Origin of the sequence: Acinetobacter pecorum (assembly GCF_014837015.1) — a bacterium.
Classification (GTDB): Bacteria; Pseudomonadota; Gammaproteobacteria; order Pseudomonadales; family Moraxellaceae; genus Acinetobacter; species Acinetobacter pecorum.
Genome location: NZ_JACSPT010000020.1, coordinates 1 through 50,700, shown reverse-complemented (window position 1 = coordinate 50,700; position 50,700 = coordinate 1). Strand labels below are relative to the sequence as shown.

Here is a 50,700-nt window from a genome sequence, read left to right as displayed (position 1 = left end):
ATCGCCTTTTGAGTTTGAAGCAATGTACTATGATAAGATTAACCCGTTAGGTCAGGTGGCCTAACTTAAATAAAAAAATCTCCGACAAACCCGGTACGGTTCATATTTGACATAATGGATATTATACAAATTACACTTGTATATTAATTTAAATATCAATACCTTAAAATTTTAGTTATGATAAAGAAAAGGCAAAAAATCGGCTTTTGTAATAAGTTGGTGAGTTTTTAAGCGAATCTGTAACTTTTTGCCAATATAATTGGTTAAAAAACGATCAATTTAGCAATTGGTGCCCATTTCATACGGATCCAGGTTCCAAAACTATCCCCAATTGCTGGGGATAAAATTTAGGCTATTTTGTACGCATGGACTTACGTGAGTTCCGGTTCTTTGCGGCTGTCCAGGATACTGGAACTTTCCTATGATGGGACATAGAGAGCAGGATGTTCCAGAGAAGAATAACAAGAGATAGGCACAAGGACTGCAAGGTACGACAGGAGACATACCAAGCGAACCAATATAAAAAACCCCGGCAGGATGCCGGGGTTTTTTATTGCTTAGAATATCTATAACTGAGTATTGATCTGATAGCGTGTATTACGTCCACCACCTTCCAATTTGACGATACATTCTTTCTCAAGTAAGTCTGATAAATGGCGAGTAGCTGTTGCTTTACTGACTTTAGCAACCTTTTGATATTGTGAAGCACTGATACCCTGTTCAAAGCCATTTTCGCCACCGTCTAATAAGCGATTTAGGACTTTGCGTTGTTCTTCACCTAGGGTTGCATTTGAATGTTTATGCCAAAATTGACTTTTAAATAAAGTTCGACTGATCTGTGCTAAGGTTTTTTCAAGGCTATCATTCAATGTGTCTAGAAACCAAATCAGCCAATTTGTGATATCAGAATCATTTTTTTGGGTTTGTTCTAATACCTCATAGTAACTTTTACGTTTGTTTAATATCGCAGTAGACATTGCATACAAACGGATGCTCTGTTCATCCATTTGAGCGAGAGCAAGGTCTGTAAGTGTACGGGTAATACGGCCATTCCCATCATCAAAAGGATGCAGAGTAACAAACCATAAATGGGTAATGCCTGCACGTAACAAGGGATCAAGCAATGAATCATTCAAACTCTGATTAAACCACTCTATGAAGGCATTTAAGCGATCTTCTAAGCCTTCTCTTGGAGGTGCTTCAAAATGTACTTTAGGATAATCCAATCGACCTGAAACGACCTGCATAGGCTCTGATCCCCGGAGTTGACCAATGCGTAAACGTTGCATTGTCCAGTCTGGATCATTGAAAAGCCAACGATGCCATTGCATAAGACGCTCAACAGTCAGTGGTTGCTTAACATCGTTAAGTGCATCTAGCATGATATTGGCTAAACCTTCTGATCGATCTGAGCTTGGATAAGGCTGTTCAAGCGTGACACCCAAGCGTTGAGCTAGAGATGATCGCAATGAAAAAATATTGATGGTTTCATTTTCAATTGCTGATGAAGCAACAAGATTGGCAAGTAGAGTATCTAGAGTGAATTGTTCTTTTGCTAAATCATGCTGACTTTGTCCAAGAAGAAACCCTATTTTTTGATGTATCTGTCTGGTTTTAGGTAAGATAATTGAATCTTGCCATGTGAAATTTGTCCAGTTTTGTATTTGCCAAATCCATTCCTGCATTTTCAATCTTTCTCTGAAAATCTAAGATGAGTTGAATATAGCATACATTAAGCTCAATTAATGAGCCGAATGTATCGGTTAATTAGCTCATTTATTTATCTAGGACATTTCTATTTGAGGCTTACATACGAATTTCGCATAAGAGATTTTATGTTAAGTAAAAAATAATCACCTTATAGTCACAAAATTTTATGGTTTAAACTGCAGATCTTTTTTATTCAAGTACACAATGGGATAGCCTTGATAAATAAGGCTATCAAAATCATACTTATATAAAAAATATTTTCATTTAGTATTCTATGGAATACTTTGAAGTATTTTATACTTAAGACTTACCAGCTAAATCCCATGCCTACCCCACCAGAACTCTCATCTTTAGTAAAAGCTCCCCCTAGACTAAAGCTAGTATTGGGGTTAATTATCCGTTGGTAACCTAAGGAAACGGCTTGTTCAGAGCCCTGAAAACCGGCACCTACACCTACACGATTTTGACCTTTAAGACCTGAAGTACTGGTTGCCATATTTAACATTGCAGCACTCATAGCACCTTGACGATCGAAACGCTCATCAATTTCTTTGAAACGTTGTTTATTATCTTGAACATAACTATTAATAGACTCATTAAGATAATTAAATTTAGTATCGGTATAAGTGTTCGAAGTTTCGATAGCGCTTGTTTTTGCAGCTTGTAACTGACTTACATTGACTGCATCAGTATCAGCAGTACCGTTAGCTACATTAATAATCTGACGTTGGTTAGAACTAGAACCCACTGAAACCGTATTTTCACGATTAGAACTAGAGCCATTGCCAAGTACCACCACATTTTTTGCGGTAGTATTAACATTATTACCTAATACAAATGTGCCATCACCAGACACAGTATTGTCATTACCAATACTGTAGCTGTTGTTACCATTGACTGAACTTAAACCACCAATCCCCCCTGATTGATTTCCAGTTATTTTATTACCAGTACCAATGCTAATAGATTGCTCACCGATGGCTTGTGCACTATCGCCTATTACAATAGATTGCTTGCCTTGTGCATTTGTATTACCCCCTAAAGCAATTCCTTTTTCTCCAGTAGCAACTGCCTCTCTGGATGTACCACCATTGATCTTTATATATTTATGTTGTGTAGCAATAGTCTTTTTAACGATTGATACCTGGTTATCAGTATAATCTTTGGAGGCAGTTAGGGTCTCAGTTGCTTTGCTGTCAGTATAATCTTTAGAGGTAGTTAAGGTTTCAGTTGCTTTGCTGTCAGTATAATCTTTGGAGGCAGTTAGGGTCTCAGTTGCTTTGCTGTCAGTATAATTTTTAGAGGCAGTTAGGGTTTCAGTTGCTTTGCTGTCAGTATAATCTTTGGAGGCAGTTAGAGTTTCAGTTGCTTTGCTGTCAGTATAATCTTTGGAGGCAGTTAGAGTTTCAGTTGCTTTGCTGTCAGTATAGGCTTTATTTACAGCATCAGTATCATTTATTGGATCTTCTACATTAGTAATACGCTTCTCAAATCCCCTGCTACCAACTGAAATCGTATTGCTTTCATCTGCAATCGAGAAACTACCGATAGCGGTTGCGCCTGTTGCAGTTGCTTGGCTATAGCTGCCAAATGCACTACTATCTTTGCCTGATGCTGTGTTTTTATAACCAAATGCACTGCTATAATCACCCTTTGATATATTTTCAAAACCTACTGCACTACTATCTTTGCCTGATGCTGTGTTTTTATAACCAAATGCACTGCTATTTATATTAGATGCATTATTGTTAAAGCCAAATGCACTACTATCTTTGCCTGATGCGATATTACTAGATCCTATGGCGCTACTATTTATATTAGATGCATTATTGTTAAAGCCAATAGCACTACTATACTCAATTGATGCTTTATTATCAGAACCTAAGGCACTACTATAATCGCCTGATGCATTGTTAATATAACCAATTGCACTACTATAACTGCCAGAGGATGTATTAAAAAATCCTATTGAACTACTAGAGTTACCTTTAGCTTCATTTGCATAACCCAAAGCACTAGTAGCTTCATTAGAAGCTGTATTATCAATGCCCGAAGCACTGCTATTTAGACCACTTGCTGTATTATTTATTCCACAGGCCACTGCAATTGCACCTGTTGCCGTATTTCCTCCAGAAACAGGATCAGTTACGCATATCACAGCTGCCCAAACAGTATTGCTACTAACAGTTGTAAGAATCAAAAAAATGACTTTTAATTTTAGTATTTTATAGTCAGTAGAGCGAACTGGTGGAATGACACTACTGGTCTTACTATTGATCTTAGTATCTTTAGATACCATTATTTTGCAATTTATTGATTTTAAATATTTTTTTCTGAATATATTATTCATATCTTGCTCCATAATTCTAAAATTTATCTGACAGTGAAGACAAGGTTATACGTATCTTGTTAAAACAAAAATACTCTTTGTAAAATCCAGGCGTGTTGACATTTTGTGTTTAAAAAAATAGCAAAACAGGAAAATATAATCTGCTAAATAAATTTGAATTTTCTTTAAATTAATACAACTTGGATTATGCGAGCCGAGAGCTAGAATCTCTCGTTTTTTCTTTTAAAACTGCTAAGATTTTTATACACCATTGACGTACTTCACCATATGTTATTCATTGAAAAAAGTATTTTTACCAAGAAAATCAAAGAGTTTTTAAGTGATGAAGAGTAGCGTCAGTTCCAGCAAGATCTCTTGGTACAGCCTGATAAGGGCGACTTAATCAAGAATGGCGGTGGCATTCGTAAAGTACTTTGTGCTCAGGGCAATAAAAGCAAAAGCAGTATTATCCGTGTGATCTATTTATTACTGGGTCACAGAGAATGATCAGATATTTTTCTTGGTTGCTTATCCAAAGTCAGTGAAAGATAACCTGAGCGATAAAGAAACCTCGATCCTGCGTCAATTAGTGAAGGAGCAATTTCATGGATAACAACTTATTTGATGACCTGGTTGCTTCAATCAAAGAAGCTGGTGCCATCAAACGTAATGAGGTGAAGGCAAGTCAAGTCTCAGAGCTTGAACTGCCAGATATTAAAAAGGTACGTGAGAAAATTGGCTTATTTAATTCGCATTCTGGATGCCCATCCAACTCTGATCTAAATAGTGTAGATAATAAAAAACCCCGGCATCCTGCCGGGGTTTTTTATTATGCGACATCTGGCGGTAGCTGCTCTTCTACCTCACCATCCTAGTGTTAGAACTTATCATTGTTGTTTTTTGCTCCGGAACATCCTGTTCCTGTATGAATCTATCGTAGGACTATTCTAGCTATCCTGATAGCAGCAAAGAACCGGAACTTATGTAAGTTAAAGCGTACAAATAGCCTAAATTTTATCCCCAGAAATTGGGGATATTTTTTGCCCTGGGACGACCGGGAACATTGAAAAAATCCTCAATTTGATTAAAAAACGATCAAATTTATTGGCTAAATATTACAAATATGCTTAAAAAACACACGAGTTGTTAAAACGTCTGTTTTTTGATCTTTTGGGTTTTGGATTTATTGGTTCAAGTGCTTGATAAATAACACTATTTAAAAAGGCTGTTATTCACCAATTAAAATGTCTATGCGATAAACCATTTAAAATGTCCTGTTTTTAACCACAAGAGTCAAGCACAGGATTTAACTTTCTTTGTTCAATAACAGCTTTCTGAGCTTTACGACTCGGCATACTTTTCTTGAGACGGGAACGTTTATTCTGTTTTTCCAACTCTTCATGCTGTTGCTGAATATGTGCCAGAACTGTACCTAACCGTTTATTCTCAACGATCTCATTCTGCTGTAGCCCAGCTAATTTATTGAAAATGCTGTAGTTGAGCTTTCGTCCCTCGTGCATGAGGGCCACAGTCCCATCCGGGTACTCCAGAAATGAAATATATTGCCCAACAAGCTTATGATTCAGCTCTGTCGGTTCAAGCAGATAAATACATTTGTCATAGGTCAGGGTCAGATTCTTAGTGACCTTACGCGGTTTCTGCCAGGTAAAAATATCATCCAGTTCAAGATGAGATTCGGTTAATGGCCGATGTAAATTCTTTGAGTTTCGCGCACACTTGGCAAACTTCTGATTGAAATGCTCAATAAAGCAGGGCAGCCAGGCATTTGCCTCGGCAATTGAACAGATACCTTCTAGGCGCATTTCCTTGATCAGGCGATCCTGGAGTGTTCTATTGGCACGTTCCACACGGCCTTTGGCCTGTGGAGAGTTGGCGAAGATAATATCAATATTTAACTCATTCAGAATCCGCCCAAATTGCGTGATCTGGCTATCTTGGCTCGATTTCTGATTCACTCGGAATACCGAGTGTTTATCGCTATAAAAGGCCAAAGGCTTGCCGTATTGCTCAATGTAGGCTCGGGTTGAAAGCATATAATCAAAGGTCGTTTCAGCCTCACAAAAGCGCAGATGCAACAGCTTTCCAGTGGCGTCATCGATATAAACCAGCAAGCAGCATTTGGAAGCTCGGCCTTCAAACCAGTCATGATATGAGCCATCGATCTGGATCAGCTCACCGAAGCAATCACGGTTGTATCGAGGCTGATATGGGCGTTTCAGGCGCTTGGATCGAGGAATCCAGAGGTCATTTGCAGTCATCCAGCGACGAACCGTTTCTACCGGGATATGCAGGCCAAACATGCTGCTGAGCTTCTCATGAGCCAATGTAGGACCAAAGCCAAGTAAATGTTCAGAAATAATGGAAAGACATTCTGATTTTAACAGGACGTCATGGCGACGATGACCCGGTTGACCACGACTGGCATGTGCCATACCTGAGACACCATCTTGATTGAGCTTCTGCAATAACCGGGTAATTTGACGGGTGGAAAGATTCAGGATTTCAGCAGCACGGACCTGGGTAATACGATGATCTCTAACGTCTTGCAGAACTGCAAGACGTTGAATTTCTTTATCAGACATAGTGATCAGCATCTATATTTTATATCCAGTCCATGGTGATAAAAACCATCATAAACCAGACATTTTTATTGGTGAGAATATAGACACTTTAAATGGGTTCTAACAAAGGCATTTCGTATAACGGCCATTATGTTAAATGAGGCGGATTATTCTCATTAATGATCCCAAAAGATTTTCTCCACGCTTGAGGACTTGTACCATATTTTTCACGAAAATTTTTTCTAAATGACACTGTATTATTAAAACCTGAAAGCTCGGCTATCTTTTCGATAGACAAGTTTGTCGTTTCTAAAAGTTCACAACTTAATCTGATTCTTTCAGTATTCAGCCAATCGACTAAGGTCATACCTGTCGCTTTCTTAAAGTGCCGTGTGAACGTCCTACGTGTCATATGTGTCCGTTCAGCTAGGCTTTCAATATTATGTTGTAAAGCTAAATTCTTTCTTAAAAAATCAAGTAATAGGTTGATTTGTGCATCTTGGATCGACTCTGCTACTGGCTGTTCAATAAACTGAGCTTGCCCACCTTCACGGTGAGGCGGAATTACCATTACTCTAGAGACTTTATTCGCAATTTGTGCATTATAAATTTCACGTACTAAGTACAAACAGCAATCTAACGCTGCGCCTGTTCCTGCAGAGGTTACGATCCTTTGGTCTTCTACATACAGGGCATCATGATCAAGCTGAACCTGTGGAAATCGCTCACTAAAATCTTGTTCAGCCATCCAGTGCGTAGCTGCTTTTTTATGATCAAGTAAACCAGCATATGCCAATGCATAAGTTCCATAGCATAACCCTACAATTCTAATTCCAGTCTGATATGCACAATTTAGGGCATCGATAAGTACTTGTTCAGGCTCATGATTAAAATCATCCCATCCAGGAATAATAATAAGATCCGACTCTTTAATGAGTTCAATCCCACCATCAGGGATAATCATCATAGACTGTTCTGTTTTTACGGGTTGGCCATCTATAGAAAAAATTTTCAGATCAAATAAGCGTTTATCTTCAATCTTGATATTGAAAATGATATGAGGGATAGAGAAGTGAAATGGATTTATATTGGGATAAACGAATAATCCAATCACTGGTATAGCCATTCGATCTACCTCTCTAAAATAACAAATATAGCATGTTGTCCCAATAGTTTCGATGATTGTCCTTAAGGACAATTTTATTATTTGATTTTTCCTATCATGATTCGAGTATGACTAAATGATTGGATCTGGAACATGAATAAAATTTTAAGTAGCTCTGTTATTGCACTCTCTCTGGCAATGGCTTCAGTCCATTTATATGCGAATGATAAAGTAGTTCAGCGAGATACCTCTAAAGTGACGCATATACAAGAAATTCGCAATGCAACGATTAAAGTAACCTATGCGGATACAACTTTTTTAATTGACCCAATGTTTGCGAAAAAAGGCTTTTATGAGGGTTTCCCTAATAGTCATCGCAGTTATTTACGCAATCCATTAGTTGATTTACCTATCAAGCCTGAAACGGTTTTAGAAGGTGTAGATGCGGTAATTGTGACACATACCCATTTAGATCATTGGGATGATGCAGCCCAAGCGGCTATTCCAAAAAATATGCCTTTGTTTGTACAGAATAAAGCAGATCAAAAAATCATCCAAGCACAAGGCTTCAAAGATGTTCGTGTATTAACTGTAACTACTTTCCAAGGTGTTAAGTTAACTAAAACTGGTGGTCAACATGGTACTGACGAAATGTATCGTAATGCTGAACTTAAAGCTGGCTTAGGTGAAGCGATGGGTATGGTTTTTGAAGCAGCAGGCCATGAAACAGTTTATGTTGCAGGAGATACCATTTGGCGTCCTGAAGTTGATCAGGCAATTCAAACATTTAAACCTGATGTAATTGTATTAAATACAGGTAATGCATTAATGGATGGATATAAAGAGTCCATCATTATGGGGAAAGAAGATACTTATCACGCAACCCAAAAAGCACCTAATGCTAAAATTGTCGCGGTTCATATGGATGCCATTAATCATATGTCGGTAACACGTGCTCAACTTGCAGAATATGTAGAAGACAAAGGGATTCAAGATAAGGTTTTAATTCCTATCGATGGTGAAACGCTTTCTTTCTAAAGTAACTTAAAGAAGTGGAAGCATTCCACTTCTTTAAAATCCTAAGCAGAACAAAACCAATATTAGTTAAGTAAAGGAATAGATATGTCAAAATCAGCTTTATTAGTTATCGACTTACAAAATGAATATCTACCTACAGGTAAATTACCATTGGTAAATATTGAACAAGCTGCTGCTAATGCAGTGAAAGTAATTGCGAAGGCCCGTAAACAGGGTACTCAAGTGATTCATGTCCAACATATTGCTGATGCTGAATCTCCTATATTTGAACCTAGCTCAAATGGTATTGAATTTCAGGACACAGTTAAGCCGCAAGAAGATGAATCTGTGATCATTAAAAATCACATCAATGCGTTCTTAAACACGAATCTCAAAGAAATTTTAGATAGCAATCAAGTGACTGAGTTAGTCGTGATTGGTGCTATGAGCCATATGTGTATTGATGCTGCTGTTCGTGCTGCTTCTGATTTTGGTTATAAGGTAAAAGTTATTCATGATGCTTGTGCAACACTAGACTTGGAATTTAATGGCGTTAAAGTACCTGCTGGTCATGTCCATGCAACATTAATGGCCGCTTTTGAATTTGCATATGCTCAAGTGATATCAACTGAAGATTATGTTAGTTAAAGATTAAGATTTTCTAAAATTAACATAATACACGTTATATGAACCTAAAAATGGGAGCCTTTAGCTCCCATTTTTACTATATTTTTTAAAGTTTTAGGCGTGTTGTACAGTGAGTTTTAAGCCTAAAGCATTTACTACACGATTAATCGTATCAAAACGTGGTGCTGAATCATGACGTAGGGCTTTGTAGAGTGCCTCACGCCCAATCCCTGCTTCTTTAGCAATTTGAGTCATGCCACGAGCTTTAGCAATAACACCAAGTGCATGGGCTAATTCAGCTGGATCATTATCTTCAAGAACCATATTGAGATACATCACAATGTCTTCTTCAGTTTTGAGTGACTCAGCCATATCAAAACTTGGTAAATCAGCGACTTTAACCATTTTAATCCTCCAATGTTTTCGATAATTTAACTGCACGATCGATGTCTTGTTGTTGAGTCGATTTATCTCCTCCACCAAGCATTACAATCACTACGTCACCATGTTGGATGTAATACATTCTCCATCCAGCACCGAAGAATTCTCTCATTTCCCAAACGCCATCTTGGAGAGGCTTAATGTCTCCCCAATTTCCACGTTGAACCTTATCTAATCTACGATTCAGGCGAATACGGGTCATATTGTCTTTAATGCCATCCAACCATTCATCAAATTCTGGCAGACGTTTAATTTCAATCATGAGAATTCCTTATCTTCTCACTATATTGTATTCGATCGAATACAATATGCAAGTAATCTATACGAACATCCATTAATTTCGTATAACAACCATTATGTTAAATTGAATAGGAAGTAAGTGCAGACCTATTACTTTGGCCAAGCTCAGGCATAAGAATTATTACAGTAAGTGTTTAGCTAAGTAAGAATGCATAAACTTTTTGAAATTAAGACTTTACACTAAAAAAGGCTAAGATTTTTTGTTGGAATTTTATCATTAAACTTTTTCTGTTTCTCCATATTCATTAAACAAATATATCTATTACTTAATGAAATTTCATTTGTGTTAACAGTATATTTTCGTTTTTTATAAAAGAGTTGATCACTACCATTGATTTCTTTAGGAACATAAAATGTTCTTCCTCTGTAATTTGAAAGGAGACTAGAAGAATCTAAGTTTTTAAATAACTTCATAAAAAAGAACTTTTTATGCCATGTTTTTTCTATGCTTAATAGATCATTAATATCTAAAAGATTTTTATTTTTTTTAAAAAACAATTCACCTATATTATCTACAAATAAACCAAATTCACTCTGAATAAACTGATTATAAATAAAATTCTTAGACTCCCAAAACTGATCTAATAACCTATAGTTAATATCTCTACTGCTTTTTAAAAATACCTCATTAGCTATTTTATCTTTATCAAAAAAATCATGACCTATAAATAACCCACTTTGGTATATTCCATTAATTGTACTTACATTAAATTTACTGCTAAAAATATCTCCACCAAGATCTTTTTCTATTTTTTTATCTAGTAAAGATTTAATAAAATTAATATCTAAATTATTTTTTAGTATTTTATTTAAGTCACTAAGCTGTGAAAACTCACCATCGATAATTAAACTCCCTAGAGTATGATGATCCATATTTAATTTTCTAGATAAGTAACCTGACACACTGTGAGAAAGAGGGAAATGACCAATATCATTTAATAGCCCTGCAACGCATAAGTGTTTGGTTAATTCTTGATCATAACATCTAGCATTACTAATTTTGTAGATTAAAGAAGCAATATTTATAGAATGTTGAGCTCTACTGATATCTTTTTTCCCATTTACTTTCTCTACTAGGCCAATAGCACCTAAGAAAGTAATACCGTCTAATCTCCTAAAGGCAGAAGTGCTTGTGATCAACTGATATATATTACTTTTTATGAAATATGGGTCTGAAAAATACTGCTTGTTATTACAACACAGAGAATCCTTTTCTAATCTCATAAAATTTTACCTAACAAAAATTCAAATATAGTCTTAATCCTAATATTTTATAAAATTCTCAGAAATTATGTCAGTAGTGACTATAAAATAATAAAAGTAATTTTTATGAATTTTAGTTACAATAATTTTTTATTCTATAAACTATTTTCTCTAATAATATTTTTTAGTTCAAGTTAACTCATTTTTGCTGCAATACATAATTAAAAGATCTCAACAATAAAATTAAAAAACTCTTACTTCTTTAAATTAAACTTAGTTAACCTGAATCCTGCTTAAGCCACCGCCTTACTAACTTGAATCGTTGGCTTATCCACAAATTCCAAAAGAATTATGGAAAGAAAGGATTAGAATTAAGAATATCTAAAATTAACATAATACATCTTATACGAACTCAAAAAAATGAGGATCCTATAGTCCTCATTTCGCATAATCGCTATTATGTTAAGTGGAATAGGATGTAATGTGTATAGACATCTATTACATGATCGTTCATCATTTTTTATTTAATTAAAAAACTGATATCAAATGGAAAAACTATATTTAGTAACAGGTGCCAGTAGAGGAATTGGTCGGGCCATCTGTGAAAAAATTATTAGCGAAGGTAATCAAGTTATTGGTATCGCTAGAAATATTGAAAATATCGACTTTCCTGGAAAAATATTTAAATGTGATTTAACAAATATTGATCAAACTCAAGAGATCCTACAAACCATTTCATCTTCATATCAGATAAATGGAATCATCAATAATGCTGGTATTAGTCTCCCTGAACCATTAGGCAAGATTAATTTAGACTCATTACAGGATGTATGGAACTTGAATGTTAGGTCGGCTATTCAAGTCACTCAGCACTTTATTGAAGATCTAAAAAAACAAAAATCTGGTCGAATTATTAATATTGGTAGCCGTGCTATGTATGGTTCTAAAGACAGAACCTCTTATGCTGCTGCAAAAAGTGCTTTAGTCGGTTGTACACGTACCTGGGCTCTTGAACTAGCGGAATATGGCATTACAGTGAATTGTGTTGCCCCAGGTCCGATTGAAACGGAACTTTTTAGAAAGACTCGACCTAAAGGAAGTGATGCTGAAAAAGTATTATTAGCCAAAATTCCTCTTGGTAGAGTAGGTACACCAGAGGATGTAGGTCATGCCGTATCATTCTTATTATCGGAGAATTCAAGCTTCATTACAGGACAAGTAATTAATGTTGATGGGGGCGGTAGTTTATAAAGTTTAAAAAATATTTTAGTAGTTAACTGACGTTTAATTTTTCTAAAATTAACATAATACGGATTATGCGAAGCCCTGAAATAAAATCAGGGCTTTAGTTATTCAACTTTACATTTCAACAAGGATTGATTCGCCTGTAGAACAATCCCCATTACGCCATTGCCACTTTTCAATTAACTTAATTTTCCCATTGGTTTGGATCTCAATCTCAGTATTACATTCACCTATACGTAATTCATTCATCTCATTGATGTGGTGGTACGCCATAGTGAAAGTTTTCTCAGAAGTCATGAAACCTAGTAAATGTCCATTCGTAATACCACCACCAGCATATGTAGCTTCTATATGCTCACCTACTTGGTAATAATTAAAAATAGTTTCATGGGATACTTCTCCATTAGATGTATTTTTAGCATTTACAAATTTTTTATTATTCAGATTTAAGTTCATTTCTACTCTTTAATTTCCCTAAAATTAACATAATACACCTTATACGAAATGCTTGAATTTTACCTATAAGCATCAATATCTTATATGAAACCATGATGGGATTCAGCGCACTATCATGGTTTCTTTGTGACTATTTACGTTCCACGCTTACTATTTGAGTAATGCTCCATGGTTTTGATAAGCCTAGATGAACAATCAGATCAGCCATAGAGCTTAAAGAATCGGCTCCAGAAGCCTCTTTTTTCGGGTTCTGTTTCCATTTGTTGAGGGGGAGCAATCCGTTTAGGTGAACCGTACTGGGTTTGTCGGAGACAAGTTTTTAATATCTAAATTTATGTAACTATAAGGTATAGCCTAACGGAACAATTCAAGATCTAACAAAATCATATAAAAATCCGTATCTATAGACTTAACTTTATATTTAGGTACAATATGTATCTATAAATCTAATATCTAACGGTACAAAATGCCTAATCAAGTCGGTTACATTCGAGTCAGTTCAACTGAACAAAATACTGAACGTCAATTAGATGGAATCCACCTAGATAAAAAATTCACAGAGAAGGCTAGCGGTGGTAGCCGAGAACGTCCTCAATTGAACACTATGCTCGAATACCTTCGTGATGGGGATACGGTGCATGTTCACAGTATTGACCGCTTGGCGCGTAATACGAATGACCTGAATGACATTGTGAACAGCCTGAATGCTCGTGGCATAACCATCATTTTTCATAAAGAAAATCTGACCTTCAGCCATGATGTAGCACAATCAGCAATGAATAAGCTTATGTTCCAGATGCTCGCTGCATTCGCTGAATTTGAACGCTCCATGATCCGTGAACGTCAAAAGGAAGGTATTGCTAAAGCCAAAGCAAAAGGCTTGTATAAAGGCAGGAAGCGCAAAGTAGATTATTCAGAAATACAAAAAGCCATGCAGGAAGATGGCTCGACTTTTAGAAGTGTGGCTAAAAGATTTGGAGTAGGTATTGCTACAGTGCAAAGGGCTTTAGAACATAAGCCTTAAAGGTGATCAGTCATCAAGGCTTGCTTTCTTAATCATTATGCTGCTTTGAGTTCAGCAATCTTACGTTTCAACTGTGCCAATACTACGGCTGAAGATCCGACTTGGAAGCATGGAAGCTTCTGTGTTGAAATATGCATATCATCAAGATAGCTTGCAACTTTAATATGACCTAAAGATTTTAAACCGCTAATACGTGCATTGTTAATCAAATGAGCTAGCATTTTTGTTGAAATATTAATCTCACCTGTAAATGAAGATTCAAAATTGGTTAATGCAATTTCAGTCGCTTCTAAAAATAAGCTTGCATCGTCTTTTAATGTTTCCGCTGCTTGCTTTAATGAATCCTCTAATACTGCTTTAAATAATGCCTTTGAAATAAATGAAGCATATGCAGCTTTTAAACAAAATGGTTTAAATAATTCCAAGTCTACATTTTTAGGGCATTTAGTCTCTGCAATTTGCTGAGTCCGTTGATTAATTAATTCACGGTTTTTCATAAACCAATCTTTCTGATCCCAACGTAAATTTGATTTTTCACGACCAAGAGTGGTGTTGCTGTCATCTTCTAAATTTGGAAGATCTTCAGCGTTTTCAGTTTTAAATAAATATTCCTTAGTACCAATGTAAGAAGGGTTGAGTTTAGATAAGCCAATATCTGCATTCGATGTGATCAGGATTTGATGACCTAAGCATTCAAGCTCTTCTTTCGTATGCGGACGGAATGGGTTAGGCAGTTCTTTATCATACAAAGCAAGGATCGGCTTATGTTTTGGATCTTCCATGAGTTTGTTTTTCACAATACCGTTCATTAGTTTGTCTGCTGAAAATACATAACCAAACGCCTGTGAACCAATCACTAATGCAACATGCTTTTTCAGTTCTTCTGGAACAACAAGCAACATATCATTCTTCGTATCTTTGCCTGAACATGCTGCCATTGCTGTTAAGACAAGATCATCACGGTCTGCTTCATTTAAGAATTCTGGCAGGGTCTTTTGAGTAAATGCAGATTTACGATCAAAAATCTCTTTGGCTTCAGTCTGTGTTTCAAAGTTGAACTCGTCATTTTCTACAGGAGCATTTTGCTCTTCTGCTTCTAAGCGTTTTAGTTCAGCCTTTTGATCTTCATTCAGCATGTTAATTGCGTTTAGGGCTTGGAGTTGTTCTAAAGAAAGTTTCATATTTTTACCTTTATATTTGACTATTGATTAAGTCCTGCTGTTATCAGGATTTCCATATCGTTGCGCTCCGATGGATGCAAATATATTGCTTAAAACAGCAAAAGTAAATTGTGAGTTTACTTTTAATTTTTAATTGATTAATTAATATTCATTGTACTTATGCGTTTTTATGATAAAATACAGTCATAGTAAGGGGTTGAGATATGTCAGAAATTTTTAATGAAGATTCAGTTGTTACGACTGTAGATGCAATTCTAGGATTAGTATTGGCTACTATTAGAGCAGAAAAAAAAATTACTCAAGAACAAGCAGCAAGTTGTTTAGGTGTTACTAAAGCCGCTATTTCAAATATGGAAAAGGGAAAATCTAAATTTGCTGTGGTTCAGGTTTATCAACTTGCAGCATTTTATGGGACAGAACCTAGATCTGTATTTAGTGCATTAGATGAAGCTCTGACAAATGATGAAGTTAAAGTTCAGGCATTAAACGGCACATTGCTTACTTCAAACAATGAGTTACTTGAGTCACTAGCTAGAGCAAAAGATGGATCGGCAGCAATTGCATACTTGGGAGGTGGTAGTCTTAGTGCATCACCTAGTACAGCAGGTACAGTATTACTTAGTACAGCAGCTTTCGCATTAGGTGGACCAATAGTAGGTGGTGTTGCTCTTGCAGGTATGTTAGGCAAAAAATTTATGAAAAAAGTTCTTGAATCAACTGACAACCAAGATAATAAAAAAGCTCCGTAAGGAGCTTTTCTTTTATTCAGATATAATCTTATCGTCTTTTTTGAGGATCACTTGATTGTATTTTTTACTCAAAATTTCCTCATACTTTTCTTTACCAAGCTTGTTTTTAGCATGAGCTTTCAAAATTTCTCGAACATAATCAGCAAAAGAATCAGTTTGGCCTGACTTCAATGCTTCTTCAAACACTTGCTCAATGGCTAAGAACTCTTCAACAAATACAGGTATATTGATCGCTGTACCATGCTTATTGCGTTTACGCTTTTCTTTGGTTGGATCTACATCATCTTCTACCCAAACTTTTTTAGCACCATTTTTAGCATGATGACGCTCAATCACTTTAGGTTGATCCTGTTTCTTGGCTTCATCTTCTTTTTCTGCTTGTGTCTTCAATAACTCTGCACGTTGTTCGGGCGTTAAAGTATCTTTTGTTTCAGCAGCTTCAGTCGGCTTTTCTTCACGTTTACGAATTACATTAGCCATATCAAAGAGCCTCTAATAACCAATTATAAAAATCATCTTTTGCTTTATTTGAAGCCATTTCTAAAACAGATTGGCTTGCAGCAGCAGCTTCTTTAAATTGCACACGTTCATGCAACTTAGCTTTCATAGCTGTATAAGATGGGTACTCAGATGTCAGATATTCAATTGTTGTATCTGCATCCTTAGACTTAGCATTTGTACTTGCACGACTGATAAAGAAAAACTTTTTCAAGTTTGGATTAGCTTTAGCCTGGATCTCATCAACGAATGCCGTAACTTGTGGCAAAACGTCTAAATCAAATTGGCTTGTTTGGGTTGGAATATATAGACGATCAGCTACAAATAAGGTTGAACGAAATTCTTTTGAATCTTTACCCGCCACATCAACAACAATATTGTCATAAGTTTTGGCTAATTTGCTAAGTTCAGTATCAATCTCACCTTGTAGATAGACACAATCAAAGTCTTTTGATTCACGGTATTTATGCCAGGTTAAAGCTGTCTTCTGGTCATCGGCATCAACTAAGACTACTGAGCCTTTAGTTGATAAGTAATAAGCTAAATTTGTTGCTGTAGTGCTTTTTCCTACGCCACCTTTCCTATTGGCGATTACGTATATTGCCATATATGTTTAACTCTATTATTTAGTTTTAAATATACAACGATAATACAGTGTATTTTTAAGAGTATAAAGAAGAATTTATCTTTATTTGATAAGTGGATACGGTATGATGTGCTGCATTAGTTTGGGGACTTTATGAAAGAGCATATCTATAAAAATTTAGGAAAATATGGTTTCTTAGGTGCTGGGTTATTTATTATCTTAGCAATACTCTTATTTAATCATTATTGGAGTGCTTTAGGTGTAAATCCGAAAACTACGATGCTACCTGAAATTACAAAAGAGTATGAGGAGTTTAAAGACTATACAACTTTACTTTTTTATTTGATTTCAGCAGTTGGTTCAATTTTATCATCTTTACTAATAATTCTTTTTTATGGTGCATGGAAGGAGCAACATAATAAAACTGTAATATCAGATGAAGCAAAAAAAGTTTGGAATCTTTTAGTAGAGCTTTCAATAGAGACGCTAGATTTGGACCATGACTACTATAATCTACAAGTTTCTGATTATCTTTATTTCAATGAGAATAAAAAAATATTAGATAAAATCGAGAATATTAAAAAGAATACAGAAAACGCAATGGTACGTTTTGATTATTTTAATGAACTCTCAGGTAGTAAAGATGCTTCAATTTTATATATGGAATTTTATGGAATATATAAAGACTATAAAACTTACTTAGAAAAAATTGGTGATAAAGAGACTGTCTCAGATATTGAAGTAACCGAAACTGATTTTAGAGAAAGACTTTGTGAAGCCAATCAGAATATAAGGCTACATTTAAGACAATTCATTCTTGCATAAAATCACCTAGTCCAACTAAGGAAATAAAAGTAGGATTATTGTATTATTTCGAGGGGTATATGAGCAAAGAAATAGAGAAGTATGTAGGTTTGTACTTACTGGTCTATGTTGCGGTTTTAGCAGTCTGTGGCTTTTTTCAATATATGGCAGTTTGTCAGGGAAAGTCGTTAGCTTGTGCTTTTGACATGCAAGGTATAAATACCATCATCACTACAACTGCTTATGTAATAACCCCTATCGTAGCTATTATTGGTTTTCTGTCGTGGAAAGATCAGCACAATCGTCAAGTTATATCGAAAGATGCTAAAGCTATTTGGAATATTCTAAATATTGAAACAAAACTTATTGTAGATATTAATACTAAAATTCAAGATAGTTCTCATTCTTCAACGGTTATTGATCCTCGGAATCCAACAAGGTTCGTAAGATCCTGTTTGCAATTTATAAGTAAACTTGACGAAAATGGTTCAGAAAAATTTAATTTTCTTTTGTTAGCTGAAAGTCCAAAAACAAGTATCCTATTGACTAATTACATGGAAGCCACAAATAAATTTATTGATATAGTAAATCTAGCTTTTGAAGAAGGATCTACACATGAACAGATTAAAAGACAAGTTCTGGATAGCATAGCGAAAGTGTCAATAGCACATTTTGAGTTAAAAATAGATTTAAAGAAGTACATCTTTATAAAATAACCCCCCTGCTCCATTTCGGAAACAAGGGTAAAGGATAATCAGTCTTTGTAGTAAATGCCTTTAGCTCCAATTGATCTAAGGGCCATTAATTGCAGTAATGAAATTCAATGCCTATCATCTAGTTTCACATCAATTAAATGTAGTGTGATAAATAAGTTGATCATTAGGTAAGTGATTAATACGGCTTCCATTAGTAGTCTCCAAAATGTGTTTTAATGTCTTTCATATTGTCGTCATAAGATCCGTAAAAATCATCTGAGCTATAATCAATATCTAACTCATCTGAATATGCATCTTCAAACTTTAAATAATTAACTGCAATTTCTGCATCTGCATTGAATAGGGTTAATTCCCCTTTTTTATAATCTTGTTTGATGTCTTGTAAGTGAGCATAAAGTTGATCATCAATTTCTGCTGCTTCTACGTTTGTGCCGTTATATAAACCTGTACTTAATATTTTTGCTTTTACTAATTTGTTGTATGCAGTTTTAGTTAATTTTTTCATTCCTGTTCCTGGTTAATCTTTAAAGGGAATGCTTAGTTCCCTCGCCCTTTTGAGTATTGCTTCAGCTTCTTCAGCATTAATGAAATACTCAGTATGTATATGTTCTTTCTTTTTGTGGTCTATGTAAGTGATGATGCGTTTTGATGGGATTCTTTCAGGATAGATCTCTTCCAATAGGCTATGTACCTGGTCCTTATTTATCTCTGCAAGCATGGATAAATCATAGGTTGAAAGGAACTGATCTAGCTCCTCCCATGCCCCCTTAAACTTATTCAAAATCACTAGATTCAAGTTCTACTTTCAACTTACGTGTTAACCAAACTAAACCTTTACCTGTCACTCGTACTTGTGTTCCATAATTTGAAGCTACAAGTTTTAAATGATTGCGGTCATGTGCTGCGAATGGTTTATACGTTGCTGAAGTCTTTCCATATATCCATCCGTTAGCTAATAGCCAATCAGTAAGATCTTTAGGACGCATTTTAAGAAGTTTAGCTGTATCTCTTATAGTGTATGTGTTGTCACGATTAGCAATGATGTCATATACATCTGCTTTTGGCTGAATCACTTCAATCACTTGTTGTTGTTGAGCTACCTGTAAAACTAATTGTTCTTTTTGCTCTTCTAGTTGAGCTGCTAATAGCAATGCCTGACTGAAAGTAGTTGGTACTGCAAATTGTTGTTGAGCTTCTAGTTCATTCCATCTTTTGATGATTGCCATTCTGAGCTGTACGTTGTATCCCGATACCAAACAAATTGATAAATCTTTGTTCAGTAGGATCTCTGCCGTCATATTGTTAGGTGCTAAAATTACTTGATATTCCTCAGAACCCAAATTTGGGGACTGAAGCTGTTCAAGCATAGAACGAATGTCACGGATCACATGGTCATGACGCTTACCTGTCAGATTCGCAATCTCTCTAGAAGACATAGTTTGAACTGTAGGAGTAGATACAACTGAAATTGGAGTAGTGTTATATGCTGTTGCGTTTTGAGTATTTAATACTAATGATGTCATTATTTTTTTATCCTTTAAATAATAAATATTTTGAGTCCGCAATATCCTGATTGGATGCAGACTTAATATATTGAGTTGTTTATTTTTTTATAGTCAGTGATGTTTTTTAATATGGGCTGACTATGCCCCACTAATGTTTTTATTGTTTTCTTTATATTGAGAAGTATATCGAATTAAAATATAGATTGCAATAGTTTAAAATATGTGATATGAAATTTTAAAAATACCAAGCAATCATTAGATAAAATAAAATTATTTGATTTTAACAACCAATAATCCATTTTCACCTTTAACTTTAGTTGGTTTTAAATCGTACCAATCAAATAAATCTTTTGCTTTTGGAGTTCTATTAATTTCTAGAGCTTCATAAATTGTTCGTAGTTTTTCTTTTGCTTCGGCATTAGAAATAAATTCACTTAAACGTAAAGCTAATCTAGCCTGGATAGTACGTTTATTATCTGTAGCTGCAAATTGAGCTTCATACAGCTCATCAATATCTTTATTTCTATAGCGCAATGCTTTGATCTTTTCAGCTCCAAGAGCATCATAGTATTTAGCAAAGTTCTTATTTCGGGCATCAATCAAGGCAACGATTTGATCATCTTTCTTCTCTTTAGCAGCCACGTACTCTTCCATCGTTTCACTAAAACTTTGATAACCACTCAAGAGCTTAGACATACCTGAGATTGGGCTAGTAAATTGAACCTGTTTTGATTCATCAGTTAATAGTTCACGGAATGAAGCTGAATAACCTGAAGCGTTATGATCAACGCCTTCAACATCACGTACTACATAAGTTGCTTCCATAGCTTCAAATGATTGAAGTTCTGATTTTAAAGCAACATCAGATACATAGAATTGTTTGGTTTCATCGTTTAAGAAGATGTATGGATCTTTACCAATACTGTCCAGAAGTGCTTTTACAACAGCAGGCTTATCTTTATTGGTAGGACTATTCAAAGCTTCAAGTAAATCATTTGAACCTTTAATTTTAGTCAGTACATTTGATTGCCATTCTTCTTTAGTACAGCTTGCAACTTCAGGAACATTGCTCAATAAAATATTGATAGATTCATTATATTGGCTGTCTCGCAATCTTCCGCATATTTGTGGAACTAATACTGCAAAATCAATCTTGGTATAGTCACGTAAACCATTAATGATGATGTAAGTTTTACCATGCTCATCATAAATATCAGCACCTTCAAACATGGTTGAAGTATAGAAATTCAGCTTACCTACTGGCTTTTCTACAACATCGTCAACTAATCCCCATGCACCTAATTTAGTATCTAGTTTCTTCTCATTACGTGCAGACTTAGAACAGATCAATCGGATCTCATCACGATTGAAAACAGGTTTACCATCAGTACCAACAATCTTGCTTAACCACTCCATAACCTGAGTAATTTCTTTAACTGAGTTATAGAAAATATGAGCATTCCCTTCTTCACGACCAAGCAAGAAGCTCAAACATAAATTGAATAAGGCATTGTTGATACTCACACCTTTATCTAATTTTTGTAGGTTAAATTTAACAGCTCTTACGTTATCCCATTCAATTGTACATAAAGGTAAATGCCCAATCAGATCAGGGAAATATTCACGCTTAGTTGGTGTAGCGGTCAAAAATACATAGGATGCAAATTTATTGTAGTTATGCAGGATGAACTCGCATTTAGGGGCTTTGAATGAACCTAAATTAACAAGTGTATGCGCTTCATCAACGAGTAGTTTGAACTCACCTGGAACAAAACCTTTAATCTTCATTAAAGCAGGAAGTGAATCAAAGGTGCAGATGATCTTTCTTGGCTTTGAACGATCTGCTAATTGCTCAGAAATTTCAGCATCATTATCAGTCCATTCACCACCACGTTTGATGATATTGATATGGTCTAAATGTTCGTTATCGGCAACTTTGGATTTAAGTAAATTAACGTATGGTACTAATACCACATAATCAACAGCATTTCTTAAAACCAACGTGGTGCCACCACAGCCAGTAATTTGTTTATTGATATAGCAATTTTCAGGGAAGTCTTTAATAAGATCCGAAAGTCGTTTAGAAGAGTCGCCGGCTTTAATTGTAATTGTGTTTTCTTGAGTGCTTTGTTGAATACTTACTGCATCATCAATGATTAAATCTTGTAATTCCATTATTGGGTATACCTAAATAGGTCTTATATTTTCATGTCATTTATATATATGTTTAAGCAGTTAGAGGGTGCTTATCCCCTATTTCGTGCATTGTATAAAATTTGAATATCAATGTCAACTATTTTTTTTGACATTAAAATATAGTAAACAACACCTAAGCTATTGATATTTATATATCAGATAAAGATTTAACATCTAATAAATTTAGCATTTCTATACGAGAAATAGAGCTTTTTTAGAAAAAAATAGACAGAAAAATTCCCCTAATCAAACATCGGATTCACAACTACAATTAAAAAATAAGGTGCGTTATTCACGCCAACAAATAGTTTCAATTATCTGATACCATCATGGGCGTGATACTTTGATCTGACGTTGCTCTGTTTCTATAGTGACTCGATTTAGATATTGATTGTTCGCAACAACAGCTCAAAGTTTGAATTTAAAAGAGTCTAAAAATTAAAAAGATGTTCTAAAAAAATTAGACAGTGTATAAAATCTAAAATATTCTTATAAATACTGGTTTTTTATGGTGTTTTATAAATAAAATTGTCTAATTTTTTTGACATTTCCGCATTACTATTACAAGTAGGGTAATGGAAAAGTAGAAGTTATCAACAGATATAAATTTGTTGTTTCTTGTTTTTCAAGAATAAAGAATTAAATAATAAATAACCATTCAATTTAAAGCTCTAAGGAGCTTCAAATCTCATTCTTTTCTATTTACTTATTTTTTACTTAACCTATAACAAACTAAAATCATATTTGTATCCTATCGGACACAAACATATTTTTACTTTTAACAGCCAATAACAATCTTAAACCTGAACTGTACCTTAACAGGCACAGATCCATATTTAATCTTGAACTGGCTGCTCTTTACTTACTTGTTTTTTAAATACCTATTAACTAAATAATTAATTAAATAGTAGATAGAAATAGAATTGATATCTGTAACATACTTTCTATGTCACTGTATCCTTACGGACACAACACCATATCAACCATTAACAGACAGTATTCAATCTATCATCCATATTGTGTACTACCGTACACAACAAGGACTCACATTGAACTGTCTGCTACTACTCTGTTTATTAGTATTCCAAAGAATAGTTTAAATAGCCTATGCAGATTAGGCATTCTTATTACTAAAATTTATAAAGGTTGACAAATAATATAAAAAATGATAATGTATTATCTGTTTTCATATAACAAATAGTTATACTAAACAGCCATAAAACCGAAGGCTTAAAATCACATCAAAAATAATAAGAAAAACATTAAATTAAAAAGAGAAACTATGTATTCAGTATATAAAATCTATCAAGCTGATAAGCTCGTACTTGTCACATATTACGACATCATTCCTGAGTTTACAGATACCACTAAACTAAAACTAATCTTAAATGGACCAACTATTCCTATTGCTCTATTTGAGGATTACTACAAATCCCCTGATCTGTTTTCTATTACTACTCATGAAACAAGTATCTACAACGCCTTAGATGCTAATCAGATCATTAAAGAAGAATTAAAACTTATAGGTACTGATAAAGCTGATACTAGGCCAAAACTTAAAGCAACTAAAAAACCTCGTACTAAAAAAGTAGTTAAACAAAATGAAGATTAAGGGATGCAAACGACAATCCTTTATAGATCAAGCTGTACTAAATGGTGGACAGCCTATCTTCTACTTAATCAAATGTTGGGATAAGGAAGAGTCGTTTTATAAATTGGGTGTTACAGTCAATAACATACTGACTCGTTACGGCACAGTACGCTCAATGCCTTATGAATGGCAAATCCTACTTGAATTACCTGGAACAGCCGAAGCCGTCTATGACTTGGAAGTACAATTCAAAACAGAAATGGAAAGTTTTCATTACAGACCAAAAATTAGTTTTAATGGTTCAACAACAGAATGCTATACAGATTTAAGTGAAGATTTAAAAAAAATTATTTCTGAGCAATGTTGATGTACATTGTCTTTAATTTTGCACAATCAGGATCTTCAGTTTCGAGCAGTTTGAATCCATGATTCTCATATAGTCTAATTAATCCTGGTATATTTTCACATTCTAAGAAAATAACTCTTCCACCAATCAATGATTGGACTTTAGAGATCACAGTGTATACATCGTCAAGTATTAACTGAAGATTCAAGTAGTTATTATTAATGCCTTTATTTTTTCCAATTTGGCCTATAAGAAAAGCTTTAATGCGGCTTGCATTCTTACTTATTCCATCTAAATTTTTAATTTCTGTTTTGCTGATTTTTTTATTTTCTAGGACAATTTCTTTGAAGGTTAAAGAAAAATAGCCTAAAAGATTTGAAGTTTCATCATCTAGAATAATGTAGGTTCTTGAGTTCTCGGTTAACTCAAAGCGAATAGCCTTATTCGGATTTACAAGAAAATCTTCAACATCAGAATTTTGAGGGCATGAAAAAGATGACAGAATTTCGTTTAGTTCACTTGGACTAAACGCTTCTATCATCTCGCTGAGCTGGACAAGCGTTTTTTTAATAACTGAATACCTTTTGCATTCTCTACTTTGAGATCTCGTTTCTTAATTTCAACATAACGAGGGTTAGCAATATCTTCACTGATCATCTTGATTGCAGTAGGATTGCTCACCACAAAGTTTTTATTAAAAGAGACAGTAGCCATAAGGTTTCTTCTCCTATTTAGATAATGTCATTATATAACGAATGAGGACAATTAGAAAGTATAGGGAACATGAGAACAATTGAAATTAAAAACACTATATATTGTATCTAAGTTTCATTATAACCACTACATATTGACAAATTGGAGATATTGTGATATAGTTCATACACTTACTTAGACAGACTTAGGCTAAGTAATAATTACAATTATAAGTAATACCAAACTAGGTCAGTCATTTTATATATCCTTTATTTAATCAATTACTCATAGCTTATCTAGGTAGGCTATCAGATCCCCTTTTTAAGCCACTTTAGTTTTCTCTTTCTAATTTGGCTTATTCTTTTACAACTATTTATACAACTATAAATACACATATAAATATAACAATAGATAAGATCTGTATCTAAACAGACATAACCTTTTTTAAAAAAGAAATCAACCTAATCAAGCCATAACAGGCACAGCAACTACAGTACAACAACAATAAGAATTAAAGACAAGACTGCATAGCTTCCTGAGCTTTCTAAAACCTGAACAGGGTTGAAAACAAGTTTTCTAAGTAGAGATAAACATCTCCTTCTATATACCTACGTGCGTGTACGTGCGCGCGCATTTTGCATCATTGGATGCCACGTAAACATAAGAACAAAGATACGGTAAGACGCACCTAGACAGCGTTAAGGACGTTGGCTCTGCTCAAGACAATACAGCTTCATCGTATTGGCTTGATCCGAAGGACAACAGGCCTGGTCGCAAGAAACGCCTACATACAAACATCAAAACAATAACTACGGAATTAAAGAAATGGGATCAAAACCTAAAATCGTACAGCAAGAGTCACCAGAAGAAATTGAGCGTAAAGCAAAGGAACTCGCTCAAAAAGAATCTAATGAGAACTCAGCAGTTAGACGTAAAAACAAACAAAGCACAGCATTAGGAAGTTTGGTAGATGGTCAGACAGCCTTATCAAGTTTAGCAGCACCTAAAACAAAGACAGGAACTTAAATGGTAGACAGCGTACAAATATTAAAACGCTTGTCTCAACTTAAATCAGATCGAATTAAACATGAAGCTCACTGGAAGGAATGCTACAAATATTGCGCTCCTGAAAGACAACAAAGCTTTACCGATGTATCAGCCTTAGCCTTAGAAACAGAACGTAAACAGGCACGTACAGATTTATATGACACGACAGCAGTTGAAGGTATTCAGCTCTTAGTCAGTTCAATTGTAAGCGGTACGACCTCCCCTGTTAGCCTATGGTTCAAATCTATTCCAAGCGGTGTAGATACTCCTTCACAACTCACTCAGGGCGAACAATGGCTTAACTTGGTTGATAACTTTATCTTCCGTAATATTCATTCTTCAAACTTCGATAGTGAAGTAACAGACTTTCTTACTGACTTAGTAGTGGCAGGATGGGCTGTATTATTTGCAGATACCAATAGAGAAAAAGGTGGATTCACATTTAATACCTGGTCTATTGGCAATTGTTATATCAGCTCTACACAAGCTTCAGGCCTTATAGACACGATATACAGAGAATTTGAATTATCAGCAGAACAGATCGTATCTGAATTTGGCATAGACAACGTATCAGACAAAGTTAAAACAGCACTCGATAAGAAACCTGATCAGAAGTTTATTTTAGTACAGGCAATCTTCCCTAGAGATAAGAAGCTCGTTAAAGGTGAAGCAGGACAACGTGTTTCAACAGCAATGCCTTTTGCTTCATACACAATCGAAGCTCAATCAAAACATATCTTGAAAGAATCAGGTTATGAAGAGTTCCCTTGTATCGTCTCTCGTTTTAAGAAAATTCCAGACTCACATTATGGCTTGGGTATGGGATCTATGGTTATTAGTGACTGCAAGACAACCAATCAGCTTATGAAACTCTCTCTACAGACAGCAGAGCTAAACCTCGGTGGCCTATGGATCAGTCAACACGATGGCGTTATTAATCCTAATACATTGCGTATTCGACCTAATGCAATCATAGCTGCAAACAGTGTAGATGCGATTAAACGACTAGATACAGGATCAGCGAATGTTGGTATGGGCTTAGACTTCCTTCAACACTTCCAAGCTAAGATTAAACGTACTTTGATGAGTGACCAATTGACACCTCAAGGAAGTTCACCATTAACCGCTACAGAGATCCAAGCTAGAGTAAACGTATATCGAAATCAGTTAGGTGCAATTTTCTCTCGTATGCAATCTGAATATCTCCAAACACTACTAGAACGTGTATGGGGTCTATCAATGAGATCAGGAATGTTACCTCCTGCACCTGAAGAGTTAATGCAAGCTTCACGTATTAGTTTTAATTTCCTTAATCCTATGGCAAGTAGTCAAAAACTTTCCTGGGTAACAAGTATCCAAGAACTTATGTTGAATGTCGGTCAGATGGCACAGATTGATCCTACAGTGATGGATAACTTGAACATGGATGCAATGGTACAGATATGTGCTGACGCTCTAGCAGTACCAACTGAAGCGATTAGAACGGATGAAGAAATAGCAGAACTCAGACAAGCCAAACAGGAACAACAACAGGCTATGCAAGAGCAGCAACAACAGCAAGCTCTTATGTCACAAGTAGGTCAGACAGGCTTGGACATAGCGAAAGATCAAGCAAGGAACATGACACCTGAACAGCTAGGAGAAATGTTTGCACAATAATCAATATAAAAGAGTCTTTACCAGTGAAGAAGGTATCAAAGTATTAGATGAACTTATTTCAATCTTTCATGCCAAGTTAGCATTTGATAAAGACTCAGCAACTCAGACAGCTTTCAATCTAGGTCAAGCCGATGTAATCAACTACATATTGGCTCGTATCAAAGAAGCTGAACAGAACAAGTAATAAGAATAAAAAAGAGAATAAGAATGACAGACAACGTAGAACAAATCGAAAACGTAACTGACTCAAATATAGAAAATACAACGATTAATACAGTATTAAGTACAGGTAATAATACAACTATATATACAAGTATTCCTGAAAAATTCAAGGTAACAGCAGAAGATGGATCGGTAGACTACAAAGCAACAGTAGCAAAGCTTTCAGAATCGTATAGCGGTTTAGAGAAGCGTGTAGGTACTGGCGACCTTCCACCAAAGACAGTAGATGACTACAAACTTGAACGTGAAGACTTTGAAGAGTTTAAAGCAGATGAATCAAATAAAGAATTTCTAGCTGAAGCTCATAAGCATGGGATCACGAACAAGCAATTAGACTTCCTTATTTCTGAATACGATAAAAGAGCTGTAGACCTGGTATCCAATAGTTCACAGATTGATACGGATACGACAGTACAGACACTTCAACAAGAATGGGGTGATAAATATGAGTCAAATATCTTCAATGCAGTTAAAGCAGCTAAAGCCTGTGGCATTACAGAAGATCAGATTCAAGATCCTCTGATTGGCAACAACATAGCATTCATTAAGATGGCAGCTTACTTCGGCTCACAGTTAAATGAAGACAAGCCAATCAGTAACGGTTCAGTAGTCAGTACAGACATTCAATCCTTAATGCGTAGTGAAGCCTTTTTCAATGTTAAACATCCTGACCACAAATCAGTAAAGGCTCAGATTGATTCGTATTACGACAGCCTAAGAAAATAATTTCTATAGCTCCTGAAGTGGCGTTCAGATAAAGCTTTAAGCCATACAGTCCTTGTGTAGAGCATGTGACTGTATCAACTCTTATCAGCCCGATATGGACAACTGAAACAACAATAAGCTCTACAACCACAATACAATCATAGAACTAAAAATACAATGATAAATAGTTTTATAAATACAAAAAATAATTATAAAAAATAAACAAGGACAATAAAAACAATGGCATATTCAAGCATTGATTCAGTATTCGTTAAACAGTATGCGGATACTTATGTAGCACTCTTAGAACAAAAAGAATCTAAACTTTTATCAACAGTAACCAATATTGGCTCTGTAACAGGTACTTCATTCACAGTAAATGAGATGGGTACTTTAGGTGATGTACTGGCAACTCCTGACCGTTTCGGCAACACATCTTATGTAGATGCATCATTCGCTTCTCGTTTAGCAACAATGAATGACTTCTCTAACTTTTCCAGACTTGCAATACAGGACCTGCCTAAGCTCAAGGCTAATCCACAAGATCAACTATTAACTCGCTTACATTCAAAATGGAATCGTAAAGTAGATTCAGTTGTATATAACGCTCTTCTTGGTAACGCTCCACGTAAAGAAGTTGGTGCAGACACTTATACAAACGTAGCTCTTCCTGCTTCTCAAATCTTAGGTGATGCAGCAACTCCAATCAGTAAACAACTTCTGATCGACATCCGTACTAAGTTCACTAAAAATTTGGCTGACGATGAAGAGATCTATATCACTTATAACGCTGACTTACTAAACGCTTTACTAGCAGATACTACTCTTACTTCAGCAGATTACCTTGCAGGGCAAATGCTCCAACGTGGAGAGGTATCAAACTTTTTAGGCTTTAATTTTGTCCACTATGAAGGCATTACAGCAGCAGATGGTCTATCAGCTACAGGGGTAGCCTATACTCGTAGCTCAGTAGAGATTGGTGTGAATAGCATTTCTCCATTGAAGATCGTAGAAGTTGAAACAGCTAACCGTTTCCATTCAATTGGCCACATTGAATCAGTTGGTGCTGTACGTACCGATGAGAAGAAAGTAGTTGCTTTCAAGTTTAAAATTTAATTGTAAAAATACAACTATAAATAGAAGTTTAAATACAACTAAATAAAACAAGGCTCTCTATCTGTAACAGGGTAGGGGGCTTTCAATACCTAATAATAACAATAACTAAGGATGCTACATGACCAATAGAGTAGACATAGCAAATCAAGCTTTATCTTTAGTCGGGGCTGACTCGATTACAAGTTTTGAAGAGAACACAAGTACAGCTAGACGCATGAGAACAGTCTATGACACATCACGTAAAGCACTACTTAGACTTCATCCCTTCCAATGCTCAACCAAGCGCATTAAGTTAAATCCAATCTCAACACAACCTGAGTTTGGCTATTCATATCAATTCCAATTACCTGATGATCTAATCAGAATCATCAATGCTAATACAGAAGATTATGTTGTGGAGACAGACAGACTTCTTTCAGATCAATCAGAACTTAACCTGGTCTATGTATTCGATAACAAGAATGAAGAAACATACGATAGTCTATTTACTGAATGCTTAATTCTTTATTTAGCATCAAAGATCACTAAAGCAGTAACAGGATCACAAGGCACAGCAGACAGCTATTACATGCAATGTCAGGAGCTTATCAAGCAGGCAAAAGCAGTACAGGCACAAGAAGTACCATCACAACAATTCTTTAAAGACTCAGACTATTCACTGATCAGAGGTCATTAATATGGCTAAGATCAACCTTATAAAAAATAACTTTACTTCAGGAGAACTCAGTCCTCATATTTGGATGAGAACGGATCTTCAACAATACCGTAATGGCACAAAAGAGATGCTGAACTTTCTACCTATTGTAGAAGGTGGATTAAAGAGAAGGGGAGGCACACAAGCCTTAGCAATTACAGCAGGAGCAGTCAGAATCCTTCCTTTTATTATCAGTCATTCAATTACCTACCTACTTGCTTTTAAACCTAATCAGATAGACGTACTGGATACTAACGGCTCATTAGTCAGAAGCTTATCAACTTCATATACAGCTCAAGAAATCCAAGAGATCAGTTATTGTCAGAACAGGTATCAGTTTTTCTTAGCACACAGTAATCATCCTTTAGCTTGGCTTAGAGCATCAGAAGATCTAACCAATTGGAGTTATGATTCATTTGATTTTTATGTACCGCCTTTGGAAGAGGTAGAGACTCCAACACTTCCACTTAAACCAAACGAAAAGAGTGCAGGGAAAACAGTTACATTAGCTGCTTCACCATACGATATATACGACAACACAAAACGCTATCAGGTTGGTGATATTTGTCACTACACAATTAATAATGTTAAACGCTACTTCAAGGCTCTTCGTATTACTCAGGGCAATACACCAACTCTAGGCTCTTATGATGACAGTGGACATACGCCTGACTACAACTGGACAGAAACAACTGTTACTGAAGCTCAAGCCTTTACAGCAGCAGATGTTAATAAATTTGTATTTATTAATGAGGGCATTGTCCGTATAGATCAGTATGTCAGTCCTTCAACAGTAAGAGGTGAAATCCTTTTAAAACTAAATACAGATATTGAAGCTATCGGCAACTCATGGACCTTGAAACAAGGCATCTTTGAGCTGAATTTAGGTTATCCAAGAGCCGTAACGATGTATCAGCAGCGACTTGTGATAGCAGGAACTAAAACCTATCCAAACTATGTCTGGTTATCAAGAGTAGGAGATGTAACTAACTTCCTTCCTACAGTAGCAGATGGGGATAGCTTTACAGTTTCAGCAAGTTCGGACCAATTGACCAACGTACTACATTTAGCTCAATCACGAGGTATATGTGTAATGACAGGGGGGGCTGAATTAGTTATCAGTTCACAGAATGCAATGACACCTACCAATACTTCAATCCTGGAACATACAAGCTTTGGATCAACTGAAAACATCAAGCCAATTAAAGTAGGATCAGAACTGATCTTTATTCAACGTGGAGCAGAAAGAGTTCGTACATTGCTTTATGACTATTCAATTGACTCATTAACATCTTCAGAGCTGACAGTATTAGCAAGCCATATAGCTAAGAACAATGGTGGCTTTAAAGAAATGGCTTATGCAGCAGAACCAGACTCAATTATTTGGTTTGTATTAAACAGTGGCAAGATAGCAAGCTTGACACTAAATAGAGAACAATCAGTTATAGCTTGGTCAACACATGATATTGGTGGAACAGTATTAAGCGTGACTTCATTACCTTCTACTAGTGGATCTGACAGACTTTATTTCTTGGTCAATCGAAATGGAATAGTACAGATTGAACAGATGAAGCAAGAGCTTTTATTAGATTCAGTTATTCAGATCCAAGTACAGCACAACAAGCCTTGTATCGTAGAACATCCTCAGATCGGGATCTTAGGAAATGATATAGCTGCATACTATAAAGATGGCAACACAACCTACTCACTTCCTATCTTAAAAAGAGAAGGCAATACATTAACGATTGATTGTGAAATGGCTGTTAATACGATTTATATAGGACGTAAGTTCACTTCAAGAGTGAGTTTATTTGCTCCTGAATTACAGGGCAGTCCTGCAACCTCAAGTCCAAGCATTATCAAGATCAACCATATCAACCTTTATCTATATGAATCTATCAATCCTACAGTGAATGGAGAAATGGTAGAGCTGAAGCAGTTTACAGATAACATCTTTGTACCACCTGTACCATATACAGGATCAAAAAGGATTGAGATGAACGGATGGGCTGACTTCGACAACTTCAAGTTAATCATAGAACAATCTGAACCATTACCATTGCATATAACGGCTATTGTCATGGAACAGAATATCAATGATAGGTAAGATGATTAAAGTAACTTAAATCAGAGTATTACAATGAAGAGAAATGATACTAATGCTAATTTGATATTAGCTGAAACAGTTGAAAATGGATTTGATAATGTTGTCTTAGAAGTAGCAGAAACAGCTTTAGAGGAAATTATAAAGGCATTTCCAATAACAAATGCGGTTAAAGGAATATATAACTGTGTAATATCATATCAAGAAAATCAGAGATCTTTTAAATTTATACAATTTGTAGAAGAGTGTGAATTACACAAACCTGGTCAAATTTTTAAGATTTTTAAAGATAAAAGCAATATAGAAATGGGAGGAGAAATACTTAATGCTCTAGAAAAAAGTTATCTACCTAAACATTCACAAATGATTGCTAGGGCATCTATTTTATATGATTCAAAACAATTAGATAGAAGGAAATTTTTAAAATATTCACATATCATCCCTAAACTGACTTCTTACCTGTTAACACAAATTTCTACTAGTTATCATCTGCATTTAGAAAGAAAAAATAATGAAGATTATAGAATTTTTAATAACGATTTGGACGGGGCCGGACAAGAATTAGCAAGCTATGGTTTTCTTCAGACCATACAAACAATGGGAAGTGGAGATTTTTATAAAGGAAATGAAGAATTAGAGTATTTCTATCAACACATATATAACAATAAATATGGCAAGGATTAATGTACACACTAGAACAAGCAAGAATATTAGACATACCTGAACTGTTAGAGATAGCAGTTCAATTCTGGCAAGAGTCAGACACATACTCACAACGTCCAATCAACTTAGATAAAGTCAAAACTCAATTACAGACTTTGATCCTGTATCCATCTCAAGGATGCGTATTAATCGTTAAAGATGAAGATAACAATATATTGGGTGGCTTTATGGGTGGCATACAGGAAGAATGGCAATCTGACTCACTTATGGCTTTTGACTACTGTTTATTTGTTAAGCCTGAAAAAAGGGGAAGTAAAGCTGCTTATATGCTTATTAAAGCTTTCATTGAATGGGCTAAAGAACAGGGTGCAGACTGGATACAGTGCGGAACAGCAACACGTATCAATACAGAAAAGACAGTAAGCTTCTATAAGAAGATGGGCTTTGATCACACAGGAAACTTCTTAGAAATGAAGTTATAAAATACAACTAATAATACAATTATAAATAAGAGGTTTAATACAACTATGGCAGCAGCAGGAGCAGCAGCAGTCGCTTATTGGGCGGCAACAGCTTTAGCAGTGGCTAGTACAGCTTATGCAGCATACAACTCTAGGCAGTCAGCTAAAGCACAGTCTAAACAAGCAGAACAGAATGCTAAGAATGCAGAGTCACAGGGCAGAGTAGAAGCGAATCGTATTCGAGAACTTGGTAAGAAACAGGCAAGTGCAGCACAGGCACAAATGGCTGCAAATGGACTCGATCTAAATGCAGATAACACTGTAGTAGATACCATTGCACAGGATATAGATCTGAACTCTTCTAAGGATGTTTGGACCACTTTCTTCAACTATAAAAACCAGTCTGCTCAATATCAAACCGATGCAAAGAACTACAACCTACAGGCTAAGAATGCAACTGTAAGCGGTATACTGAATACAGCATCTACAGCTTTATCAGCCTTTGGCAATGCACCTAAAAACGCAACAGTAGGCAAGACAACTACTCAACCAGTATCAGGTATTCAATCAAATACGCTGACAATGGACACAAGCAGAATAAAACAGAATGCTTCAGGATGGGCTTAATAGATGGCGAATATTCCATTAGGACAGTTTGGCAACGTCATGCCACAAGCTCAACCTAGAAGAGTAATTGATTCAGGTGCAGGACAAGTAGCTCAAGCAGCAGGGCAGTTAGCTCACGTAGGTCAACAGGTATCAGTTAAAAAGCTGAATGAACAGCAAAAGATCCAAGATGAGAAAGAAGAGTATTTCTTCAATACTCAGGCTGCTAAATATGGAGCTGAATATACAGACATCGTTACCACAACCAAACAGAAGTTGGTTACAGGTGAATTTGATGAGAACTCAGCTAAAGCTTATTTAAGACAGCAAGCAGATACCTTAAACGAAACATACAGACAGACTCTTCCTGAAACCAAACATGAAAAGTTCAACTACTATTCTGAAAAGATGTACCTGGAATCAGAAGTCAATGTAAAATCATTGGCTTATGAAACAGAACGTAGAGCGATTAATGCAGACTTTGAACAAGTCGCTGAAGCTACTCTTAAAATTGAAAATAGAGAACAGGCATACGCTCTATACTTGGAAACAGTAAACCGTAATCCTGTTTTAACTCCTGAACAGAAGAAAGAAGCTCCGCAAAAATGGAATGAACGTAGAGACTTATCAGATGGCAAAGGCGTATTAAGCAGTTTAGAAGATCAGCAGGACATCAAGGCACTACAGGAACTTCATAAGAATGTAGATACAGTTTTTCCCCACATGAAGGTAGAGACTAGAGATGCATATAAGGCAAATATTGAGTCTGCAATTGACCGTATTAATAAAGGACTTGAGATCAAGGCCAAAGAGCATGATAAGGAACTAGCTCAACATACTAAAGACTTTGTAGCAGATGCTTTTACAGGCTATCCATTATCTACAAGCTTGGTCAATAGTACATTAGATGCAGTTAAAGGTACTAAATATGAAGCTGAAGTCAAAGAAGCCATTACATTAAATAAAGATGCTCAGAAATTCAGAGATGCTTCTCCAATTGAACAGGAACGTAGCATTGCACGACTCACTTCAGAACTAGAAAACAGTCCTCAAGAAGATGCAACTCTACTTCAAAAGAAGCTGAACGTATTTAAAAACATTGCAGCTACATCAAAGCAAAGAGCAAATGATGATCCTATAGCTTCAGTACAATCTCAAACAGGGCATAAGCTTTATACAGTTACTCCTGAACAGATCGGAACAGGCAATATTGATTTTAAAAAGGCTCAGATAACAACTGATCTACTTGCAGAACAAAAGAAAGCAAATGGTGATGTTGGTTCTCTGATCCAATGGAACAAGTCTGAACATACTGCTTTTAAAGACAGATATTTTGATGCAACCCCTAAACAACAGAAAGCAATGCTGACTGATCTAACCAAAATGGCAGGCAAGAATAAAGAAGCTCAGAAAGAGTATTTCAGCCTGATCAGTGGTGAAAAGAATGCTTATGATTACATGGGTATTGCAAAACTCAATCAGTTAGATGTAACGCTTCACGGTACAAACATTAGAGCAGCAGAAGTTGCTTTAGAAGGAAAGCAGATCCTCAATCAAGGACAAGCTTCTGTACTAGGAGTAGAAAAGGAATTTCATAACGCTATTCAATCTGAATTTGGCAATGCAGCAGCTATTGGTACTAATGAACATCGAGCTTATCAAAACCTGGCTTATTCGATTTATTTAGGACTAGCTAAACGTGGCGAGAACATCATTAAACGTGATGATAAAGGCAATCCAATCATTAATAAGGAAATGGCTAAACAGGCATTTGATATAGCTTCAGGCGGTACTTACAAACAAAAATTAGGTAAGAACACGAATTACATTTTCATGCCTTATGGCTTTACTCAAACAAGTTTTGAAGATCATATCCAAAACCATTTTAGAACTCAGTATCGTAAAGAAACAGGCTTCCTTCCTCCTGACGAAAACATCTTAAAGACTCATGTTGTTCAACCTATACAGGGTTTTCCAAACTGGTTTAAGTTCATCGGACATGATGGACAGCCATTAAAGAATCCAAAGACAGCAAAAGCATACGTGATAAAAATACAAAAATAACAAGGAAAATAGATGGGCTTATTAAGCGAATTTATAACAGAACAAGATCAGGCCTTTGATGAAACAAAACTAACAGATCCTCGAAAGTTTAAGCGTGGAACTTTATCCGATATTGGATTAGGTACAGTCTCAGGTGCAGCTAAAGGTGTTTTATCTGTATCGAATGCAGCAAGCCGACTTATTGAAGGTGATGAAGTAGCTGACAGACGTATGGCTCAGACCAATGAAGCTTTAACTCCAACCAATCAAGGAACGGCAGGACACGTAGTTTCAGGTATTACAGAAGTGCTAGCAGCAGGCACAGTAGGCTCACCACTTGGACCTTATGGCGTTGCAACTACTGTAGGACTTGGTACAAGAGCAATTGAGCATACAAAACTTACTCAGCAACTTGGCGTAGATCAGGATACAGCAGATACAGCATCTAATATTTATGGTGCTACAAATGCAGCTTTAGCCCTTCTTCCTATCTCTAATGTATTCAAGAAGTCACTTGTTGCTGACTATGCAGCATTAGTTGTTGCACCAACAGCAGTAGGGCAGGCTTCTATCTATGGAGAAGGGGTATACCTGGACAGTAAAGGCTATAATAAGCTGGGCGAACAATACAAAGATATGGCAACAGATCCAACAGCGATCTTTACTAACTTAGCTATTGGTTCGGTATTCTTTGCAGGCAGTCGTTATCTGAATGCTAAAACTAATCCTGATATTTCAGAAGCTCAGGTCCATCAGGCAGAAGCAGACTTTAATGCTACAGTTGAAAATGCCTTAGCAGATGCAGATACATCAAGTATGCCTAACGTGGCTCAATCGGTAGATGATCTAGCTCAACATCAGACTAATTTGAATCAAGCAATTGATCAGGTGATGAAAGGAGAGAAGGTTAATATCTCGGAAGCTACAGGTGGACAGCTCAAGACTTTAGATGATGTTAAGCAGTATATTCAAACTAAAAATACAACCATTAATAAACCTAAAAATACAAGTCTATCTTTGGCTGAAGCTACTGAACAGAATAGAAAAATAATATGGGAAAAGCTGAATCCTAGAATGAAATATACTGGTACAAGCATACCAAAGCAGCCACAACTCAAACCATTTATAGCTTCAGGTACACAAAAACGTATCTATGATGAAGCAATGGCTAAAGGCTTATCAGATGCAGATGCAAGAACAGTTGTTGCATTGGCTCACTTTGAATCAATAGGTACATTCAGCACTACAGTTAAGAATCCGAAATCATCAGCTACAGGTGTATTCCAGTTTATTGACTCAACTTGGCAAGCAGAAGGCGGTACAGCAGCAAATAGACATGACTTGAACAAGCAGATTGAACTAGGGATCAAACATACTAAATCTAATATCAAGTACATCAAAGATAAGACGGGGATTGTCCTGACTGGATCACAGATCTATATTCCACATCTATTAGGTAGGGGTGGAGCTGAAATTGTATTTAAAGCAATTAAAGATAATCCTAACCAATCAGCAAGAGATGTTATTAGCCGATTCAGTAAAGATCCTGATCACTTAATGCGTATTAATGGCATACCTAAAAATGCTCGAATAGATGATGCTGTTCATTTCTTCACTAACAAGATAGATGACATTACAGCTCAACATTATGGTGGTACAGGCTCAACACATAAATCTGTTTTTGAATCTGAAGCAGAAACAGCTTTAGAACAAGCTCCTATAAAACCTGAATCAAGCTATGAAGGAACAGTAGATCGTTTAGACCTGGATAACCTTCCTGAAGTAGATAATCTGTTTATCAGTTCACATGACTTTAATGCTTTCGAACATCGAAATATGGACCATGAGGTAGTTGGAGATCTGACAACAGAACAGCTAGACCTTCCAAGCATGGTATTAGATGAACACGGTAACTTAGTACCTGATCTTCCTGACCCAAACTATAAACCTATATCAGATGCAGAACTCAGTAAATTGCTTGATGATGTTTTTGCAGAAAGTGAGACAGCTAGGATTCCTCATACATCAAATACGATTAAAGTGAAGGATAGGATAGATGATCCTGCAAAAGAGTTTAAACCTGACGAAAGCATTGCATCAGACTGGAAAGAAAAGCAACGCTATGAAGAGGGTAAATACCATAAAGAACTGACACGTACTTATAAAGACAAGGATGGAAATACAGTTCAAGAGCTTCAATATCGTGACTCATACGTGCGTAGAACGGTTAATGATGCACATCAAACTAATTCTATTCACGTAGGACGTTCAAATAAGAGTAATTTTGTAGACCATAAAGGTAATAAAGAACTAGAAACAGCCTTAGATCGTATTTTTGATGAAGGTCGAGCTTTTGGATACTTATCTCAGATCCCTAAAGGACAACAGGCAATAGACAAATTAATTGCTAATCCTGACCTGGTTATCTCATCTAAAAAGACAGGTGAAGATCTGACAGCAGCTCAGTGGAAAGACAAACTAATCCGTGAACAAGACAATATACAAATGATGGCTAAAGCAATGAGTACCTTAGCCAAGTGTGCATTAAAACAAGCAGCATAAAAATAATAAGAGAATTGAATGAAAGAACAATGTAAATCAGCCGTAGAAGGCGTTTTAGGAAGAAAGCTATCTGATAAAGAAGCAGACCTATTAGAGCAACAATTTATCAAAGCAAGCCGTGAACTTCCTGCCGGAGACATCAAAGCATGGAAGAGTATGTCAGATGAAGAACGTGCTGAAGCTATCGCTGACAGGGCAATCAAGAATTATACAGATCAGCATATTAAAGAAGTCACAAACTTAGTAAATGATTTAGAGATCCGTGAACAATTGGCCCATGAACTGACTTCTCATTCAAAGCTCAATCCATTAGAAAGTTTGAACAGAAAATTGGTTATGCATACTGATCAATCAGGTATTCAAAGTGTAGAACACAACATCCAAGCAATTGAAGTTAGGTATATCGGAGCTTTAGCAGATGTCTTTACCAAAACTCAAAAAAGCTTAGGCTATCTGATAGATGCCGATAAAGTTAAATTGCTCGTTAAAGAGATCTTTGGCAAGCCTTCAGGAGATACAGAAATTGCAGGACTTGCTAAGTCAGTACAAGACGTTTTAGAACAGCTCAGACTTCACTATAACAGGTACGGTGGCGATATTAAGAAGCTTGCTAACTACGGTACTCCTCAATCACACAGTCACTACAAAGTCATTCAAGCAGGACAGGATACCTGGGTTAAATATACGCTTCCAATGACAGACAGATCCAAGTACAGACATGAAGATGGATCATTAATGAGTGAAGCTGAAGTTGCAGATGTCTTAAAAGCTGTCTATCAGACAATTGCTTCTGAAGGACATAACAAAGCATCAGTACAGGCTCATGCTGTTCAATCGGAAACAGATTTACCTGTAGGCTTCAATATGCAAGGTCTTCACCATCATCATAGGGAAGTGCATTTTAAAGACGCTGACGCATGGGTGAAATATCAAGAAGACTTTGGAGAAGTAAATTTCCATGATCTGTTATCTAACCATGTAAGGCGTATGAGTATAGAGATTGGCCTTATGCAGACATTTGGTAGCAATCCTGAGAAAACTGTAAAACAGCTAGGACATAATCTGCTTAATCAGATGATGCAAGATCCAAAGTACGTTAAAGAGCATCGTAAGATTCAGAAACAAGCCAAGTTGGTCTCGAAGCATTACGATGAACTTGCAGGACAAGCTCTTCCTATCGACAGTAACTTAGCTCAAGTAGGCGGTATGCTCAGATCATGGACCGTTGCTACCAAGATGGGCAGTGCTTTTATTACAGCCTTCTCAGATCAGGCAACGATGAAACTAGCTTCTGAAATGCATGGAATGGCTTACTCAAAAGTATTTGGAAAACATCTAAAACAATTTGCCAATAAAGAAGACAGAGACTTTGCTATCTCTATCGGTTTAGGGGTCCGTGAGATGACCAATGCACTTGTGCGCTTTGGTGACGATGACTTGGCTTCAGCTTCAACTAAACTGGCTAAAGCGAATACTAATACAAGAAAGATAGCAAATGCAGTTATCAGATCTTCAGGCTTAAACCATATTACAGCTTCAGCTAAAAGAGCGTTTGGTGTATCGCTTATGCATCATGTATCTAATCTGAACTCAGCTAAGAAATGGGCTGAACTTGGACCTAAAGATAAGAAAATGCTTGAAGGTGGTGGTATCACTGAACATGAATGGAATGCTCTTCAACTTGTCACTAGAACTGAAGCTCCAACAGGTGAAAAGCTAGTGACCAATCAAGACATTTTTAAGATGTCAGATGATGTAATTCTAAATCATTACAACTTTGATAAGACAGGATATACAGCTCAAGAGCTTGCTGACCATGCCTTCAGATTAAAAGAACAGTTAGCAAATAAGTATATGAATCATGTGTATACAGAGACTAATGCTGCGGTGCTTGAGGTTGGGGCTAGAGAAACTACGATCATGGGCTTAGGCCGTGAACGTGGAACAGTAAGTAATGAACTCACTCGATTCTTCTTCCAGTTCAAGCAATTTCCGCTTGCTATGATTACTCGTCAATGGACAAGAGCAATGGCTCAGGGCACACCACAAGAGAAGTTTGTGTACCTGGCTAAACTCTTTGCCTATACAACTTTCATGGGAGCTATCGTTGCTCAGATTCAAAACCTGACACAAGGTAAGGACTTAGATGATCCAACAACCTTAGATTTCTATATGAAGTCTATCGTGAAAGGAGGATCGGCAAGTTACTTATCTGACGCAATTTCTGCAACGGCAGATCCTACAGAACGTAGTGTTAAGGACTTCATTATTCCTGCTGCATTCAAAGATGTGATGTCAGTCGGTACGATGTTATCAGGTGCAGGAAAGCAGTTCCTAGATGAACGTGAATCGAGCTATGGAGCTGAAGCAATTAATGTAGCTAAGAACAATATACCGTTTCAAAACGTATGGTATTCAAGATTGATTTTTGACCGCTTAGTGATAGCTGAACTTCAAGAACTATTCGATGAAGATTACAGAAGCAGAAAGCAGGATAGACAAGCAAGCAACTACAACACTTCATACTGGTGGGACTTAGATAATAATTCTATAGAAGTCCCTGACATCAATATGAGAGATTAATCTTGATAAGTAACTCTGTAATACCTTATTAAGCCATTAAAATCCCCAGTAATTGTTTTTATGAGTTGAGGAAGGCCACGTAACTTATTGAAGAAATCATTAGTAGAATAACTTTCTTTGTCGAGTTCTAATAGATATAAGGCTGTACAAACGAAATCTAGATTTTCATTGCCAAAGACGTGACCTTCGATTGGTAATAAACATTTAAGGTCAATATCTGATATATCATCTTTGAGATGATACTTCTCTAAACTTAGATTCATTTTATACAAGAGCGATCTATATTTTACTAATGTTTCAAGATTATCTTTAATATTTTCAAAGTAAAAATTTAGATCATCATCTTTGAAAGGATAGTGCAATTTACCTTTCGTTTCTAAAATATCCATTAAATCTAGAAATTCAAATATGTTTGCCTCGATTGATTCAGGATAACCTTGTGTTGCATTTGACATTTTAACAATATCGTAAGTATCAAAAATAGTTGTTATCAGTTGAGTGTCTCTAGGGTGAACAGGATTTGATTTGTCCTTAAAAGCTTTAATTTTATCCTCGTGTTCTTTTTTAATTTGTTTTAAGTATTCAATAGTATATTTAGCTCTGCTCTCTGGGCTTTTATCGTCAATTTCAGCATGATGATTAGGACATACCAATATCAAATTCTCATAACTATTATCTCCTGATTTTCCTTTTACATATCTTGGTTCTAAAGGATCATCAGCAAATGCAATGATGTGAGCCATTTGAAGTTTTTCACATAGATCTTTAAGCCCAATTACCTTACGGCTGCAAAGATTACACCAGTTAGCAGAGTCACCAAATAGCTTTTTTTGAACTGTATCTCGAACATTTCTGCTAGCCATAAAACACTTTAAAAAATTAAAAAACCAATATAACAATAAAAATGAATAAAATAGAAGAATATAAATCAGAGCTAAGCCGTATTCAGGATATAGCCATACTAGACACAGTTGATCTTGTTGAACGTGCTAACGGTTGCGATAAAGAAACGAAAGTAGGTAGAGGTGATGCATTTTGGCTGTATAAGTCTGCTAACCAAACACTAGCTATAGCTGCACGTATCGAGCAATTAATTGAAAATCGAAACAAGACACAAGCAATAACAACAGAAGAAGAAGAAGAAAAACAAAAAGAAGCTGAAAAGCTCCTGCTATCAGTTCGTAAAGAGCTGACTAAACGTAAAGGAAAAACTAAAAAGGATGGTAAAGAAGCTTAATCAGAAAGCGACTTTTGCCGAATTTTACTTAGTTTACGCTCATACCCAACGATGGACAGTACCCGACTTCCATTTAGATGTATGTGAGTTTTTAGACAATTTTGGTCCTTTAGGTGTTTTGATGATGCCTAGAGGACACGGCAAGAGTACGCTTTTAGAAATATACAATGCATACCGACTCTATAAGAATCCTGAAGAACTGATCCTTGCTCAATCAGCTACAGATGCAGACAGTAATAAAACAAGTCGAGCAGTCGTACAAATGCTTGAACAGAATCCTTTAGCCTGGCACGTACAGAAAGAACGTGGTGAAATTAAAAAATGGTGGGTTAAAGGTAGTTCAGACGTTAAACATGGTTCAGTCCATGCAAGAGGTATCCTTTCCAACGTAACAGGGGCAAGGGCCACATATATCTGTAACGATGATACAGAAGTACCTGATACCACTGGATCTCCAGAAGCAAGGGAAAAGCTACGCTACAGATTGAGTGAACAGATTCATATTTTGATTCCTGGTGGACAAAGACTCTTTGTAGGTACTCCACATGCAGCAGACTCTTTATATGCCAATTTGATAGAAGCAGGGGCTAACCATTTAGTCCTGAAGATGTTTGAGAAAGAAGCTCGATTCACTTCAGGACAGAAAGAAATCAGGACCACATTTAAACCTACCTATATTTTTAGTGGTATCGGTTCACAAGCCAAACTATTAAAAGATTTTGATGACTACAAGATCACTAAAACAGATACAGATTATCTAATCCAATTCCAAGAACAACACGGACTCATTGACTGTTATTCAGAAGCTCTATGGCTTGAACGCTTTACTTCCGAAGTAATGGAACAACGTAGGAAAGAGTGTGGAACACTTGGAGAGTGGGATTCTCAGTATCAAATGCACAACAAGGCGATTAATGAGATACGCCTAGATCCTGAAAGACTCATACCATATTCAGAAGAAGTAACCTGGCATAGATCAAATAATCAGATTCAGATGTTGTTAGGTGACAAACGAATAGTCTCAGCAACTTTAAAAATAGATCCATCTTCAGGTAAGACTAAATCAGATATATCAGCAGCAGCTTTAGTCCTTCAGGATGAACAAGGACGCTTGTACTGGCATAGATCTGTAGCTTTAAAAGGTGATGTCGCTATCACTGATAAAGATGGACAGTTTATAGGGGGTCAAGCGTGGCAAGTTGCGGATCTCGTAGAAGAGTTTAAGTTACCTAGCCTTGTAGTTGAATCTAATGGGATCGGCGGTTATTTCGGAACAATTCTTAGATCTGTACTGAAGAAGCGTAATCTCTATTGTGGTGTCATTGAACGTCATGAAAATCAGAACAAGAACAAGAGAATCCTGGAAGGTATTGAAGCTCCATTACTATCAGGCTTCTTATATGCACACCAAGCTGTTTTAAAACTGAATGGACAGGACAGTCCTCAAGTGAAGCAGATGAGACTCTATGATCCATCTATTACGAATAATCAAGATGACTATATAGACTCACTTGCAGGCGCAATCTCCTCAGAGCCGATCAGAATCGGTACACACAATCACTATCCTACTTATAACGATAGTAATAATTGGCAAGCTTCAAATCATTACACTGACATGAAAATTGACTTTTAAAAATACAACTATTTTTAGTTGTATTAATACAACAATAAAAATAAAAATAAAACTAATTAGGAATAATAAAAATAATGACCGTAGAGAATCAGATTCCCTACCAAAGCTTCACAGCTAATGGTTCACAGACTAACTTTGCTTTGGGTTTCTATGTAGATGGCAAAGATCATTTTGAAGTTAAAAAGAATGATCAGGTTGTGTCTAAGAATGACTATAGATATGAGTCAAACAGTAACTCAATTGTATTCAATACAACCCTGAATCAAGGTGATGCAATTGAAATTCAGAGAAGTACAATAGCCGATCGAGCGACTAATTATGCAACCTACAACAATTCATTCAGACCAGAAGTTTTAAATAAAGATATTGATCGTATCTGGCTAAAAATTCAGGAACTAGGTGTTGCAGATGCTCTTTTAAAAGTCTACGCAGATAGGCTTCATGCCACACAACAGCAAAACATCGACAACAAAGATCAGATTATTCATCAAATTATTACCGATCTACAGAACTACGTTAATGATGAAAAAACAAATAACCAAAACAAGCTGAATGATTTAAAAGGCTATGTTGATACCCAAGATAATAAACGTAATATTTATTTTGAAAATCTTATTAATAAACAAGGTTTAGCACTAGATCAATTAGAGAATTTTTACAACGATCTATTAAAAAGCCTAGCTAAAATTTCCGTAGAAAGGGGATGGGACGCTTCTTTTATTGCAGATGGCAATAAAACACAAAAAGAGATAAATGACCTATTAGCGCATGAATACTATGTCGAAAATTGGGGAGCTAAAGGTGATGGAATTACCTTTGATGCAGATGCAATTAATTTAGCAATTACTGAATTATCTAAAGCATTTAAAGCAGATGGTAAACCAAGAACTTTACTATTCAGACCTGACAGAATTTATGTAGCTCGACTCATCAAATTAAAAGCAGGCGTGAATTTAATTTGTCCTAATGGCACAGCAAAAATTCTAAGAACTCCTGCCACTCCTGAAACAACAGAAGCTACAGCTAAGTGGTGGAGAATCATAGATGTAGATGTTAATTCTTGGACTACAGAAACAGATTTAGAACATCGAGTTACTATAAAAAATCTCATCTTAGATGGTAATTACAACAATACAAATTGGACTTGGAATACTTATAACCAAGAACAGGCTTCTTGCATGATTTTGATGGGAAATCAGAATTTTCCTAATCAATGGCAAAGAAGCAAGTTTCATATTGAAAATGTTCTATTTATGAACTCTGTATCAGATGGTTTGCATGTCTGGAGAAATACTGACATTACATTTAAAGGTTTAATGGCTCTAAGGTGTTTCAGAGGGGGATTAGTTTTTACAGGTGGTAATTCGATAGTACGTGGTGATGGAATGGTTTCATTTGATGCAAGAATGGATGTGGAAATTGACTCAACAGGAATAGGAGGAACTTTTAAGTCTTATTTATACTTAATCAACTATTATCAAGATGTTGGAAGTGATGCACCGCGTTACTTTACTGGTGGATGTGATATAGGAGGTATGGGGGGCGGTGTGATGCATCTCAATAATGTAAATGTGCATAGTTCCCCCCTGAATGTCTTTTTTGCTAGGGAAGCTAATCAAAAGTTTGAAAAATTATTAATTGAAAACAGTGTTTTTCATACCACTGGTCAACCCTGGTACAACCCTACAAATGGAACAATAAGAAATACAAAAATTATTTTAAGAAATGATATTAAAGTAAATGCAAATATCCCTATATTGATGAACTATAACGGCTATAAGCAAAGTAATTTAACTGAATTTATCTTTGATAACTGTATCATCGAATCGCAAGATCCAAATTTAGAAGGAAGTACAACATCAGCTATTCGAGTCGAATCACACATGCAAGATAATCAGATGAGATTAGTTTTTAAAAATTGTGATTTATCAAAAGTGGCACATCCTACAAGTTTCTACGGAGGGGTTGGTTGTAACTTTTATATAGATGGCTGCAAGATTAATACTAAAACATTTGTCGGAGCAGCAGGAGCTTATACTTCCTCACCTGGCTATCCCGTAAGAATTACTCTTGGATATAATGAACTAGGTGAAAATGTTACAACCTATCTGTCTCCTGCCTTCGGTGATACAACAACCAATATTAATGAATTAACTTTCTTGCCAAATTGTTCACTACCTGCGAGAGCTAATCAATTTGTGTATGCAAATGGGCAAAATGGCTACCCAAATATAAAAACTGGCTATCGAAAAATCACTGGAACTACAGCACCAACATTAACGATGTCAGCTTATAAAGATGATGTATATGAATTAGAAAATAAAATTTTAGGTTATCCGTATGAATGGATTTCAATAGTTTCTAAAACCGCTTTTACTGCTAATTCAAAATGGCAGGCTATAAAATGGTTAACAGGTTCGTTTGCAACTTCGGATCTACCTGTTTTAACCAGCTTCGACATTGGTGTAGTCAACTATGACACAACCAAGAAGAAGTTTGTTAAATGGAACGGTACAGCATGGCTTGAGGATAGCCCTTTAATTAGTAGCTCTATTACTTATGATCCTCCATCATTAGCTGCTAATGCAATTCATACTACAGAGCTAACTTTAACTGGAATCCAAATGGGACAGCCTGTAATAGCCACATTTAGTCTACCTTTAAATGGTACACAATTATGGGCAGAAGTGACTGCAACAGGAAAAGTAACCGTCTATCATAAGAATATGACAGCATCAGCTACAGACTTAGCAAGTGGCACATTAACTGTTAAAGCAGTCTAAAACTATAAGAATGATAAATTATGAAATCAGGTGATATCTATCTCACCGCCTTCTTATTTACAATTGGCTTTGCTATTTACTTTGCAAAGTCAGTTGCTACCCAAGATCAAGACTCATGGAAAGTAATTGGAGCTAAAGCTATTTTAAATGGCTTTACCTCTCTAATGGCAGGAGCAGTTTTGATGTGGGCTTCAGTACCAACCCTAGCAGTCATTGGATTAGCTAGTCTGTTCGGTACGTTGGGAACAGAAGCGGTCTGCAAATACTTTAAGCATCAAATCAATAAAGACATCAAAAATATAAAAACTAATAAAGAAGAAAAATAAAAATAATGGGATACAAGCTCGGTCAAAAGAGCTTGTCTAATCTAAAGGGTGTTCATCCTGACTTGGTTAAAGTGGTCAAGAGAGCAATTGAAATAACTGAATGCGATTTTACGATCACAGAAGGACTAAGAACGAAAGAAAGACAAGCTCAATTATTAAAAGAAAAGAAAACAACAACTAGCAACAGCAGGCATCTAACAGGTCATGCAGTAGATCTAGCAGTATGGGTAGACAATACAGTCTCATGGGAATGGAAATACTACTATCAAATTGCAGATGCTATGAAAAAAGCAGCTTCAGAACTCAACGTCTCAATTGATTGGGGTGGGGATTGGAAGAAGTTTAAAGATGGACCACATTTTGAATTAACATGGTCCAAGTATCCTAAGTAAAAAAATAGCCCTTACTTTTAATTGAGTAGGGGCTTTACTATATGTACAGAATATTGTACATTAAATATTATTTAATCAATATTAACACATTAACATTATCCGTAATAATAGATAGCTTTTTGAAGCTGTCTTAGCTCAAGAGGGCTAAAGAATATGCACGTATTTACATACACAGATGCACGTAACAATCTAAAATCCGTTTTAGATACAGTTATTGAGGATGCAGATGTAGCAGTAATTACTCGTAAAGAAGGTCAACATGCTGTTGTAATGGGTCAAGATCACTACAATAGTGTAATGGAAACATTACACCTTATGTCTTCTCCAAGTAATGCAGCACATTTAGCTAAATCTATTGCAGAGTTACGAGCATCTAAGACAATCGAAAGAGAAATTTTAGATGAGCAGGACGATTAACTTTACTCTTTCAGCATGGAAGGACTACGAATATTGGCAACGGCAAGACAAGAAAACATTGAAGCGTATTAATGCTTTAATCAAAGAAAGTCTGAGAACTCCATTTGAAGGAATCGGAAAACCTGAAGCTTTATTAGGTGACTTATCAGGATTTTGGAGCAGACGTATAGATGAAAAAAATCGACTTGTTTATGAAGTAACAGATGTAGCGATAACAATAATTTCATGCCGTTATCACTACGCATAATAAAGATATCATTACTTTGATCAGTAAGGATTTACTTTTACTATTTTACAGAATTTTTTTAGTTGTGGAATTTTAAAAATATACCCATCATTATCAACTAAATGCATAAATTCATTAGGAATATACCACATAGTTCTGAGTTCTTTCTGACCAATGTAATCTCTGGTTTTTGCTAATTCAGGTGGTAGCTGTTGTAGTCTTATTTCATTGTGCCTATTGTAATTTCCATAATTAACTTTATGTGTTCCCATAAATTCAGTTTCAATTAATTTACTTATTTCATGAGTTATTAACATATAGAACATTTTAGGATTTGTTATTTGGACACAGCATTCAGCATCAAATTCCTTCATAACAGAAACTGAATTTTCATAAGAACTACAAAAAACTAGACGGTTAGGTGAAATCCTATGGTCTTCGAATTGTATGCCACTTATTCTAATAGGGGTATCAATCTCATCTAATCCCTGAAAAATTGGACTTAGTTCACTACGTAACATAGCGTCTTTAACTGGATTTCCATTATTAAAAGTGTGATCGTCGATAAATAGTCTATTAATATATTCTCCGTCTAGAGGATCATAGACTCCTTTTTTTTGCTCTTCCATATATTTGTAGCCATGTATTGTACCAATTTTAACTTCACCTTTTTCAGCTAAAAGATGCATATATTTTTTACTGCCATACTTAAACATATATTCTTCCTCGAGATTTAAAAATAAAATATAACAGCCGTAAATATAAAATCACATGCATAAAGTAGCCATTTCGCCTTTTCCTGATCTCACATGATGCAAAGCGATCTATGACCTACATTAATTAGGAATAGGTAGATGATCATTCACAGCATGAAGGAAAAGGCGCGCGATTTTTTTTAGGGTGGTAGTACCAAGTACTATACTTTTTCAATCTTAAATTGTGGATGTTTTCCAATAGCTAAACAGAAAAAAGTCCATGTTTGTTTATTAGGTGAACGTGTGCCGTTCTCGTACTTGTTCCAGATAGTAGCATCATTTAATCCTGCTATCTTTGAACATTCTCTAGCTGATAGATTAAGAGATAAACGCAAATCTTTAATAAAATCAGGATCAGGAACTTCTAATAATAGTTCTTTAGATAAGTTGTACATATTTTCAAAACTCATAGAAAAAGCTCCATATTTCAGGAGCTTGATATTAGCATTTAATTTAGTATTAGGGTACTTTGTCCCTTTAGTCTTATAGTACGTTCCATTTCTAAAACTGCTTTAGAAATAGTCTTGTAACCTATTACACCATTAGCAGAACGTAGAATAAAACCTGATTTAAGCATCACCCATACATGATATGGGTTTTCATATTTTCCCTTTGTATCTTCTTCAACAATATAAAATTCATCTGTAGAAGTACGAACAATTTTTAAAACCTTGTCTATATCAACTTTCCACATTACAGCAGCAGCTTCAGACAATACAGGTTTTGTATTTAAACGCTTAACGGCTTCAGATTTAAAGAATTGAGCATGTGCATTCATATCTATAGCTCCTATATTAAAGTCATAGACTTAAATTGTTTGCATACATCTCCTTTCACTTCTGTATAAAAGCTATTAGAGCTTTGAGAAAATAAATCTAAACTTTGATAAACAGTTTTAGAAATACGGCTAAATTTGCTATCTGCTTCTGTTTTTAAGTAGTAGTAAGTTTTACCATTTTTAACAGTTTTTAATACTTCTACAGAACAAGGTGTCAAGCTTCTAAGGGTTTGAACAGTAATCATTTATATAACTCCCCTTAGTGGTTGTTATAGATGTTTGAGCCAATAGTCACAAAGTCATTAATCTTTGCATCTTTGCCGTATTGCTCAAAATCAATGTAACCTTGTAAAGCTTCAGGAATTTCAATACAGCTAACTTCTGTCATTAGATAGTGACCGAAATCATAGTCGTTCATATCTTCACAAAAATGATTCTCTTCATGCCATTCTTGAGCAGCTTCTAGATTAGGAGCATAGCCATCTTTTACAATCAGACTGAACTGATCCAAGTCTTCTTGGAAATGACTTTCCATGATTAGCTCGATAGCTGTTTCTAGATCTTTAAAGTTTTTAACGTCCATGTATGTGTCTTCTCGCAAGCCTTCCACTTGCCAAAATTCAATTTCAGTTTCCCCGATGATGTCACATAAATCATCCATTGAACCGTACCGGGTTTGTCGGAGAGTCAATATTCTGAGAGACTACCCCGATGACAAAATTAAAATATACCCCTGAAATCAGAGAAAGAGCGGTTCAATTATTGATTGAATCTGAAAAAGATT

Annotated in this window: 53 protein-coding genes and 1 pseudogene; 31 read left to right on the top strand and 23 right to left on the bottom strand. The window is 35.7% G+C overall.

Going from position 1 to position 50,700, the window contains the following annotated elements; genetic code table 11:
* Positions 1-566: 566 nt before the first annotated feature.
* Both H9629_RS13190 and H9629_RS13185 read right to left on the bottom strand, forming a co-directional pair.
* Positions 567-1,685, bottom strand: a complete 1,119-nt coding sequence (locus H9629_RS13190; protein ID WP_191731264.1) for a Fic family protein — start codon at positions 1,683-1,685, stop codon at positions 567-569.
* Between the two features lie 332 nt (positions 1,686-2,017).
* On the bottom strand, positions 2,018-4,060 hold the full coding sequence (locus tag H9629_RS13185) for a YadA-like family protein (RefSeq protein ID WP_191731263.1): 2,043 nt from the start codon (positions 4,058-4,060) through the stop codon (positions 2,018-2,020).
* A 267-nt stretch (positions 4,061-4,327) separates the two neighbouring features.
* Here H9629_RS13185 and H9629_RS13180 point away from each other — a divergent pair.
* Both H9629_RS13180 and H9629_RS15550 read left to right on the top strand, forming a co-directional pair.
* Positions 4,328-4,652 (top strand): annotated as a pseudogene (locus H9629_RS13180) (type II toxin-antitoxin system RelE/ParE family toxin).
* Positions 4,645-4,914: a transcriptional regulator gene (locus H9629_RS15550; protein ID WP_318245700.1), complete on the top strand. Its 270-nt coding sequence runs from the start codon at positions 4,645-4,647 to the stop codon at positions 4,912-4,914. The pseudogene H9629_RS13180 and the gene H9629_RS15550 overlap by 8 nt, the downstream one beginning before the upstream one ends.
* Before the next feature lie 405 nt (positions 4,915-5,319).
* Here the strand turns inward: H9629_RS15550 and H9629_RS13170 are convergent, their stop codons facing one another.
* A complete protein-coding gene (locus tag H9629_RS13170) occupies positions 5,320-6,654 on the bottom strand; it encodes an ISNCY-like element ISAba32 family transposase (protein WP_191731262.1) in 1,335 nt (444 codons plus the stop codon).
* Between the two features lie 115 nt (positions 6,655-6,769).
* Positions 6,770-7,747: a GlxA family transcriptional regulator gene (locus tag H9629_RS13165; RefSeq protein WP_191731261.1), complete on the bottom strand. Its 978-nt coding sequence runs from the start codon at positions 7,745-7,747 to the stop codon at positions 6,770-6,772.
* A gap of 132 nt (positions 7,748-7,879) precedes the next feature.
* Between H9629_RS13165 and H9629_RS13160 the strand changes: the two genes are divergently transcribed.
* Positions 7,880-8,764, top strand: coding sequence for an MBL fold metallo-hydrolase (locus tag H9629_RS13160; protein ID WP_180075588.1), 885 nt, complete (start codon positions 7,880-7,882; stop codon positions 8,762-8,764).
* 84 nt (positions 8,765-8,848) lie between these two features.
* Positions 8,849-9,391 (top strand): cysteine hydrolase family protein, encoded by a 543-nt coding sequence (locus tag H9629_RS13155; RefSeq protein WP_180075587.1) that lies wholly within the window; start codon positions 8,849-8,851, stop codon positions 9,389-9,391.
* A 93-nt stretch (positions 9,392-9,484) separates the two neighbouring features.
* Here H9629_RS13155 and H9629_RS13150 read toward each other — a convergent pair whose 3' ends face one another.
* The 3 genes from H9629_RS13150 to H9629_RS13140 form a co-directional block, all read right to left on the bottom strand.
* On the bottom strand, positions 9,485-9,775 hold the full coding sequence (locus H9629_RS13150; protein WP_060875721.1) for an addiction module antidote protein: 291 nt from the start codon (positions 9,773-9,775) through the stop codon (positions 9,485-9,487).
* Position 9,776: 1 nt separating this feature from the next.
* Positions 9,777-10,073 carry a type II toxin-antitoxin system RelE/ParE family toxin gene (locus H9629_RS13145; RefSeq protein WP_005175534.1) on the bottom strand — a complete coding sequence of 99 codons (297 nt, stop codon included), beginning with the start codon at positions 10,071-10,073 and terminating at the stop codon, positions 9,777-9,779.
* A 218-nt stretch (positions 10,074-10,291) separates the two neighbouring features.
* On the bottom strand, positions 10,292-11,335 hold the full coding sequence (locus tag H9629_RS13140; protein ID WP_191731260.1) for an HD domain-containing protein: 1,044 nt from the start codon (positions 11,333-11,335) through the stop codon (positions 10,292-10,294).
* Positions 11,336-11,860: 525 nt separating this feature from the next.
* On the opposite strand from H9629_RS13140, the gene H9629_RS13135 reads away from it, so the two are divergent.
* Positions 11,861-12,565 (top strand): SDR family oxidoreductase, encoded by a 705-nt coding sequence (locus H9629_RS13135; RefSeq protein ID WP_191731259.1) that lies wholly within the window; start codon positions 11,861-11,863, stop codon positions 12,563-12,565.
* A gap of 108 nt (positions 12,566-12,673) precedes the next feature.
* Here H9629_RS13135 and H9629_RS13130 read toward each other — a convergent pair whose 3' ends face one another.
* Complete coding sequence (locus H9629_RS13130; protein WP_191731258.1) at positions 12,674-13,015, bottom strand: hypothetical protein; 342 nt, start codon at positions 13,013-13,015, stop codon at positions 12,674-12,676.
* A 466-nt stretch (positions 13,016-13,481) separates the two neighbouring features.
* On the opposite strand from H9629_RS13130, the gene H9629_RS13125 reads away from it, so the two are divergent.
* Complete coding sequence (locus tag H9629_RS13125) at positions 13,482-14,039, top strand: recombinase family protein (protein ID WP_191731257.1); 558 nt, start codon at positions 13,482-13,484, stop codon at positions 14,037-14,039.
* A 35-nt stretch (positions 14,040-14,074) separates the two neighbouring features.
* Here the strand turns inward: H9629_RS13125 and H9629_RS13120 are convergent, their stop codons facing one another.
* Positions 14,075-15,220 carry a hypothetical protein gene (locus tag H9629_RS13120; RefSeq protein WP_191731256.1) on the bottom strand — a complete coding sequence of 382 codons (1,146 nt, stop codon included), beginning with the start codon at positions 15,218-15,220 and terminating at the stop codon, positions 14,075-14,077.
* Between the two features lie 203 nt (positions 15,221-15,423).
* Between H9629_RS13120 and H9629_RS13115 the strand changes: the two genes are divergently transcribed.
* The gene (locus tag H9629_RS13115) at positions 15,424-15,969 is read left to right on the top strand and encodes a helix-turn-helix transcriptional regulator (RefSeq protein ID WP_191731255.1); all 546 of its coding nucleotides are present in this window, start codon (positions 15,424-15,426) and stop codon (positions 15,967-15,969) included.
* 12 nt (positions 15,970-15,981) lie between these two features.
* On the opposite strand, the gene H9629_RS13110 is transcribed toward H9629_RS13115, so the two are convergent.
* Entirely contained in the window at positions 15,982-16,449 is a 468-nt protein-coding gene (locus H9629_RS13110; RefSeq protein WP_191731254.1) for a hypothetical protein, read from the bottom strand.
* A gap of 1 nt (position 16,450) precedes the next feature.
* Entirely contained in the window at positions 16,451-17,074 is a 624-nt protein-coding gene (locus H9629_RS13105; RefSeq protein ID WP_168379746.1) for an AAA family ATPase, read from the bottom strand.
* Positions 17,075-17,206: 132 nt separating this feature from the next.
* Here H9629_RS13105 and H9629_RS13100 point away from each other — a divergent pair, with 132 nt between their 5' ends.
* Entirely contained in the window at positions 17,207-17,878 is a 672-nt protein-coding gene (locus H9629_RS13100) for a hypothetical protein (RefSeq protein WP_191731253.1), read from the top strand.
* A gap of 59 nt (positions 17,879-17,937) precedes the next feature.
* Positions 17,938-18,573, top strand: coding sequence for a hypothetical protein (locus H9629_RS15400; protein WP_225215809.1), 636 nt, complete (start codon positions 17,938-17,940; stop codon positions 18,571-18,573).
* 190 nt (positions 18,574-18,763) lie between these two features.
* On the opposite strand, the gene H9629_RS13090 is transcribed toward H9629_RS15400, so the two are convergent.
* The 4 genes from H9629_RS13090 to H9629_RS13075 all read right to left on the bottom strand — a co-directional run bounded on the left by H9629_RS13090 (position 18,764) and on the right by H9629_RS13075 (position 22,253).
* Positions 18,764-19,078, bottom strand: a complete 315-nt coding sequence (locus tag H9629_RS13090) for a hypothetical protein (RefSeq protein WP_191731252.1) — start codon at positions 19,076-19,078, stop codon at positions 18,764-18,766.
* Between the two features lie 12 nt (positions 19,079-19,090).
* Positions 19,091-19,354 carry a hypothetical protein gene (locus H9629_RS13085; RefSeq protein ID WP_191731251.1) on the bottom strand — a complete coding sequence of 88 codons (264 nt, stop codon included), beginning with the start codon at positions 19,352-19,354 and terminating at the stop codon, positions 19,091-19,093.
* A complete protein-coding gene (locus H9629_RS13080) occupies positions 19,347-20,096 on the bottom strand; it encodes a Rha family transcriptional regulator (protein ID WP_191731250.1) in 750 nt (249 codons plus the stop codon). Before H9629_RS13080 ends, H9629_RS13085 begins: the two co-directional genes overlap by 8 nt.
* Positions 20,097-20,348: 252 nt before the next feature.
* Complete coding sequence (locus H9629_RS13075) at positions 20,349-22,253, bottom strand: DEAD/DEAH box helicase family protein (protein ID WP_191731249.1); 1,905 nt, start codon at positions 22,251-22,253, stop codon at positions 20,349-20,351.
* Positions 22,254-23,556: 1,303 nt separating this feature from the next.
* Here H9629_RS13075 and H9629_RS13070 point away from each other — a divergent pair.
* Together H9629_RS13070 and H9629_RS13065 are read left to right on the top strand one after the other, a co-directional pair.
* A complete protein-coding gene (locus H9629_RS13070) occupies positions 23,557-23,886 on the top strand; it encodes a hypothetical protein (protein ID WP_191731248.1) in 330 nt (109 codons plus the stop codon).
* On the top strand, positions 23,876-24,232 hold the full coding sequence (locus H9629_RS13065) for a hypothetical protein (protein WP_191731247.1): 357 nt from the start codon (positions 23,876-23,878) through the stop codon (positions 24,230-24,232). Before H9629_RS13070 ends, H9629_RS13065 begins: the two co-directional genes overlap by 11 nt.
* On the opposite strand, the gene H9629_RS13060 is transcribed toward H9629_RS13065, so the two are convergent.
* Complete coding sequence (locus H9629_RS13060; protein WP_191731246.1) at positions 24,213-24,752, bottom strand: acetyltransferase; 540 nt, start codon at positions 24,750-24,752, stop codon at positions 24,213-24,215. The two genes, H9629_RS13065 and H9629_RS13060, sit on opposite strands and share 20 nt — an antisense overlap.
* Entirely contained in the window at positions 24,749-24,925 is a 177-nt protein-coding gene (locus H9629_RS13055; protein ID WP_191731245.1) for a hypothetical protein, read from the bottom strand. Before H9629_RS13055 ends, H9629_RS13060 begins: the two co-directional genes overlap by 4 nt.
* Before the next feature lie 804 nt (positions 24,926-25,729).
* Between H9629_RS13055 and H9629_RS13050 the strand changes: the two genes are divergently transcribed.
* The 13 genes from H9629_RS13050 to H9629_RS12990 all read left to right on the top strand — a co-directional run bounded on the left by H9629_RS13050 (position 25,730) and on the right by H9629_RS12990 (position 41,369).
* The gene (locus H9629_RS13050) at positions 25,730-25,930 is read left to right on the top strand and encodes a hypothetical protein (protein ID WP_191731244.1); all 201 of its coding nucleotides are present in this window, start codon (positions 25,730-25,732) and stop codon (positions 25,928-25,930) included.
* Entirely contained in the window at positions 25,931-27,610 is a 1,680-nt protein-coding gene (locus H9629_RS13045) for a portal protein (RefSeq protein ID WP_191731243.1), read from the top strand.
* The gene (locus H9629_RS13040) at positions 27,600-27,794 is read left to right on the top strand and encodes a Bbp19 family protein (protein WP_191731242.1); all 195 of its coding nucleotides are present in this window, start codon (positions 27,600-27,602) and stop codon (positions 27,792-27,794) included. The genes H9629_RS13045 and H9629_RS13040 overlap by 11 nt, the downstream gene beginning before the upstream one ends.
* Positions 27,795-27,817: 23 nt before the next feature.
* Positions 27,818-28,558 carry a hypothetical protein gene (locus H9629_RS13035; RefSeq protein WP_191731241.1) on the top strand — a complete coding sequence of 247 codons (741 nt, stop codon included), beginning with the start codon at positions 27,818-27,820 and terminating at the stop codon, positions 28,556-28,558.
* Between the two features lie 219 nt (positions 28,559-28,777).
* Entirely contained in the window at positions 28,778-29,653 is an 876-nt protein-coding gene (locus H9629_RS13030) for a phage capsid protein (RefSeq protein ID WP_191731240.1), read from the top strand.
* A 118-nt stretch (positions 29,654-29,771) separates the two neighbouring features.
* Complete coding sequence (locus tag H9629_RS13025; protein WP_191731239.1) at positions 29,772-30,329, top strand: hypothetical protein; 558 nt, start codon at positions 29,772-29,774, stop codon at positions 30,327-30,329.
* 1 nt (position 30,330) lies between these two features.
* Entirely contained in the window at positions 30,331-32,454 is a 2,124-nt protein-coding gene (locus H9629_RS13020; protein ID WP_191731238.1) for a hypothetical protein, read from the top strand.
* Between the two features lie 33 nt (positions 32,455-32,487).
* Positions 32,488-33,135 carry a hypothetical protein gene (locus H9629_RS13015; RefSeq protein WP_191731237.1) on the top strand — a complete coding sequence of 216 codons (648 nt, stop codon included), beginning with the start codon at positions 32,488-32,490 and terminating at the stop codon, positions 33,133-33,135.
* On the top strand, positions 33,135-33,596 hold the full coding sequence (locus tag H9629_RS13010; protein ID WP_191731236.1) for a GNAT family N-acetyltransferase: 462 nt from the start codon (positions 33,135-33,137) through the stop codon (positions 33,594-33,596). The genes H9629_RS13015 and H9629_RS13010 overlap by 1 nt, the downstream gene beginning before the upstream one ends.
* A gap of 45 nt (positions 33,597-33,641) precedes the next feature.
* Positions 33,642-34,202 carry a hypothetical protein gene (locus tag H9629_RS13005; RefSeq protein WP_191731235.1) on the top strand — a complete coding sequence of 187 codons (561 nt, stop codon included), beginning with the start codon at positions 33,642-33,644 and terminating at the stop codon, positions 34,200-34,202.
* A 3-nt stretch (positions 34,203-34,205) separates the two neighbouring features.
* A complete protein-coding gene (locus tag H9629_RS13000; protein WP_191731234.1) occupies positions 34,206-36,245 on the top strand; it encodes a hypothetical protein in 2,040 nt (679 codons plus the stop codon).
* 12 nt (positions 36,246-36,257) lie between these two features.
* Complete coding sequence (locus H9629_RS12995) at positions 36,258-38,786, top strand: hypothetical protein (RefSeq protein WP_191731233.1); 2,529 nt, start codon at positions 36,258-36,260, stop codon at positions 38,784-38,786.
* Positions 38,787-38,804: 18 nt separating this feature from the next.
* On the top strand, positions 38,805-41,369 hold the full coding sequence (locus H9629_RS12990) for a hypothetical protein (RefSeq protein WP_191731232.1): 2,565 nt from the start codon (positions 38,805-38,807) through the stop codon (positions 41,367-41,369).
* On the opposite strand, the gene H9629_RS12985 is transcribed toward H9629_RS12990, so the two are convergent.
* Entirely contained in the window at positions 41,366-42,232 is an 867-nt protein-coding gene (locus H9629_RS12985; RefSeq protein ID WP_191731231.1) for an HNH endonuclease, read from the bottom strand. The two genes, H9629_RS12990 and H9629_RS12985, sit on opposite strands and share 4 nt — an antisense overlap.
* A gap of 41 nt (positions 42,233-42,273) precedes the next feature.
* On the opposite strand from H9629_RS12985, the gene H9629_RS12980 reads away from it, so the two are divergent.
* From H9629_RS12980 to H9629_RS12950, 7 genes are all read left to right on the top strand, one after another.
* Positions 42,274-42,606: a hypothetical protein gene (locus H9629_RS12980; protein ID WP_191731230.1), complete on the top strand. Its 333-nt coding sequence runs from the start codon at positions 42,274-42,276 to the stop codon at positions 42,604-42,606.
* Positions 42,590-44,239 (top strand): phage terminase large subunit, encoded by a 1,650-nt coding sequence (gene terL / locus H9629_RS12975; protein WP_191731229.1) that lies wholly within the window; start codon positions 42,590-42,592, stop codon positions 44,237-44,239. The genes H9629_RS12980 and terL overlap by 17 nt, the downstream gene beginning before the upstream one ends.
* Before the next feature lie 74 nt (positions 44,240-44,313).
* Positions 44,314-47,022, top strand: coding sequence for a hypothetical protein (locus tag H9629_RS12970; RefSeq protein WP_191731228.1), 2,709 nt, complete (start codon positions 44,314-44,316; stop codon positions 47,020-47,022).
* 20 nt (positions 47,023-47,042) lie between these two features.
* Positions 47,043-47,348 (top strand): phage holin family protein, encoded by a 306-nt coding sequence (locus H9629_RS12965; RefSeq protein ID WP_191731227.1) that lies wholly within the window; start codon positions 47,043-47,045, stop codon positions 47,346-47,348.
* 5 nt (positions 47,349-47,353) lie between these two features.
* A complete protein-coding gene (locus H9629_RS12960) occupies positions 47,354-47,740 on the top strand; it encodes a M15 family metallopeptidase (RefSeq protein ID WP_191731226.1) in 387 nt (128 codons plus the stop codon).
* A 153-nt stretch (positions 47,741-47,893) separates the two neighbouring features.
* Positions 47,894-48,157: a type II toxin-antitoxin system Phd/YefM family antitoxin gene (locus H9629_RS12955; RefSeq protein WP_191731225.1), complete on the top strand. Its 264-nt coding sequence runs from the start codon at positions 47,894-47,896 to the stop codon at positions 48,155-48,157.
* Entirely contained in the window at positions 48,141-48,404 is a 264-nt protein-coding gene (locus H9629_RS12950) for a Txe/YoeB family addiction module toxin (RefSeq protein WP_191731224.1), read from the top strand. Before H9629_RS12955 ends, H9629_RS12950 begins: the two co-directional genes overlap by 17 nt.
* Before the next feature lie 20 nt (positions 48,405-48,424).
* On the opposite strand, the gene H9629_RS12945 is transcribed toward H9629_RS12950, so the two are convergent.
* The 5 genes from H9629_RS12945 to H9629_RS12925 all read right to left on the bottom strand — a co-directional run bounded on the left by H9629_RS12945 (position 48,425) and on the right by H9629_RS12925 (position 50,577).
* Positions 48,425-49,099, bottom strand: a complete 675-nt coding sequence (locus tag H9629_RS12945; RefSeq protein WP_191731223.1) for a hypothetical protein — start codon at positions 49,097-49,099, stop codon at positions 48,425-48,427.
* Positions 49,100-49,299: 200 nt separating this feature from the next.
* Positions 49,300-49,548 (bottom strand): helix-turn-helix domain-containing protein, encoded by a 249-nt coding sequence (locus H9629_RS12940; protein ID WP_191731222.1) that lies wholly within the window; start codon positions 49,546-49,548, stop codon positions 49,300-49,302.
* A 38-nt stretch (positions 49,549-49,586) separates the two neighbouring features.
* Positions 49,587-49,916, bottom strand: coding sequence for a hypothetical protein (locus tag H9629_RS12935; protein WP_191731221.1), 330 nt, complete (start codon positions 49,914-49,916; stop codon positions 49,587-49,589).
* Between the two features lie 11 nt (positions 49,917-49,927).
* A complete protein-coding gene (locus H9629_RS12930) occupies positions 49,928-50,161 on the bottom strand; it encodes a hypothetical protein (protein WP_004641738.1) in 234 nt (77 codons plus the stop codon).
* Positions 50,162-50,175: 14 nt separating this feature from the next.
* Positions 50,176-50,577, bottom strand: a complete 402-nt coding sequence (locus H9629_RS12925; RefSeq protein WP_191731220.1) for an antirestriction protein ArdA — start codon at positions 50,575-50,577, stop codon at positions 50,176-50,178.
* Positions 50,578-50,700: the final 123 nt, after the last annotated feature.

Excerpts from the sequence above, each read along its gene's own strand:
- H9629_RS13090 (WP_191731252.1), bottom strand. The coding sequence starts at position 19,078 with ATGAAAAAATTAACTAAAACTGCATACAACAAATTAGTAAAAGCAAAA.
- H9629_RS13165 (WP_191731261.1), bottom strand. The coding sequence starts at position 7,747 with ATGGCTATACCAGTGATTGGATTATTCGTTTATCCCAATATAAATCCA.
- H9629_RS13145 (WP_005175534.1), bottom strand. The coding sequence starts at position 10,073 with ATGATTGAAATTAAACGTCTGCCAGAATTTGATGAATGGTTGGATGGC.
- H9629_RS13070 (WP_191731248.1), top strand. The coding sequence starts at position 23,557 with ATGTATTCAGTATATAAAATCTATCAAGCTGATAAGCTCGTACTTGTC.
- H9629_RS13025 (WP_191731239.1), top strand. The coding sequence starts at position 29,772 with ATGACCAATAGAGTAGACATAGCAAATCAAGCTTTATCTTTAGTCGGG.
- H9629_RS13080 (WP_191731250.1), bottom strand. The coding sequence starts at position 20,096 with ATGACATCATTAGTATTAAATACTCAAAACGCAACAGCATATAACACT.
- H9629_RS12960 (WP_191731226.1), top strand. The coding sequence starts at position 47,354 with ATGGGATACAAGCTCGGTCAAAAGAGCTTGTCTAATCTAAAGGGTGTT.
- terL (WP_191731229.1), top strand. The coding sequence starts at position 42,590 with ATGGTAAAGAAGCTTAATCAGAAAGCGACTTTTGCCGAATTTTACTTA.
- H9629_RS13135 (WP_191731259.1), top strand. The coding sequence starts at position 11,861 with ATGGAAAAACTATATTTAGTAACAGGTGCCAGTAGAGGAATTGGTCGG.
- H9629_RS13015 (WP_191731237.1), top strand. The coding sequence starts at position 32,488 with ATGAAGAGAAATGATACTAATGCTAATTTGATATTAGCTGAAACAGTT.
- H9629_RS13045 (WP_191731243.1), top strand. The coding sequence starts at position 25,931 with ATGGTAGACAGCGTACAAATATTAAAACGCTTGTCTCAACTTAAATCA.
- H9629_RS13155 (WP_180075587.1), top strand. The coding sequence starts at position 8,849 with ATGTCAAAATCAGCTTTATTAGTTATCGACTTACAAAATGAATATCTA.
- H9629_RS12935 (WP_191731221.1), bottom strand. The coding sequence starts at position 49,916 with ATGAATGCACATGCTCAATTCTTTAAATCTGAAGCCGTTAAGCGTTTA.
- H9629_RS12995 (WP_191731233.1), top strand. The coding sequence starts at position 36,258 with ATGGGCTTATTAAGCGAATTTATAACAGAACAAGATCAGGCCTTTGAT.
- H9629_RS12930 (WP_004641738.1), bottom strand. The coding sequence starts at position 50,161 with ATGATTACTGTTCAAACCCTTAGAAGCTTGACACCTTGTTCTGTAGAA.
- H9629_RS13105 (WP_168379746.1), bottom strand. The coding sequence starts at position 17,074 with ATGGCAATATACGTAATCGCCAATAGGAAAGGTGGCGTAGGAAAAAGC.
- H9629_RS13130 (WP_191731258.1), bottom strand. The coding sequence starts at position 13,015 with ATGAACTTAAATCTGAATAATAAAAAATTTGTAAATGCTAAAAATACA.
- H9629_RS12965 (WP_191731227.1), top strand. The coding sequence starts at position 47,043 with ATGAAATCAGGTGATATCTATCTCACCGCCTTCTTATTTACAATTGGC.
- H9629_RS12940 (WP_191731222.1), bottom strand. The coding sequence starts at position 49,548 with ATGAGTTTTGAAAATATGTACAACTTATCTAAAGAACTATTATTAGAA.
- H9629_RS12955 (WP_191731225.1), top strand. The coding sequence starts at position 47,894 with ATGCACGTATTTACATACACAGATGCACGTAACAATCTAAAATCCGTT.
- H9629_RS13120 (WP_191731256.1), bottom strand. The coding sequence starts at position 15,220 with ATGAAACTTTCTTTAGAACAACTCCAAGCCCTAAACGCAATTAACATG.
- H9629_RS13185 (WP_191731263.1), bottom strand. The coding sequence starts at position 4,060 with ATGAATAATATATTCAGAAAAAAATATTTAAAATCAATAAATTGCAAA.
- H9629_RS13140 (WP_191731260.1), bottom strand. The coding sequence starts at position 11,335 with ATGAGATTAGAAAAGGATTCTCTGTGTTGTAATAACAAGCAGTATTTT.
- H9629_RS13110 (WP_191731254.1), bottom strand. The coding sequence starts at position 16,449 with ATGGCTAATGTAATTCGTAAACGTGAAGAAAAGCCGACTGAAGCTGCT.
- H9629_RS13065 (WP_191731247.1), top strand. The coding sequence starts at position 23,876 with ATGAAGATTAAGGGATGCAAACGACAATCCTTTATAGATCAAGCTGTA.
- H9629_RS13030 (WP_191731240.1), top strand. The coding sequence starts at position 28,778 with ATGGCATATTCAAGCATTGATTCAGTATTCGTTAAACAGTATGCGGAT.
- H9629_RS13035 (WP_191731241.1), top strand. The coding sequence starts at position 27,818 with ATGACAGACAACGTAGAACAAATCGAAAACGTAACTGACTCAAATATA.
- H9629_RS15400 (WP_225215809.1), top strand. The coding sequence starts at position 17,938 with ATGAGCAAAGAAATAGAGAAGTATGTAGGTTTGTACTTACTGGTCTAT.
- H9629_RS12970 (WP_191731228.1), top strand. The coding sequence starts at position 44,314 with ATGACCGTAGAGAATCAGATTCCCTACCAAAGCTTCACAGCTAATGGT.
- H9629_RS13115 (WP_191731255.1), top strand. The coding sequence starts at position 15,424 with ATGTCAGAAATTTTTAATGAAGATTCAGTTGTTACGACTGTAGATGCA.
- H9629_RS13170 (WP_191731262.1), bottom strand. The coding sequence starts at position 6,654 with ATGCTGATCACTATGTCTGATAAAGAAATTCAACGTCTTGCAGTTCTG.
- H9629_RS12945 (WP_191731223.1), bottom strand. The coding sequence starts at position 49,099 with ATGTTTAAGTATGGCAGTAAAAAATATATGCATCTTTTAGCTGAAAAA.
- H9629_RS13010 (WP_191731236.1), top strand. The coding sequence starts at position 33,135 with ATGTACACACTAGAACAAGCAAGAATATTAGACATACCTGAACTGTTA.
- H9629_RS13125 (WP_191731257.1), top strand. The coding sequence starts at position 13,482 with ATGCCTAATCAAGTCGGTTACATTCGAGTCAGTTCAACTGAACAAAAT.
- H9629_RS13075 (WP_191731249.1), bottom strand. The coding sequence starts at position 22,253 with ATGGAATTACAAGATTTAATCATTGATGATGCAGTAAGTATTCAACAA.
- H9629_RS13160 (WP_180075588.1), top strand. The coding sequence starts at position 7,880 with ATGAATAAAATTTTAAGTAGCTCTGTTATTGCACTCTCTCTGGCAATG.
- H9629_RS12980 (WP_191731230.1), top strand. The coding sequence starts at position 42,274 with ATGAATAAAATAGAAGAATATAAATCAGAGCTAAGCCGTATTCAGGAT.
- H9629_RS13020 (WP_191731238.1), top strand. The coding sequence starts at position 30,331 with ATGGCTAAGATCAACCTTATAAAAAATAACTTTACTTCAGGAGAACTC.
- H9629_RS13150 (WP_060875721.1), bottom strand. The coding sequence starts at position 9,775 with ATGGTTAAAGTCGCTGATTTACCAAGTTTTGATATGGCTGAGTCACTC.
- H9629_RS12925 (WP_191731220.1), bottom strand. The coding sequence starts at position 50,577 with ATGGATGATTTATGTGACATCATCGGGGAAACTGAAATTGAATTTTGG.
- H9629_RS13055 (WP_191731245.1), bottom strand. The coding sequence starts at position 24,925 with ATGGCTACTGTCTCTTTTAATAAAAACTTTGTGGTGAGCAATCCTACT.
- H9629_RS13190 (WP_191731264.1), bottom strand. The coding sequence starts at position 1,685 with ATGCAGGAATGGATTTGGCAAATACAAAACTGGACAAATTTCACATGG.
- H9629_RS15550 (WP_318245700.1), top strand. The coding sequence starts at position 4,645 with ATGGATAACAACTTATTTGATGACCTGGTTGCTTCAATCAAAGAAGCT.
- H9629_RS12985 (WP_191731231.1), bottom strand. The coding sequence starts at position 42,232 with ATGGCTAGCAGAAATGTTCGAGATACAGTTCAAAAAAAGCTATTTGGT.
- H9629_RS13005 (WP_191731235.1), top strand. The coding sequence starts at position 33,642 with ATGGCAGCAGCAGGAGCAGCAGCAGTCGCTTATTGGGCGGCAACAGCT.
- H9629_RS13060 (WP_191731246.1), bottom strand. The coding sequence starts at position 24,752 with ATGATAGAAGCGTTTAGTCCAAGTGAACTAAACGAAATTCTGTCATCT.
- H9629_RS13000 (WP_191731234.1), top strand. The coding sequence starts at position 34,206 with ATGGCGAATATTCCATTAGGACAGTTTGGCAACGTCATGCCACAAGCT.
- H9629_RS12950 (WP_191731224.1), top strand. The coding sequence starts at position 48,141 with ATGAGCAGGACGATTAACTTTACTCTTTCAGCATGGAAGGACTACGAA.
- H9629_RS13100 (WP_191731253.1), top strand. The coding sequence starts at position 17,207 with ATGAAAGAGCATATCTATAAAAATTTAGGAAAATATGGTTTCTTAGGT.
- H9629_RS13050 (WP_191731244.1), top strand. The coding sequence starts at position 25,730 with ATGGGATCAAAACCTAAAATCGTACAGCAAGAGTCACCAGAAGAAATT.
- H9629_RS12990 (WP_191731232.1), top strand. The coding sequence starts at position 38,805 with ATGAAAGAACAATGTAAATCAGCCGTAGAAGGCGTTTTAGGAAGAAAG.